Below are 43,447 nucleotides of genomic sequence, written 5' to 3' on the forward strand. Positions count from 1 at the left end.
ACGACGTTGATCTTCAGGCCCATCTCCGCAACTGCGCGCAGCGTGCCGAGCACCGAACCGGCGCCGCACATGTCGTACTTCATCTCGTCCATCGCCTCGCCCGGCTTGAGCGAGATGCCGCCGGTGTCGAACGTCACGCCCTTGCCGACCAGCACGATGGGCGCGGCCTTCGCGGCGGCGCCCTGGTACTGCAGCACGATGAACTGCGCGGGCTCGACGGAGCCGGCCGTGACCGACAGGAACGAGCCCATCTTCAGCGCTTCGGCCTGCTTCTCGCCGAGCACCTCGACCTTCAGCTTCCAGTCTTTCGCGAGCTTCTTCGCGGTGTTCGCAAGATAGGTCGGCGTGCAGACGTTCGACGGCAGGTTGCCGAGGTCGCGCGTCAGGTCCATGCCGTTCGCGAGCGCGGCGCCCTGCTTCGCGGCGACCTTCGCGGCTTTCTCGTCCGCGGAATCCACCGAGAACACGATGCGCTTCAGCGCGCGCGGGGTCGTATCCGGCTTGCTCTTCAACTGCGTGAAGCGGTAGGTCTGTTCGCGCAGCGCGAGGATTGCGGTACGCACCGCCCAGTCAGCCGCGCGCTCCTGCACCGGCAGCTGCGCGAGCGTGAACGTAACCTGCACGATCTTCGTGCCGAGCAGCGCGCGCCATGCCGCGCGAACCGCTTCGCCATAGGCTTTCTGCGTGAAAGCATCCTGCTTGCCAAGCCCGACGAGCAGCACGCGCGATGCGCCGATGCCCTGCACTTCGTGCAGGAACGTCGTGGTGCCCGCCTTACCGTCCATGTCACCGGCCTTGATGACGCGCGTGAGCAGACCCTTGGTGGCTTCGTCGATTTCGAGCGCCGCGCCGGACAGCGTTTGCGACTCGAACACACCGATCACGATGCAATCGGATTTTCCGGTGAGGAACCCACTGGTCGAGCCTTTGCTCCAATCACAGGCTTTTATGCTAAAGTCCATCGCGCTTGTCCTCGGATAAAATCTGGGCTTAGGATGAAAGCCGCAATTATCCGCTATTTTTCCCGTGGTGGCTGCTAGATGGACGCAGATGCGCGGTGCAGACGATGCGCCCCGATGCGAACGCAGCCAGCCCTCTGTTCATCAACCATGATCTTCGAACGTTCCCTCCAGCGCGAACTCGCGTTTACGGCCGGCGCCGTATTCATGGTTCTGCTGACGCTCGTGCTGACGACGATGATGATCCGGATCGTAGGCTTCGCCGCGTCCGGCGAAATCGATCCGCGCGACGTGCTCGTGCTGATCGGCCTCACCGTCATCGGCTACATCGCGATCATGCTGGTCGCCACGCTGTTCGTGTCGATCCTGTTCGTGCTCACGCGCTGGTACAAAGATTCCGAAATGGTAGTGTGGCTCGCGTCGGGCGTGAGCCTCACGCGTTTCATCAAGCCGATCGCGCAGTTCGCCACGCCCATTCTGATCCTGATCGCGTTCTTCGTGTTCGTCGGCTGGCCGTGGTCGAACCAGCAGAGCAAGCTGATCCGCGCGCGCTTCCAGCAGCGCGACGAAGTCTCGCTGCTCGCGCCGGGCCAGTTCCGCGAATCGCCGGTCACGCACCGGGTGTTCTTCATCGAGAAGATGTCGTCCGACCAGGGCCACGTCGAGAACGTGTTCGTGACGAGCACCGAAGGCGGCAAGGTCAGCGTGATCGTGTCGAAGAACGGCCACACCGAAACCACCAAGGACGGCGACCGCTTCGTCGTGCTGGAGAACGGCCGCCGCTACGACGGCGAGCCGGGCAAGCCGGACTTCCGCATCATGGAGTTCGAGCGCTACGGCGTGAAGATCCAGAGCCAGCCCGTGGTGAGCCAGCCCACCACCACCGGCACCCCCACGCTCGACCTGCTCCGCCATCCGAACAAGGACAACCTCGCCGAGTTCGCGTGGCGCGCGGGTTTGCCGCTGATCGGTTTCAACCTGATGCTGCTCGCCATTCCGCTCGCGCACCAGAATCCGCGGCGCGGCCGCACCACGAACCTCGTGATGGCGGTGCTGATCTACCTCACCTATTCGAACCTGCTGAACGTCGTGCAGTCGTGGATCGAACAGGGCAAGCTGTCGTTTCCGGTCGGCCTGCTCGGCCTGCACGTCATCGTGTTCGCGATCGTGCTCGTGATCTTCTGGCTGCGCGTGCGCAACCGGCCGCTCATTTCCCGCGCGATGTTCGCGCGCCGGCCGCAGGAGGCGTGACCGATGCGCATCTACGAACGCTATTTCGCGCGTCAGATCTACCTGACCTTCATCTTCATCCTGTTCGCGTTTTCAGGGCTGTTCTTTTTCTTCGACCTGATCAACGAGCTAAACTCGGTCGGGCACGGCAACTACAAGTTCCAGTACGCGCTGCTGCGCGTCGCGCTGCAAACGCCGTCGCGCTTCTATGAAATCATTCCGGTCGCGGCGCTGATCAGCGCGATCTACGTGTTCGCGCAGATGGCCGCGAACTCCGAATACACGATCTTCCGCGTGTCGGGACTCGCGACGAACCAGGCGCTGCGTTCGCTGCTGAAGATCGGCATTCCACTCGTGCTGCTCACGTATCTGATCGGCGAAGTGATCGGGCCATACACGGACCAGCTGTCCGAGCGCGTGCGGCTGGAAGCGCTCGGCTCCGCGGTGTCGTCCGACTTCCAGTCGGGCGTGTGGGTGAAGGACACGCTCTCGCAGAGCGCGGACGGCGAGCAGGTCACGCGCTTCGTCAACGTCGGCGAACTCAAGCCCGACGCGACGATCAGCAACGTGCGCATCTACGAGTTCGACTCGAAATTCCGCCTCGAGAACGTGCGGATCGCGAAGAGCGGCCACTACCAGCCGCCCGGCCACTGGCTGCTGACCGACGTGACCGACACGCAGCTGATCGACGTGCCGCCCGACCCCACGAAGCCGGCGGATGCGCTGAACCCGGTCTACCGCGCGAAGCAGATTACGCTGCCGCAATATTCGCTGCGCTCGGAACTGACACCGCAGATCCTGTCGGTGCTGCTGGTGACGCCGGACAACATGTCGATCTTCAACCTGTTCCGCTACATCCAGCACTTGACCGAGAACCATCAGGACGCGCAGCGCTACACGATCGCACTGTGGCGCAAGCTGCTGTATCCGTTCGCGGTACTCGTGATGCTGGTGCTGTCGCTGCCGTTCGCGTATCTACATACGCGCGCGGGCGTGGTCGGCGTGAAGGTGTTCGGCGGCATCATGCTCGGCATGAGCTTCCAGCTCTTCAACACGCTGTTCTCGCACATCGGCACGCTGAACACATGGCCCGCGCCGCTCACCGCAGCCACGCCGGGGCTGATCTACCTGGTGCTGGGACTCGTCGGCCTGAAATGGGTCGACCGGCACTAGCGACGCATCGCACTGAAGGAGCGCCACGATGAGCACGCACGGAATCGTTCTGTTCGGGCATGGCGCGCGCGATATGCGCTGGGCCGAGCCGTTCGAGCGACTCGCGATCAAGCTGCGCGCCATGCAAGGCCCCGACGGTGGACCCGTATCGCTGGCGTTTCTCGAACTGATGACACCGGACCTTCCCACCGCCATTGCGCGGCATATCGCCCACGGTTGCCAGGCGGTGACGGTCGTGCCGGTGTTCTTCGGTCAGGGCGGTCATGTGCGGCGCGATCTGCCGGCGTTGATCGAGAAATGTCGCGCGGCGCATCCGGGCGTCGAGATCCGCTGCGCGACGGCCGTCGGCGAAGACGATGCGGTGCTCGACGCGGTGGCCGCGTATTGTTTGCGGGAGAGCGGGCGGGAGTGAGCGCGAAGGCATCAGGCGCTGGTTGTGCCCCGGTGAAAGACAACAAAAAAACGCGCCCCTCGAGGCGCGTTTTTGTTTGCTGCGTCAGGCCTACCCTCCAGCGGTCCATCAAAGGTTTGCCTTGATGCAACACCTGAATTCTTATACGTTTCCGTTAACAAATTTTGTATGGAATACGTATATGCCCTTTCGTGCTCAAGACGTCGTGCCCATCAGCGAAGCACGCTCGCGATTAACCGAATTAGCCGAGGACGTGGTCGCTGGTGCCGAGAAGGTATTGACAAAGAATGGTTCCGCGTACGTGGCGATCGTCGACGCCCGGAAGCTCGACTACTACCATGCGCTCGAATCGGAACACGGCCGGTTGGTAATGTTGAGCGATGCTGAGACCGGATTGACGGACGCGCTCGCCGACAGGGTGATGTCCGAAGAAGAATTCCGCAAATCGCTCCAACGCCCGAGCCCGCGCAAGTAATGCAGATAGATTTCGCCCACACCTTCGGTGCACGGCTGCGCGTCCTCGAAGAATTCATGCTGGCTCAAGACCCCGCTTCCGCGCAGGCGAGAATCGAGGAGTTGCGGTGCGAAGTTCTCCGCCTGGTCGACCTCGTCAAGCTGCATCCCGAGATCGGTCGACCAGCGGGTATTCTCGCCGCCAGTTCTATTGAAGGCCAAAGACGTCTCGAGCGGGTGTTGCGGCTGGCGAACGATGCGGGATTGCCTGACTCCGCGAATATGTGTTGCGCGCTCACGTCGTGCTTTACGCACACTCAGATTCGGGGGCCTCGATGCTATCAGTGCGTCACCACCGAGAACTGGGATACGCGCCAGTTATGCTGACTGAGCGAGCATAGGGACGACGAAACCTTCGCTCATCAATCAAGCCGCGTACAACATCCCATTACGCCGCACGATCCCCGCCGTCTCTGTACCGCCGGCGTCATCGCTATGCGTCACGCGTTCGGCAAACGCCTGACCGATCATCAGCAACGACGGCTGCACCGGATCGAGCCACGCCTGCGCGTCACCCGCGGCGAGTGCCGCGAGCGTCAGCGTCAGCGAACGTTCCCTCGGCGTGCTGCACGCCTCGACGATCGCCACTGACGTGGCGCCATCGCGGCCCGCGTCGATCAGCTGACGCGCGATGTCGGGCGCGCTGTCGCGGCCCATGTAGAACACCAGCGAATCGGCGTTCACCTGTTCGCGGATCTCGTCGGAATCCGCCGCGCGGCTGTAGGTGGCGAGCGCCACGCTGCGTGCCACACCACGCAAGGTCAGCGAACGGCGCAGCGTCGCGGCACTGGCAAGTGCTGCGGTGATGCCCGGCACGATCTCGTACTCGATACCCGCGGCTTCGAGCGCGCGCATCTCTTCGTCGGCGCGGCCGAACAGCATCGGGTCACCGCCCTTCAGACGCACGACCACGTCGTGCTCCAACGCCGCATCGACGATCTGCTTGTTGATGAAGTGCTGGGCGGTGGAACGCTGGCCGCAGCGCTTGCCGACCGCGATCCGCTTCGCGTGCGCCGGCGCGTAGTCGAGCATCGCCGGCTCGACGAGCGCATCGTGCAGCACGACATCCGCCGTGCCCAACAAGCGTGCGCCACGCACCGTGATGAGGTCGGCCGCACCAGGACCCGCACCGATCAGATAAACCTTGCCCATTTGCTTCGCTTCCGCTTCGTGTGTCCGTCGACTATGACGTAGTCACGAAGAAAATGCACGAATCATGCCGGCCGCGACCGTGTGATGCGTCGCTTCGTCGATCAGCACGAACGCGCCCGTGCCCGGATGTTCGTCGTAGGTATCGGCGACGATCGGCTTCTGCAGCGTCAGCGCGACGCGGCCGATATCGTTCATCGTCAGGTTGTGGCGATCCGTCGCGTGCGACAGCGTATGCACGTCGAGCACTTCCTTGATCGCGCCGATACGCGCGAACACGGTGCTGGTGGTCTGCTTCAGCAGATACTTGCGCTGCGTCGACAGCGGCTCGTCGTCGAACCAGCACAGGTCCGCCTCAAGCTTCTTCGCGGGCGCCAGCGCCGCGGCGCGCAGCACGAAGGTGTCGCCGCGCGACACGTCGACGTCTTCGGTCAGGCGGATCGTCACCGTCTGGCCCGCGAACGCACGCTCCACCAACCCGGTGCCGCCCGGCACCGGCGCGATGATTTCGGCCACCGTCGCTTCGCGGTTGCCCGGCAGCACGGTAATCGCGTCGCCCACCTTCACTTCGCCCGCTTCGATGCGGCCCATGTAGCCGCGGAAATCGTCGGCCTGGCTGCCGTCCTGGCGCGCGACCCATTGCACCGGGAAGCGCAGCGCGTCGCCCGTGGCCTGTTCGACCGGCAGCGCTTCGAGCACGTCGAGGAGCGGCTCGCCCGCGTACCACGGCATGCGCTCGCTCGCCGACACGATGTTGTCGCCCTTCAGCGCCGACACCGGCACGAAGCGCACGTCGGCGAGACCCAGATGGCGCGCGAGCGTCACGTACGCGTCGCGGATCTCGTTGAAGCGCGCTTCGCTGTAGTCGACGAGGTCCATCTTGTTGATTGCGACGATCACGTGCTGCAGGCCGAGCAGCTTGACGATCGCGCTGTGGCGCTTGGTCTGCGGCAGCAGTTGCGCGACGTCGTTCTCGAACGTGACGCGCGTCGCGTCGATCAGGATGATCGCGGCGTGCGCCGTGGACGCGCCCGTCACCATGTTGCGCGTGTACTGCTCGTGACCCGGCGTATCCGCGATGATGAACTTGCGGCGCGCGGTCGCGAAGTAGCGGTACGCGACGTCGATCGTGATGCCCTGCTCGCGCTCGGCTTCGAGGCCGTCCGTGAGCAGCGACAGGTCGATCTCGTCGCCGACGGTGCGCTTGTTCTTCGCGCGCGACAGCGCGGACAGCTGGTCGGACAGCACCGCCTTGCTGTCGTACAGCAGTCGGCCGATCAGCGTGCTCTTGCCGTCGTCGACGCTGCCCGCCGTGATGAAACGCAGCACACCGAGGTCTTCAGGTTGATTGATGCTCATGATTGCTTGATCCCGATGTGCTTTAGAAATAACCCTGCTTCTTGCGCTGTTCCATCGCGGCTTCCGACGCCTGGTCGTCCATCCGCGTCGCGCCGCGTTCCGTGATCTCGGTCACGGCCGTCTCGGCGATGATCTTCTCCACGTCGTCGGCGTCGCTTTCCACCGGGCACGTGCAGCTGATGTCGCCGACAGTACGGAAGCGCACCAGCGCCTCTTCGCTCGTCTCGCCTTCACGCATCGGCGTGAGCGGCGTGACCGGCACGAGGAGGCCATTGCGGCGCACGATCTCGCGGCGGTGCGCGTAATAGATGGACGGCAGTTCGAGGTTTTCGCGAGCGATGTACTGCCACACGTCGAGTTCGGTCCAGTTCGAGATCGGGAACACGCGCAGGTGTTCGCCGTTGTGCAGACGCGCGTTGAAGAGGCTCCACAGTTCCGGGCGCTGCGCCTTCGGATCCCACTGGCCGAATTCGTCGCGGAACGAGAAGATGCGCTCTTTCGCGCGGGCCTTCTCTTCGTCGCGGCGCGCGCCGCCGATCATCGCGGTGTAGCCGTGTTCAGCGATCGTTTCCAGCAGCGTGACGGCCTGCGCGGCGTTGCGCGAGTCGGTTTCGCGGCGCAGACGCACGGTGCCACGCTTGATCGAGTCTTCGACATGGCCCACCACCAGCTCGGCGCCGATCTCGGCCGCACGACGATCGCGGAAGTCGATGACCTCGCTGTAGTTGTGGCCCGTGTCGATATGCACCAGCGGGAACGGCAGCGACGTCTTGCGGTTCGGGCCGAGCCCGAACGCCTTCAGCGCGAGCGCCAGCACGACGACCGAGTCCTTGCCGCCCGAGAACAGCAGCGCGGGCTTGCTGCACTCGGCGACGAGCTCGCGCAGGATGTGAATCGATTCGGCTTCGAGCCAGTCGAGGTGATCCATGCGGTTCGCCTGGTTGGCCAACGGTGCGGCAACTGCGGGTTCGAGCGTCGTGCTCATGTTCGATCCTTGTTTCCAGGTGCGCCGCGCTCTCACACGGCGTCACACGATCCATTCATTCGTTACGGGATGCGGCCCGCTGTCACGCCGACCCTCAGGCCGACACGCCTGCGCTGCTGACGACGACCGGAATCGTCGAGATGTGCAGCCCGCATTCCTTTGTGTCGCGCGATTCCCACCACCAGCGGCCGGCGCGGCTGTCTTCGCCGGGGCGGATCGCGCGGGTACAGGGCTCGCAGCCGATGCTCGGGTAGCCGCGCGCGTGCAGCGGATTCACCGGCACGTCGAACGCTTCAAGATACGCCCAGACGTCGCTTTCGGTCCAGTCGGCGAGCGGATTGTATTTCGCGATATTACGGGCGGCGTCCTGCTCTTCCTCGTGCAGTTCGGCACGCGTCACCGACTGCTCGCGGCGCTGGCCCGTCACCCACGCGCTCACTTGCGCCAACGCGCGATTGAGCGGCTCGACCTTGCGGATCTCGCAGCAGCGCTTGCGCAGATCGATGCTTTCGTAAAAGGCGTTCAGGCCATGCTGCGTGACGTATTCGTCGACGGCATCCTGCTGCGGATGATACTGCTCGATCTCGTAGCCATACCGTTCGCGCACGCGGTCGATCATGCCGACCGTCTCCGCATGCAGGCGCCCCGTGTTCAGCGAGAAGATGCCGATCTTCACGCCGCGCGACAGGATCGCGTGCGTGAGCAGCATGTCTTCGGCAGCGAGGCTGCTCGCGAACTTCACCTGCTCGTGGCGCGCGCCGATCGAGTCGAGCAGCGCGTCGAGCCGTTCGATCTTCGCGGCCAGTTCCGCGCTAACCTTGGCGGTCGCGCTCATGCCGGCACCTTCTGCGCGGCGTTCGCGTCAGCGCCGCGGCGGCGGAACAGCGGCGCGGGTTCGTCGAACGCGCCCTGGTACTGCACGGTGAACTCGGTGAACGCGCGCAGCGCGTCGTGGATGTCCTTGTCCGCGCGCAACGCGTACGCGTCGAAGCCGCAGCGCTCGTAGAAGCGCAGCTGGTCGTGCAGCACGTCGCCGATCGCGCGCAGTTCACCCTTGTAGCCGTAGCGCTCGCGCAGGAGACGGCCGATGCTGTAGCCGCGGCCGTCGCGGAACACCGGGAAGTCGACGGCGATCAGCGCGACGCGGTCGAAGTCGCCGGCGATATCGGCCGGTTCGCTGTCCGGCGCGAGCCACACACCGAGTTCGTCCTTGCCGCGCGACGCCGCGATCGCATCGCGCGACGCCTGCCACAGCGCGAACGGCACGACGATCTTGCCGGCGGGTAATGCATCGACGGCGGGCAGCGTGCCGTCTTCGGCCGCGCGCACGACGGTCCACTGGTCTTCGACGATGGCGCGGTTCTTGATGATCTGGGTCATGTTTCGAATTCCTTCGTTCAGGCTGCGGTCGCTTACGCGTGGGCCGGTTGGCGCGACGCGTAGACGCGTTCCTTGAACGGCGCGATACCGATGCGGTTGTACGTGTCGATGAAGCGCTCGCCGTCCTGACGGTTGTCGACAAACGCATCGATCACGCGCGACACGACGTCCGGCATCTCTTCCGCCGAGAACGACGGGCCGATCACGCGACCGAGATGCGCGCCCGTCGCGCCCGTGCCCTGCTCGCCGCCGAGCGACACCTGGTACCACTCGGCGCCGTCCTTATCGACGCCGAGCACGCCGATGTTGCCGACGTGATGGTGACCGCACGAGTTCATGCAGCCCGAGATGTTGAGCGACAGGTCGCCGAGGTCGTACACGAAGTCGAGGTCGTCGAAGCGCGCCTGGATGGCCTGTGCGATCGGAATCGACTTCGCGTTCGCGAGCGAGCAGAAGTCGCCGCCCGGACACGCGATGATGTCGGTCAGCAGGCCGATGTTCGGCGTGGCGAAGCCCTGCTGCTTCGCCTCTTCCCACAGCGCGTACAGATCGCGCTTCTTCACGTTCGCGAGAATCAGGTTCTGCTCGTGCGATACGCGCAGCTGGCCGAGCGAATACCTGTCAGCCCAGTCGGCGACGGCTTCCATCTGCGTGTCCGTCGCATCGCCCGGCGCCACGCCCGTCGGCTTCAGCGACAGCGTCACCGCCGCATAGCCGGCGATCTTGTGCGGGCGCACGCTGCGCTCGACCCAGCGCGCGAACGCGCGGCTCTCCAGCAGATGCTTCTCGTACGACGGGTCCGTATCGGGCAGCTTCTCGTACTGCGGCGGCGCGAAGTACTGCGACACGCGGTCGAGCTCGGCCTGCGTCAGCGTGGACGGGCCGTCCTTCAGGTGCTGCCACTCTTCCTCGACCTGCGCCGAGAACTTCGCCGGCGACAGCGCCTTCACGAGGATCTTGATGCGCGCCTTGTACATGTTGTCGCGGCGGCCGTAGCGGTTGTACACGCGCAGCACGGCTTCGCAGTAGGTCAGCAGATGCTGCCACGGCAGATCGCGCTTGATGATCGCGCCGATCAGCGGCGTGCGGCCCAGGCCGCCGCCCGCGAGAATATCGGCGGTCACGTCGCCGGCGGGGTTCTTCTTCAGGTACACGCCCAGGTCGTGGATCTGCACCGCGGCGCGGTCTTCGGCCGAGCCGGACACCGCGATCTTGAACTTGCGCGGCAGCCACGCGAACTCGGGGTGGAACGTCGACCACTGACGCAGGATCTCGGCCCACGGACGCGGGTCGACGATCTCGTCGGGCGCGATGCCCGCGAACTGGTCGGCGGTGATGTTGCGGATGCAGTTGCCCGACGTCTGGATGCCGTGCATCTGCACCGACGCGAGCTTGCGCAGGATCTCGGGCGTTTCCTCGAGCTTGATCCAGTTGTACTGGATGTTCGTGCGCGTCGAGAAGTGGCCGTAGCCGCGGTCGTGCTCGCGCGCGATCGTCGCAAGCATCCGCAGCTGGTCGCTGCGCAGGTTGCCGTAAGGAATCGCGATGCGGTGCATGTACGCGTGGCGCTGGTAGTACAGGCCGTTCTGCAGACGCAGCGGACGGAACTCTTCTTCGCTCAATTCGCCCGACAGGCGGCGGCGAACCTGGTCCGCGTATTGGGCAACGCGTTCGTCGACGATGGTCTGGTCGTACTGATCGTATTGGTACATTCGGGGGCCCCAGTTTTCGTAACACGCGGCGTTCCGGTTACGCCGCGTCTGAATTCCATATGGGTGGTTCGTCAGCGCTTTCCAGCAGCCGTTCAGACGGCTTGCTTATTTGCTAATGACAAAAACAGCTATCCATATTGGAAAAGCTGGGGGAATCGTAATAAACTCCGCTTATATAGCAAACGACTAAAAAATTGTTTCCATATGCTCCGAGGTTATAAATGAATCTGCACCAGTTCCGCTTCGTGCGGGAGGCCGTCCGGCAGAATTTCAACCTCACCGAAGCCGCCAAAGCGCTGTATACGAGCCAGCCGGGGGTCTCGAAGGCAATCATCGAGCTCGAAGACGAGCTGGGCGTGGAAATCTTCACCCGCCACGGCAAGCGCGTCCGCTCGCTGACCGAGCCGGGGCGCATCATTCTGGCCTCCGTCGAGCGGATCCTGCAGGAGGTGGAGAGCCTGAAGCGGGTCGGCAAGGATTACGCCGCGCAGGATCAGGGCAACCTGGTGATCGCCGCCACCCACACCCAGGCGCGCTACTCGCTGCCCGCCGCGATCGCCGAATTCAAGAAGCGCTTCCCGAAGGTGCACCTTTCGATTCTGCAAGGTAGCCCGACGCAGGTGGCCGAGATGGTGCTGCACGATCAGGCGGATCTCGCGATCGCGACCGAGGCTCTGTCGTCCTACAAGGATCTGGTGTCGCTGCCCTGCTTCCAGTGGCATCACGTCGCGGTCATGCAGCCGGACCATCCGCTCGCGGAGCGCAAGCCGCTGTCGCTCGACGATCTGACCCAGTATCCGCTCATCACCTACGACAACGCGTTCGCCGGCCGCACCAAGATCAACGAGGCGTTCCGGCTGCGCGGGCTGCATCCGGACATCGTGCTCGAGGCCATCGACGCGGACGTGATCAAGACGTACGTGGAGCTGGGGCTGGGCGTCGGCATCATGGCCGACATCGCGTTCAACGCCGAGCGCGACCGCCATCTGCGGGCGCTGCCGGTTGGCCATCTGTTCGGTAGCAACGTGACGCGCGTCGCGCTGAAACAGGGCGCGTACCTGCGCAGCTATGTGTATACGCTCGTCGAACTGCTGTCGCCGAGCCTGAACCGGCGCCTGATCGAGCAGGCGCTGAAGGGCGAGCACGAATCGTACGAACTGTAGCCTTCGATGCCGACGCCGACGCGGTCACTGCCTCGGCATAACAACGAATAAACCCACCAGACCAATCAGAACCGCCCGGAGATCCCAACGATGCGTTTCCCGTCCTTTCAGGCAGCACGCCCCGCGCGCGGGCTGCGTCACGCCGCCGTCGCGCTCGGCGCGCTCGCCTGCGCTGCCGTCGCACACGCCGACCTCAAGGTCGGCGTCGACCTGTCGAGCACCGGCCCCGCCGCCGCGATCGGCATCACGAGCAAGAACGCGATGCTGATGTGGCCGCCGACCATCGCCGGCCAGAAGGCCGACTACATCATCCTCGACGACGGCTCGGACCCGGGCAACGCGGTGAAGAACATCCGCAAGCTGATCAACGAGGACCACGTCGACGTGATCGTCGGGCCGAACATCACGCCGGCCGCGATGGCGGCGCTCGATCCGGTCGCCGAGAGCCAGACGCCGATGATCACGCTGATCGGCTCGGCGAGCGTCGTGGAGCCGCAGGAAGGCAAGAAGGTGTGGGCGTTCAAGATGGCGCAGACCGACAGCGCGATGGCCGACGTGATGACCCGCTACATGTCGAACCACAACGTGAAGACGGTCGGCTTCATCGGTTTCGCCGACAGCTACGGCGACAGCTGGTACAACGAGTTCACGAAGTTCGCGGCGCTGCGGCACATCCAGGTGGTCGCGGCCGAGCGCTTCAACCGCACCGACGCGAGCGTGACGGGCCAGGTGCTGAAGGTGATGGCGGCGCATCCGGACGCCGTACTGATCGCGGGCGCGGGCACGCCGACGGTGCTGCCGCAGCGCACGCTCGTCGAGCGCGGCTTCAAGGGACCGATCTACCAGACGCACGGCATCGCGACGCCCGAGTTCATCAAGCTGGGCGGCAAGGATGTGGAGGGCACGCTGTTTCCAACGCAACCGGTCGTCGTCGCGCGTACGCTGCCGGCCGATCACCCGGCGAAGAAGGCGGCGCTCGCGTTCGCGAACGCGTATGAAGCGAAGTACGGCCCGAACACCGTCACGCAGTTCGCGGGCGATGCGGCGGGCGTGTATCCGCGTCTGGAGGATGCCGTCGCGCGGGCGCTGAAGACGGCGCAGCCAGGCACCGTGGCGTTTCGCGTCGCGCTGCGCAGCGAGCTCGAGCACGCGCATGAACTGGTCGTGCCCAACGGCGTGGTCAACACCAGCGCGAAGGATCACGTCGGGCTCGATCAGCGCGCGAGCGTGATGGGTATCGTGAAGGATGGGAAGTTTGTTTATCTGAGTCAGTGAGGGATTGCCACGGGTTTAGGCTCGCATCGCTCCTTGCGAGAGTTGCAATCATTGATTAAAATGCAATCATTGATTAACGAGGACGCCATGGCAAGCATGACAATCCGCAACATCGACGATCAGATCAAGTCCCGCTTGCGTGTGCAAGCGGCGAGGAACGGGCGCTCGATGGAAGACGAAGCGCGGGATATTCTTCGTGCCGCGCTGTCGACAGAAGCCGAAGCCAGCCAGCAGAGCCTGATCGGGTCTATCCGCCGTCGTATTGCACCGCTCGGCGGCGTGGATCTGGATTTGCCGGCTCGCGACGCAATTTCGGATCGTGTAGATCTCGACGCATGATCGTTCTCGATACCAACGTACTGTCCGAAACCCTGAGATCGGTACCGGATCCTCGAGTGCTGGAGTGGTTTGGTGCCCAGCGGCGTGCAGCGCTCTTCACCACAAGCATCACGCGCGCTGAAATTCTGTATGGCGTTGGATTGATGGCTGACGGCTCGCGCAAACAGGCGCTATCGACTGCAGTTGTGGCTATTTTCGAAGAAGACTTCGCTGGCAGACTCCTGAGCTTTGATGGCGACGCCGCCGACGTCTATTCGGAAATCGCCGTGTCGCGCAGGAGCGCAGGTCGACCGATTAGCCAGTTCGACGCGATGATCGCTGCGGTCACAAAATCCAGAGGCGCGACATTGGCGACGCGAAACGTGAAAGACTTTGTCGACTGCGGCCTCGAAGTGGTCGATCCCTGGGCTGACTGAATGCGAACCACCCGCGCCATCCACGCCGTCGAGCGTCTGAAAACCCGCACCGGCAACGCGCGCTATGCGGCAGTCAGCGTGTCCGGCGGCCTGTTCTATCTGGTTGACCGTTCGACCGGCGCAGATGTAAAGGCGAGCGATCCGCTGCCGCTCGACGAATTCGTCAGCTTCGTCGACCAGCTCGGTCCGCAGAAGCCGCGCAAGGCGAGCAAGCTCGACCTCGCATTCGAAGAACAGATCCGCAACAGCAAGAAGTAACGCCGACGGCAGCACGTGCGGCGCTCACCCCACCGCCGTCCACTTCCCGTTCGCCGCGCTGCTCGCCAGCACCGCCTCGATGAAGCGATGGCCGGCCACCCCATCGTCGACCGTCGTCAGCAGACGGCTTGCGGGCGGTAATGGCAAGCCGGCCTCGATCGCGTCGATCTGCAGCGCCGCATCCAGATACAGCTGCGCGAACGCTTCGAGATAGCCCTCCGGATGCCCGGCCGGCACGCGCGTCGCGTGCGCGGCCGCCGCACCCGTCACCCGACCGCGCGTCAACCGCTCCGCTGCACCGCCGAGCGGCGTGAACCACAGCACGTTGGGCTCCTCCTGATCGAACGCGAGGCCGCCCTTCGTGCCGTACACCCGCAGCCGCAGCGCATTCTCCGCGCCGCTCGCCACCTGGCTCGCCCACAGCATCCCGCGCGCGCCGTCCGCGTAGCGCAGCATCGCCTGCACGTGATCGTCGACGCGACGCCCCGGCACGAACGTATGCACTTCCGCCGCCAGCGCCACCGGCGTCACGCCCGTTACGAACGCGGCGAGGTGATACGCATGCGTGCCGATATCGCCGAGACATCCGGCGGGCCCCGCCTGCGCCGGATCGGTGCGCCAGTCCGCCTGTTTGTTCGTGCCGCTCGCTTCGACCGGCTCCGCGAGCCAGTCCTGCGCATACTCGACCTGCACGACGCGCAGCTCGCCGATCGCACCCTGCTCCACCAGCTCGCGCGCATGCCGCACCATCGGATAGCCGGCATACGTATGCGTAAGCGCGAACAGCAGGCGCTTCTCGCGCGCGAGCTTCGCGAGCGCCTCGCCTTGCGCGAGCGACATCGCGAGCGGCTTGTCGCAGATCACGTGGATGCCCGCTTCGAGAAACGCCGTCGCCACCGGCGCGTGCAAATGATTCGGCGTGACGATCGCCACGGCGTCGATGCCGTCGTCGCGCGCGCCTTCGGCTCGCGCCATCTCGCGCCAGTCCGCGTAGCTGCGCGCGATGCCCGCTTCGACGGCGCCCGCCTGCGCGCGCGCCGGATCGGACGACAGCGCGCCCGCCACCAGCTCGAAGCGGTCGTCGAGCCGCGCAGCGATCCGATGCACCGCGCCGATGAATGCGCCCTGCCCGCCGCCGACCATCCCCAGCTTGAGTCGTCTTGCCGCCATGCCCGTGCTCCGTTTGCCTTGCGTCACAACCCGAGCAGCCGCCTGATCTGCCGCTGATCGACGCCGCTCTCCGCGAAATCATCGAACGCGCGTTCCGCGACGCGGATGATGTGCCGCCGGATGAACTCGGCACCTTCGCGCGCGCCGTCCTGCGGATGCTTCAGCGCGCACTCCCATTCGAGCACCGCCCAGCCCGGGAAGTCGTACTGCGCCATCTTCGAGAAGATCGCGCCGAAATCGATCTGCCCGTCGCCGAGCGAGCGGAAGCGCCCCGCGCGCTCCGCCCAGCCGCTATAGCCGCCATACACGCCCTGCCGGCCGCTCGGACGGAACTCCGCGTCCTTCACATGGAACGCCTTGATGCGTTCGTGATAGAGGTCGATGAACGCGAGGTAATCGAGCTGCTGCAGCACGAAATGGCTCGGGTCGTACAGGATGTTCGCGCGCGGATGATCGTCGACGGCCGCGAGGAAGCGCTCGAACGTCACGCCGTCGTGCAGGTCCTCGCCCGGATGCAGTTCGTAGCAGACGTCGACGCCCGCATCGTCGAACGCATCGAGAATCGGACGCCAGCGTTTGGCGAGTTCGTCGAACGCGGCTTCGACAAGTCCCGCCGGGCGCTGCGGCCACGGGTACAGGTACGGCCACGCAAGCGCGCCGGAAAACGTCACGTGCGTGCTGAGCGCAAGCCGCCGCGACGCCTGTGCCGCGTAGCGCAGCTCCTGCACCGCCCACTCGGTGCGCGCGGCCGGATTGCCACCCACGCTCTTCGGCGCGAAGCCGTCGAACAGCTGGTCGTACGCGGGGTGCACGGCCACCAGCTGACCTTGCAGATGCGTCGAAAGCTCGGTGAGCACGATGCCTTCGTTGTCGACCATCGCGCGGATGTCGTCGCAATACGCCTGGCTCGTCGCCGCGCGCTCGAGGTCGATCAGCCGCGCGTCCGCCGGCACCTGGATGCCCTTGTAGCCGAGCCGCGCGGCCCACGCGGCCAGATGCGCGAGGTTGTTGAACGGCACCTCGTCGCCCATGAACTGGGCGAGGAAGATCGCGGGGCCCTTGATCGTCTTCATCGTGTGCGTCCTTGCGGGAACGGTCGTGATTCGATGGCGCGAGCGCGGCAACGCGTGGTGCGAACCATGCGCGCGCTTCACGCCATCCCTTCATGCTGCTGCCACGCCAACGCGCAGCACTCCACGCGCCCGGTCAGAACGGCGAATCCGGGAAGTAGAAGTCTTTCGCGTTCTCCTTCGTGATCAGCACCGACTGGATGATCGTCGTCGGCGGCAGCTTGTCGCCTTTCAGGCGCGCCTCGGCGGTCAGCTTGATCGCGTCGTAGATGAATTTCGGCGAGTACGACACGTCGGCCTTGATCAGCGGCGCGCCGTCCATCACGTTCTTCACCATGCCCTTCGAGCCCGCGCCGCCGAACACGATCTTGATGTCGCTGCGCTTCGCCTGGTCGATCGCCTTCAGCACGCCGACCGCCATGTCGTCATCGGCGGCCCAGACCGCGTCGATGTGCGGAAAGCGCGTCAGGTAGTCCTGCATCACCTTGAACGCGTCGTCGCGGTTCCAGTTCGCGTACTTCGCATCGAGAATCTTGATGTTCGGATAGTTCTTCATCACGCCGGTGAAAGCGGTCCAGCGCTCGTTGTCGAGCGTCGTCGGAATGCCGCGCAGCGCGACGATGTCGCCCTTGCCGTCAAGCGCCTTCGCCATATATTCAGCGGGAATCTTGCCGAACGCGGTGTTGTCGCCCGCCACGTACGCGTCCTGCGCGCTGGTGTCCGTGAGGCCGCGGTCCACCACCGTCACGTAGACGCCTTTCTTCTTCACCTGCGCGACCGGCTGCGTGAGCGACGCGGATTCGTACGGGAAGATCACGAGCGCGTTGATCTTGTTGACGGTCACGAGATCCTGCAGCTGGTTCGCCTGGTCCGGCGCGTTGGCCGCGGTCTTCACGATCACCTTCAGGTCCGGATGCGCCTTCTCGAGATCGCTCTTCGCCTTGTTCGCCCACCACACGATACCGCCCGTGAAGCCGTGGTCCGCCGTCGGAATCGCGACGCCGAGCACCACCTTGTCGTCGGCACGCGCGACGTTCGCGCCGACCGTCGCCGCGATCACGCCCAGCGCGAACGCGCCGGCGCCGAGCGCGCGGATGACCTGTTTGATGACCATGATTGTGTCTCCTGTTGTCGGGACGCGTCGTGCGCCCGCATGTGTGAAAGCACCGCTCCTCGAACTGCGACTGCCTGTGCTGCCGTCATGCGTGATGCCGCTGCTGCTTTATGCCTTAATCGTGGTGTTGCGTCGCGAAGCTGCAAATAACGCAACTGCCTCACCGCCGCCCGCGCTGCAAGAACGCGACGACGATGATCACGACGCCCTGCACCGCCGCGTTCAGATACACGCTGATGATGCTGGTGAGGTTGAGGATGTTCGCGATCACCGAGAGCAGGATCGCGCCGATCACCGTGCCCACCACGCGCCCCTCGCCGCCCTTCAGCGCGGTGCCGCCCACTACCACCGCGGCGATCGCCTCGAGCTCCCACAGGAGGCCGGTGGTCGGTGTCGCGGAACCGAGGCGCGGCACGTAGAGCACGGTCGCCACGCCCACGCACATGCCGGTCAGCACGTAGGTCGCGATCTTCACGTGATCGACGCGGATCGCCGCATAGCGCGCAACCTGTTCGTTCGAGCCGATCGCCTGCACGTGACGGCCGAACGCGGTGCGATTCAGGATCAACGCGCCCAGCGCCGCAACGACGAGGAACACCCAGATCGGCACCGGCACGCCGAACAGGCTCGCGTAGTAGACCGGGCCGTACAGATTGGTCAGCGAATCGTTGAGCGTGAGCGCACCGCCGTCCGCGAGCCAGGTCAGCACCGCGCGGAAAATGCCGAGCGTGCCGAGCGTCACGATGAACGGCTCGATCCGCCCTTTGGTAATCAGCAGCCCATGCGCGCAGCCGAACACCGCGCCGAGCAGCAGCGCACACACGATCCCGATGACGAGAATCGTGAGCGGCGCGAACGTGTGCCCGCCGACGCCATTCGCGAGTCCGTTCATCAGCCAGATCATCGTGCCGGCGATCAGCGCGGCCATCGAACCGACCGACAGATCGATGCCGCCCGAGATGATCACGAAGGTCATGCCCACCGCGATGATGCCGATGAACGACGTGCGCGTGAGCACGTTCATCAGGTTGTCGATGGTCGCGAAGTCGCGGTTGAGCAGCGTGCCCGCGATGCAGAGCACGATCAGGCCGGCGAGCGGCCCGAGCCCGTGCAGACGCCTCGCGAGACGCAACGCGCGGCCGGCTTCGGCGGTGTCAGTGTGTGCCGGTGGCATGGGCAATCAACTCCTCTTCGGTCAGCCGGTCGATCCCGAGCGTTCCCTGCAGGCGGCCCGCGCGCATCACCGCAACGCGGTGGCACAGACCGATCAGCTCGATCAGCTCGGACGAGATCACGATCACCGCGCGCCCTTCGGACGCGAGCCGGTGAATCAGGAAATAGATGTCGCGTTTCGCGCCGACGTCGACGCCGCGCGTCGGTTCGTCGAGCACGATCACGTTCGGGTCGGGCTGCAGGAATTTCGCGAGCGCGAGCTTCTGCTGGTTGCCGCCGGAGAGCATCCGCGCGCGGCCCGCCAGATCGCCGGTGCGGATGCCGAAATCGCCGACCGCCTTTTTCAGCGCATCGCGCCCGGCTTTCAGATCGAGCAGCGGATGCGCGTAGCGTTCGAGCGTCATCAGCGTGAGGTTGTCCCGCAGGCTCAGGTCGACGTGCAGGCCCTTGCCTTTACGGTCTTCGCTGAGATACGTGAGGCCGCGGCGCATCGCGTCGCGCGGACTCTTCAGTTCGACGCGCCGCCCTGCGATCTCGACATGGCCCGCGCTCTTTCTGCGCAGGCCGATCAGCGCCTCGAACGCTTCGGTGCGGCCCGCGCCGACCAGCCCCGCGAAACCGAACACTTCGCCCGCGCGCACCTCGAAGCTCAGGTCGTCGACCCAGCCGGGCACGCTCAAACCCTCCACCTTCAGCGCGATGGCCGCATCGGCAGACGGCGGCGCCTTGTCCGGAAACATGTCGGACACGTCGCGACCTACCATCAGGTTCGCCATCTGCTGCCGCGCGAGTCCCGCAGTCTCGCCGCGCGCGACGAAGCGGCCGTCGCGCATCACGATCACTTCATCGGTAATGCGCTCGATCTCGTCGAGCTTGTGCGAGATGTAGACGATCGTCACGCCGTCCGCCTTCAGCTTCGCCATCAGCGTGAAGAGGCGCTCGGTTTCGGCGGGCGTAAGCGTCGCAGTCGGCTCGTCCATGATCAGCAGACGCGCGCGCCGCGACAGCGCCTTCGCGATCTCGACCATCTGCTTTTCCGCGACGATCAGTTCGCGCACCTTCGTGTCCGGATGCTTCGCGAGCCCGACCTGCGCGAGATAGCGCTTCGCGTCGTCGCGCATCGCCGCATCGTCGACGAAGAAGCCGCGCCGCTTCTCGTGGCCGAGATACATGTTCTGCGCGATCGTCAGATGCTCGGCGAGATTGAACTCCTGGTGGATCAGCACGATGCCCGCGCTCTCCGCATCGCGCGAGCCGATGAACTGCCGCGCCTCGCCGTCGATCACGAGCGCGCCGCCGCTCGGCGTTTCGTAACCGGCGAGGATCTTCATCAGCGTCGACTTGCCCGCGCCGTTCTCGCCAAGGAGCCCATAGATGCGTCCCGGCGTCAGCTCGAAGCTCACGCCGTGCAACACCCGCACCGGGCCGAAGTCCTTGCGGATGTCGTCGAAACGCACTGGCAGGCTCATCGTTGCGCTCTCCTGTGCTGCTTTTGCGTGAGTGGTACTTCGTGTGGCCGTGTTACGTGCTGCGTGCTGCGAGTTGTGAACTGCCCGCCTTTACGCGCTCGAACGGATTACGAGCCGATGCGGCAACAGCACGCCCGGCACCGTCGCCGACGGATTCGCGAGCCGCTGCAGCAACAGCCGCGCGGCGGTCCGCCCGAGCTCCTGCATCGGTTGCGAGACGGTGGTGAGCGGCGGGTCGATCTGCGCTGCAACCGCGATGTCGTCGAATCCGATCACCGCGACGTCGTCGGGCACGCGCCGGCCTGCGCCGCGCAGTCCGTTGATCACGCCGATCGCGAGCGTGTCCGACACTGCGAAGATCGCGTCGGGCGTGTCGTCGATGCTGCCGGCGCTCGCGAGCGCGGCTGCCGCCTGCGCGCCCGCAGCATAGTCGAGGCTGTCGAGATTCACGAGCCAGCGCGGGTCGGGCGTGAGACCGGCTTCGGTCAGCGCGTCGAGATAGCCCTGCTGGCGTTGCTGCGCGTAGAGGTAGCCGTCGCCGGAATTGATCAGCGCGATGCGCCGGCGGCCGCGCGCGAGCAGATGGCGGACGGCGTCGCCCGCCGCGCGATAGTTGTCGATGCCGACGTACGGCACGCCGACCGCCTGGTCGAACTCGCAGCAGGCTACCCACGGCAGCGCGCCGGATTCTTCGGCGAGCGCCTGCTGGATGGTCGCGGGGTCGAGGCAGATCGCGCCGTCGGCGCGGCGGCGGCGCAGCAGGTCGAAGTAGCTGCGCTCGCGCCCGGGGTCCGCGCCGGTATCGCAGAGCAGCATGAAGTAGCCGTGCTGACGCGCGACACTGTCGATGCCGCGCACCACTTCCGCATAGAACGGATTGCCGACGTTGGGGACCATCGTGAGCAGCAGCCGGCTTTCGGCGGTGCGCAGATTGCGCGCGAGTTCGTTGACACGGTAGCCGCTGCTTTCGACCGCGGCCATCACGCGCTCGCGCGTTTCGGGGCGCACGTTCGCATGGCCGTTCAGCACGCGCGACACGGTGGCGACAGAGACGCCCGCCCAGTCCGCCACACTCGAAATCGACATGACCGCCGCGGCCGGATGCGCGGCATGCGATGGCGCGTCCACGCTCGCAACCGGTCGAAGGGGTGGTCTCGCTCGCGATGTCTTTCTCGTCATCGGCATGCTTCCCGTTGGGGCTGGCTGCACGGTACAGATTTGTAATCGATTACATTCTTGATCGGTCGCGCAAGGATTCGCAAGGACGAATGGGTAGGGATTTATACCGACGGAGGCGGGAGGCGCGACGAACGAATTTTTGGCACTGACCGCCCCGACACGCGTGTGACGCCACTTGCCCCACCCCTGTCCTTACGCTAAAGTAAGGAAATATCAAATGTGGAGCACGCGATGGCTTCTGCAACTGTGACGTCGAAGGGACAGGTCACCATCCCTGTGGACGTGCGCAACCAACTCGGCCTTTCGGTCGGCGACCGGATCGAATTTATCCAGAACCAGGAAACCGGCCGGTACGAAATCGTCCCGGCAACCCGCTCGGTGACAGCGTTGAAGGGCATCATCCGCAAGCCTGCGAAACCGGTGTCCATCGAAGACATGAATGCCGCTATCGCCGCGCAGGGGGCCTCTGCCCGATGATTGGTCTCGACACGAACGTATTGGTCCGTTATTTCGCACAAGACGAGGTTGCCCAGGCACGAAAGGCGAGCACCCTCATTGAGTCACTGACGCCGGAACGCCCCGGCTACATCACCCAGGTCGCGTTGACCGAAGTCGTATGGGTGCTGGGGCGCGCATATGGCGCCGGACGAGAGGAAATCACGCAGGTGATCGAAACGTTGCTGCGCACGAGGGAGCTGGCCGTCGAAGCCGCAGAAACTGTGTGGAAGGCATTGCGGCTATATGCAGGTTCGTCCGCCGACTTTGCCGACTGCTTGATCGAGCGCACGTGCCACGAGGCAGGGTGCGAATACACAGCGACATTCGACGCGAAAGCAGCCAAAACGGCAGGCCTGCGACTCATCAAGTAACCGTCCATCCCCCCGCAAAGCCACATCCCGCTTTGGTACAATTGCAAGGTTATGCAGCAGGCCCGCGCGGGCGGCCCGGCAGGGTGCCGGCAAAAGTCCGCACCCTCGCGCCGCTGCAGATTCGAGCCGCCCGGCGCACCGCACGGGTCATCCGGCCGTCATACAGGCCGCCGCAACCACACCGCTGAACAACCATGAATCTCGAACAAGCGCGCTTTAACATGATCGAACAACAGATCCGCCCTTGGGACGTGCTCGATCAGGACGTCCTGAATCTGCTGTCGATCGTCAAGCGGGAGAACTTCGTCCCGGCCGCCTACCGCAACATGGCGTTCGTCGACTTCCAGGTTCCGCTGCCGGGCGGCCAGCACATGCTGCCGCCGCGCGTCGAGGCGCGCGTGCTGCAGGAACTCGCCGTGAAGAAGCACGAAAGCGTGCTGGAAATCGGCGCAGGCTCGGGCTACATGGCCGCCCTCCTCGCGCACCGCGCGCAGCACGTGCTGACCGTGGACATTTCTCCTGAACTCGCCGAGCTGGCGAAGTCGAACCTCGTGGCGAACGGCGTACCGAACGCCGAAGTCGCGACCGGCGACGGCTCGCGCGGCTGGCCCGCGGCGGCGCCGTACGACGTGATCGTCGTGTCGGGCGGCACGCCGGTGCTGCCGCAGGAACTCCTCGAACAACTGAAGGTGGGCGGCCGCCTCGCCGCGTTCGTCGGTACCGCGCCCGTCATGAAGACGCAGATCATCACGCGCGTCGACGAGAAGCAGTACCGCATCGCCGACGTGTTCGAAACCTACGTCGAGCCGCTGATCAACGCCGTGCAGCCGCCGCGCTTCAAGTTCTGAGCCTGGAACGAAGGCCGTCTTCGCTGTGCATGTCGCCTGAAGCACGCGGCAACGCATCGGGCGAACGGCGGCCCTGCCCGATGCCCTTGACCGATGCGCAACTGGAATTCCCGATGCAAAATCTGACCGCCCCCGCTCTCGCCGAATGGCTCGCCGATACGTCGCGCGCGGCGCCCGTGCTGCTCGACGTGCGCGAGCCGTGGGAAATCGCCACCGCGCAGATCGCCGGCAGCACGTCGATCCCGATGCGCGAAATCCCGGCGCGCAGCGAAGAACTCGACGACGACGCGCAGATCGTCTGCATCTGCCATCACGGCGCCCGCAGTGCGCAGGTCGCGATGTTCCTCGAATCGCGCGGCTATGCGAAGGTCTTCAACCTGCAAGGCGGCATCGACGCATGGTCGCGTCAGGTCGATGCGTCCGTGCCGACGTACTGAAGACTGACTGACACGCGCGGCACGTTAGCCCGCCTTACCTCAGCTTCTTGCGCATCACCACGTTCGGCACCGCCACGCCGCGCACGAGCGGCGTGCGCCGTTCGATCACCGCAAACCCGAAGTGAGCGAAGAACGGCTCGGCCGTGCGGCTCACGTGCGCGGTGAGCCGCGGCAACGCGAGCGCTTTCGCCTGTTCGTGCAGGTGCATCATCAGCTCGCGCCCGACGCCGCCGCCAGCATACGCGCCCGCCACATAGAAGTGATCGATCAGACCATCCGGCTGAAGATCCGCATACGCGACGATCTCATCGTCCGTTTCCACGACGTAAGGCCTGAGCGCGCGCATGCGCTCCGCCCACGCGTCGGGGTCGGCATCGAGCGGTGCCCACGCATGCAGCTGCTCGGCCGTGTAATCGTTGCGCGCCAGCCGATGCACGGACGACACGAAGACCCGCAGCAAGGCGGGTTCGTCGCCCTCACGAAACGCGCGGATCTCCATCGCTCGTCTACCTGACGTGGCCTCACGACAGCCGCCCAAAGCGCGACACGGGTAGCACACTCGCAATTCCCGATGACGCCTGCAAGACGACACCCATCGTGCGAATCCCGCGCGGCACCCACCGCCGCGCTCAGTCCACTTCCTTCAGCGCTGCGCCAACGGTCGCGAAGATTTCCGCGACCTGCGCCTCGTCGACGATCAGCGGCGGCGAGAACGCCAGAATGTCGCCGGTAAAACGCGTCAGCACGCCCTTCTGATAGCAGCGCTGGAACACTTCCGCGGCTCGCGCGCCGGGCGCACCGTCGCGCGGCTTCAGCTCCACGCCGCCAATCAGCCCGAGATTGCGCACGTCGATCACGTGCCGCTCGCCCTGCAGCCTGTGGATCTCGCGCTCGAAGACCGGCGCCATCTTCGCTGCCTGCTCGAAGAGGCCATCGCGCTCGTACAGGTCGATCGTCGCGCATGCGGCCGCCGCCGCAATCGGATGGCCGGAGTACGTGTAGCCGTGGAACAGCTCGATGCCCGCCGGCGCGCCGTTGATGACCGAGTCGTGGATCCGGCTGCTCGCAGCCACGGCGCCCATCGGCGCGGCGGCGTTGTTGGTGCCTTTCGCCATCGTCAGCAGATCGGGCGTGACGCCGAAGTACTGCGCGGCGAACGGCGCGCCGAGGCGCCCCCAGCCGGTGATCACCTCGTCGAAGATCAGCAGGATGCCGTGCCTGTCGCACAGCTCGCGCAGCCGCTGCAGATAGCCCTGCGGCGGAATCAGCACGCCGGTCGAGCCCGCCACCGGCTCGACGATCACCGCGGCGATCGTCGACGCGTCATGCAGCGTGACGATCCGCTCGAGCTCGTCGGCGAGATGTGCGCCCCATGCCGGCTGCCCTTTCGAAAATGCCGCTTCCTTGATATTGAGCGTATGCGGCAGATGATCGACCGACGGCAGCAGCCCACCCGAAAACGCCTTGCGGTTCGGCGCGATCCCGCCCACCGAAATGCCGCCGAAGCCGACGCCGTGATAGCCCCGCTCGCGACCGATGAAGCGGGTGCGCTGCCCCTCGCCGCGCGAACGGTGATACGCGAGCGCAATCTTCAGCGCAGTGTCGACCGCTTCCGAACCCGAGTTCACGAAAAAGATATGTTTCAGGTCGCCGGGCGTATGGCGAGCGATTTTCGTCGCGGCCTCGAACGCCTTCGGGTGGCCCATCTGAAAGGTCGGCGCGAAGTCCATCTCTTCGGCCTGCTGCTTCACCGCGGCGACGATCTCGTCGCGGCAATGCCCGGCGTTCACGCACCACAGGCCCGCGGTGCCGTCCAGGATGCGGCGGCCATCGTGCGACGTGTAGTACATCCCCTTCGCGCTCACGAGCAGCCGCGGTGCGCTCTTGAACTGCCGGTTCGCAGTGAACGGCATCCAGAACGCGGAGAGGTCGGGAGTGCCGCCGGCGCCGGCAGCGCGTTCGTTCATACGTGTCTCCATCGTCGTGGTGTGTGGGCCTGCCGATGCGCAATGACGCAGGCTGGCATTCCAGTGTAGGCAGCGATCCGTGCATGCACAACGGGAACGCGGCGCTGCACCGCCCGCGTTCCTGGCGGTCGCCCGCCCGCGCACGCGCATCGCCGTTTGAACCTTCCTGTGCTTCGCGACGGCGCGGCGCGCACCGCAACGACGCGCAGCGCGCCGCGCTGCACCAGTTTCGCTCGTGGCGCGACAGCGCGCTTTCATCCGCGACGGCGACGAAGCGCGATGCGGCATGGCTCGCCGCTCGATCCGCGCCATCGTGTCGATTGGCATACCCCTTGCAGTAATCGCGCTGCTCAACGACCGCGAGGCCATCCGCGTCGGGCCGCCACCGCGGGCGACACGGATCGGACACCGAACCACGGCAGAGGCGCGCTCGCAGCGCCGCTCGCCTCACGGCGTCGCACGCATTCCGCGCATGAATGCCCGCGCAGCAGTCAACCGACAACGAGCGCCGGCAGCGCACCGCGAGCCGTTCGCACCGGCCGCACACATTCAACCACCAACGGCAAGGGGAAGCACATGAAACGTCGCAGTCTGTTGAAGCTCGGTTCGATGTCCGGCGCGCTCGCGCTGGCGGGTCGCGTCCCGTTCGCGCAAGCGGCGGACACGGGCCCGATCAAGGTCGGCGTGCTGCATTCGCTGTCCGGCACGATGGCCATCTCCGAAACTTCGCTGAAAGACACGGCGCTGATGACGTTCGCGGAAATCAACGCGAGCGGCGGCGTGATGGGCCGCAAGATCGAGCCGGTGGTCGTGGACCCGGCGTCGAACTGGCCGCTGTTCGCCGAAAAGGCGCGCGGTCTCCTCACGCAGGACAAGGTCGCGGTCGTGTTCGGCTGCTGGACCTCGGTGTCGCGCAAATCGGTGCTGCCGGTGTTCGAGGAACTGAACGGCCTCCTCTTCTACCCGGTGCAGTACGAAGGCGAAGAGATGTCGCGCAACGTGTTCTATACGGGCGCCGCGCCGAACCAGCAGGCAATTCCCGCCACCGAATACCTGATGAGCGCGGAAGGCGGCGGCGCGAAGCGCTTCTTCCTGCTCGGCACCGACTACGTGTATCCGCGCACGACCAACAAGATCCTGCGCGCGTTCCTGAATTCGAAGGGCGTGCAGGACGCCGACATCCAGGAGGTCTACACGCCGTTCGGTCATAGCGACTACCAGACCATCGTCGCGAACATCAAGACCTTCTCGCAGGGCGGCAAGACCGCGGTGATCTCCACCGTGAACGGCGACTCGAACGTGCCGTTCTACAAGGAGCTCGGCAACCAGGGGCTGAAGGCGACGGACGTGCCGGTCGTCGCGTTCTCGGTCGGCGAGGAAGAGCTGCGCGGTATCGACACGAAGCCGCTGGTCGGCAACCTCGCGGCGTGGAACTACTTCATGTCGCTGCGCGATCCGCAGAACAGCAAGTTCAAGGCGCAGTTCGCCGAGTGGGTGAAGAAGAACAACCTGCCGGGCGGCGACAAGCGCGTGACGAACGACCCGATGGAAGCGACCTACGTGGGCATCCACATGTGGAAGCAGGCCGTCGAGAAAGCGAAGAGCACCGACGTCGACAAGGTGCGCGTCGCGATGATCGGCCAGAAGTTCAACGCGCCGTCGGGCTTCGTGCTGGAGATGGACGGCAATCACCATCTGCACAAGCCGGTAATGATCGGCGAAGTGCGCGCGGACGGCCAGTTCAACGTCGTGTGGCGCACCAAGACGACGATCCGCGCGCAACCGTGGAGCCCGTTCATCGCGGGTAACCAGGGCAAGCCGGATGTGGTGTCGTCGATTCCGGACTTTCTGCGCCGCCGTCGCGTCGCGTGATCGACGCATCGATGTACTGAAGATGTGCTGAAGACGCATTGAAGCACTGAAGCAGCAAGAACGGGCGGCACGCGTTGCAGCAGCGCCGCCGCCCGCCGCAGCACACACGCCGCCCGACGTCATGCGGGGCGGCGCCCTCAACCCGCTGCACGTTGTACGCCTTCTCATGATCTACCGCCATTCGCTTCGGGCGCTGCTGGTTTCGATCCTGTTCGCGCTCGCCAGTCCCGCCGTCTTCGGAGAGACGCCCGCCGCGCTCACCACCGATGATGTCGCGCCGCTCGCGCAGGACGACTTCGATGCCAAATCCGCCGCGATCGACAAATTGATCGCGCGACACGACGCACCGTCGCGCGCAATCCTGAAGGCGCTCTCCGCAGACAACGTGCTCGCCGCCGACAGCGGCGAAGTGCTGCTGCAGGACGGCGACGCGCTGAAGGACGCCGTCTCCGGCAAGACCGTCACCGCGAACGACGCGCAGCCGGTCACGCTGAACAATCTGCTGCGCTCGAAAGTGGCGGGCGCGCTGTCGGGCCTGCAGCTCGATTCGCCGGATCTGGAGACGCGCCGCGCCGCCGTCGAAGCGCTGCTGAAGGATCCCGATCCGTCGATGAAAGCGCAGATCGACGCCGCGCGCGCGAAGGAAACCGACCCGGCGCTGAAGAAGCGCCTCGATACGCTGTGGGCGATGACCGCGCTGCACAACCCTGATGTGGCGACGCGGCTCGAAGCGGTGAAGCTCGTGGCCGCGCGACACGACCTGGATATGTACGAGCTGCTGCGTCCGCTCGTCGCGAAGAAAGCCGACGGCAGTTTCGCCGAACCGAACGACGCGATCCGCGCGGCCGCGCAGCAAGGCATCGATTCGCTCGACGCGATCCAGCGGCGCAGCGAGATCGCGGGCACCGTGTTCGCGGGGCTGTCGCTCGGCAGCGTGCTGCTGCTCGCGGCACTCGGCCTTGCGATCACGTATGGCCTGATCGGCGTGATCAACATGGCGCACGGCGAGTTTCTGATGATCGGCGCGTACGCGACCTACGTCGTGCAGAACCTCGTACAACGCTACGCACCCGGCGCGTTCGACTGGTATCCGCTGTTCGCGATTCCCGCGTCGTTTCTCGCGGCGGCGCTCGTCGGCATCGTGCTCGAACGGCTCGTGCTGAAGCATCTGTATGGCCGCCCGCTCGAAACGCTGCTGACTACCTTCGGCGTGAGCCTGATCCTGATCCAGGCCACGCGGATGATCTTCGGCGCGCAGAATGTGCAGGTGTCGAACCCGTCGTGGATGAGCGGCGGCGTCACCGTGCTGCCGAACCTGATCCTGCCGTACAACCGCATCGCGATCCTTGCGTTTTCGCTCATCGTCGTGGGCATCGCGTGGGCCGTGCTGACGAAGACACGCCTCGGCCTGTTCGTGCGCGCCGTCACGCAGAACCGCCGGATGGCTGCGTGCGTCGGCGTGAAGACGGCGCTCGTCGATTCGTATGCGTTCGCGTTCGGCGCGGGCATCGCGGGCCTTGGCGGCTGCGCGCTCTCGCAGATCGGTAACGTGGGTCCGGATCTCGGCCAGAACTACATCATCGATTCGTTCATGGCGGTAGTGCTGGGCGGCGTCGGGCAGATCGCCGGCACGGTGATCGGCGGCTTCGGGCTCGGGCTCGTCAGCAAGGCAATCGAACCGTTCTGGGGCGCGGTGCTCGCGAAGATCGCGGTGCTCGTGCTGATCGTGCTGTTTATCCAGAAGCGTCCGCAGGGCATGTTCGCCCTGAAGGGCCGCAGCGCGGAGGCCTGAGATGACCACGGCAACCTCCTCCGTCCCGACACCGCAGGACGCCACGCAAGGCGCACTGCCGCCATCTTCGCGCGGCGCGCAGGAAGGCTTTGCACTCGGCCTGCCACCGCGGCCCGCGCTGCTCTCGCGCGGCGCGTGGCTCGCGCTGATCGCGCTGATCGTGGCCGTCGGTCTCGGCGTGCCGTTCTCCGCGCTCGTGCTGCCCGAGTCCAGCACGTTCCATCTGTCCGCGTATGCGATGACGCTCGCGGGCAAGTTCATGTGCTACGCGATCGGCGCGCTCGCGCTCGATCTCGTGTGGGGCTACTGCGGCATCCTGAGTCTTGGCCACGCGCTCTTCTTCGCGCTCGGCGGCTACGCGATCGGCATGTACCTGATGCGCGCAATCGGCCACGATGGCGTGTACGGCAGCGATCTGCCCGACTTCATGGTGTTCCTCAACTGGAAAGCGATGCCGTGGTACTGGGCCGGCACGCAGCACCTGTGGTACGCGCTGCTGCTGGTGGTACTGGTGCCCGCGATCATTGCGTGGGTGTTCGGCTTCTTCACGTTCCGCTCGCGCGTGAAGGGCGTCTACCTGTCGATCATCACGCAGGCGCTGACCTTCGCCGCGATGCTGCTGTTCTACCGCAACGAGACCGGCTTCGGCGGCAACAACGGCTTCACGGATTTCAAGCGCATCGGCGGCTTTCCGATCACGCATCCGGGCACCCGCACCGCACTCTTCCTGATGACGTTCGCGGTGCTCGTGCTCGCGTTCCTCGGCGCGCGCGCGATCGTCACATCGAAGCTCGGCCGCGTGGTCACCGCGGTGCGCGACGGCGAGACGCGGCTGATGTTCCTCGGCTACAGCCCGCTCGCGTACAAGCTGTTCGTGTGGACCGTGTCTGCCGTGCTGTGCGGCATCGCAGGTGCGCTGTATGTGCCGCAGGTCGGCATCATCAACCCGAGCGAGATGTCGCCGGGCAATTCGATCGAAATGGCGATCTGGGTGGCCGTGGGCGGACGCGGCACGCTGATCGGACCGATCATCGGCGCGTTCGCGGTGAACGGCGCGAAGAGCTTCTTCACCGCGTATTTCGCGGAGTACTGGCTGTTCTTTCTCGGCCTGATTTTCGTGCTGGTGCCGCTCCTGCTGCCCAACGGAATCATGGGGCTGATCGACGTCGCGCTCTCCAGAACGTTTGCGCGCAAGAGCAAGGAGCCACGATGATGAACGAGAACGCGATGGCCCCCGACCTCACGCATCCCGACGAGTTCGACGCGGGCAGCAACGGCAAAACCATCGACGACGGCCACGCGCTGTCCGGCACCGCGGAACTGGGCCGCGTCGTCACGCCCGGCGAGATCGACGTGTCGCACGGCACGATTCTCTACCTCGACGACGTGACCGTCAGCTTCGACGGCTTTCGCGCGCTCAATACGCTGTCGCTGTCGATCGACGCGGGCGAGCTGCGCTGCATCATCGGCCCGAACGGTGCGGGCAAGACCACGATGATGGACGTGATCACCGGCAAGACGCGGCCCGATCACGGCAAGGTGTTCCTCGGCCAGACCATCGACCTCACGCGGATGAACGAGCCGGAGATCGCGCGCGCGGGCATCGGCCGCAAGTTCCAGAAGCCGACCGTGTTCGAGCAGCACCCGGTGTGGGAGAACCTCGAACTCGCGATGAAAACCGACAAGGGCTGGTGGGCGTCGCTGCGCGCACGGCTCGACCGCAGCGCGCAGGCGCGCATCGAAGAAACGCTCGGCATCATCCGTCTGGAAGGCGAGGCGCGGCGGCCGGCGGGAGAACTCTCGCACGGCCAGAAGCAGCGGCTGGAGATCGGCATGCTGCTGATGCAACAGCCGGCGCTGCTGCTGCTCGATGAACCGGCAGCCGGCATGACCGACGACGAAACGATGCAGCTCGCCGAGCTGCTGAATCATCTGCGCGGCACGTGTTCGATGATGGTCGTCGAACACGACATGGAGTTCGTCGCGGCGCTCGCGGGCGACACGGGCAAGGTCACCGTGATGGCGGAAGGCCACGTGCTCGCGCACGGCACGCTCGACGAAGTGAAGCAGGACGAGGCGGTGATCGAATCGTATCTGGGCCGCTGAGTTCTGGCGGCGCTGAGCACTACACGCTTTAGGAAGGAACACCGACCATGCTGGAAGTCGAAGGGCTGAACCAATACTATGGCGGCAGCCACATCCTGCGCGACGTGAAGCTGACCGTGCCCGAAGGTAAGCTGACAGTCCTGCTTGGCCGCAACGGCGTCGGCAAGACGACGCTGCTGCGCTGCCTGATGGGCGTCGTGCATCCGAAGAACGGCTCGATCGCGTGGCGCGGTCATGCGCTCACGAAGCTGCCCACCTATGCGCGCGTCGCGCAGGGTCTCGCGTACGTGCCGCAAGGGCGCGATATCTTCCCACGGCTGACCGTCGAAGAGAACCTGCTGGTCGGCGCCGCGAGCCGCAAGGCGTCGGCGAAAATCCCGGACCGCATCTACGAGCTTTTCCCGGTGCTGAAAGACATGCGCGCGCGACGCGGCGGCGATCTGTCCGGCGGCCAGCAGCAACAGCTCGCGATCGGCCGCGCGCTGATGAGCGAGCCGCAGCTGCTGATTCTCGACGAGCCGACCGAAGGCATCCAGCCGTCGATCATCCAGGACATCGGCCGCACGCTCAGGCAGCTTGTCGAGGAAATGAGCATGACGGTGCTGCTCGTCGAGCAGTACTACGATTTCGCAAAGGCGATCGCGGACCGCTACTGGGTGATGAGCCGCGGCGAGATCGTCGCGGGCGGCGAAGGCGCGGCGATGGATCAGGATGGCGTGCGCGAGCTGATCGCGGTTTGATCCCGGTTTGATCCCGGTTTGATCGCGGGTTGGTCACATCAGCGCGCTGCTGCTATGCTCGCGCCAACGCTCACCCTGCCCTTTCGCATTTCGCATGTCCCTGCACGAACACCACGCAGCGCTCGCTCCCGCTTCCGTCGACCCGAACGCGTCCTCAGCAGACTGGCTCGCGACGCTCGAACTCGGCTTCGCGCGGCACGGCGAACGCACGACGCTCGCGCACCGGAAGCATCAGGGTCCGCTGCGCGTGCAGCGTCCGCTGTACCCCGAGGGCACGGGCATCTGTCACGCGGTGATCGTGCATCCGCCGGGCGGCGTGGCGGGCGGCGACCGCCTCGGCATCGAGATCGACGTCGGCGAACACGCGCATGCGGTGCTCACCACGCCGGGCGCGACCAAGTGGTACAAGTCGAACGGCCGCGACGCGCGGCAAGCCATCAATATCCGCGTTGGCGCGGGCGCGAGGCTCGACTGGCTGCCGCAGAACAACATCGTGTTCGATGCCGCGCACGCGTCGCTCGGCTTCACGCTGACGCTCGCCGAGGGCGCGACCGCGATCGGCTGGGACGCGACGCAACTCGGCCGGCAAGCGGCGGGCGAATGCTGGTCCGCCGGCACCTTGCGCGCGGATGCGAAGATCATCGGCGCGAACGGCAACACGCTGTGGCTCGAACGCACGCGGCTCTCCGCGCACGATCCGCTGCGCGACGCGCCGCAGGGCCTCGCGGGCTTTCCGGCGTTCGGCACGCTGTGGGCGATCGGGCCCAACTGCAACGAAGCGCTCGCCGAAACGCTCGCGCCGTCGCTGCCATTCGACGACACGATGCGCGCAGGCACATCGTGCGTCGCCGACGGCGTGCTGCTGATCCGCGTGCTCGCGCGCTCGATGGAGCGGCTGCAGCAGACGCTCGCCGCAAGCTGGACCACCTTGCGCCCGATCGTGCATGGCGTCGACGCAGCGCCGTTGCGGATCTGGTCGACCTGAGTGGTCGACATCAGTGTGTCGAGATAAGCGACCTGAGCATCGCGCGCGCACCGTTGTCGCGCATCCCATGCGGCACCACCTGAAGCCGCGCGCAAAAGCGGTGCACATGTGCCGCTTTTCTGTGTGAAAGCACCGCGCCAACGCGCTTTCGCCTGGCATACAGCTTGCAATATCTGGCGCCCGACAGTGCCGCACCCGACGGCAGTCGTTTCTTCACGCCACCACCACTCGCTCAGGATCCGCTCCCGATGAACACCACCCGCCGCACGCAGCTGGCCAGCCTGCTGCTCGCCCCGCTCTTCGTCTTCGCCAGCTTCATGTCGAGCGTCGCGCACGCCGATGCGCTCGACAACATCACGAAAGCCGGCGTGCTGAAAGTCGCCGTGCCCGAAGACTATCCGCCGTTCGGCTCGGTCGGCCCCGACATGAAGCCGCAAGGCTACGACATCGACACCGCCGCGCTGCTGGCGAAGTCGCTGAAGGTGAAGCTCGAGCTTGTGCCCGTGAACAGCTCGAACCGCATTCCGTATCTGCAGACGAGCAAGGTCGACCTCGTGATCTCGTCGCTCGGCAAGACGCCCGACCGCGAGAAGGTGATCGACTTCTCGAACGCGTACGCGCCGTACTACCAGGGCGTGTTCGGCCCGGCCGACGTGAAGGTGGCGAGCCCGGCGGACCTGACCGGCAAGACGGTCGGCGCGACCCGCGGCGCGCTCGAGGAAATCGCGCTCACGCAGATGGCGCCGAACGCGACCATCAAGCGCTTCGACGACAACAACGCGACGATCGCCGCGTTCCTGTCGGGCCAGGTGCAGCTGATCGCGGCGGGCAACATCGTCGCGGCCACGATCCTGTCGAAGAACCCGCCGCGCCGGCCGGAACCGAAGTTCGTGATCAAGAACTCGCCGTGCTTCATCGGCATGAACAAGAACGAGCCGCACCTGATGCAGAAGGTCAACGACGCGATCGCGCAGGCGAAGCAGGACGGCGAGCTGAACACGATGTCGAAGAAGTGGTTCGGCGCGCCGCTGCCTTCGGACCTTTAAACGCGATCCGCCAGCACGGCGGGCGACAACGCCTGCTCGACCGGCAGGCGTTGTCGTATGATTCGCGATGACGCCGCACGCGCGCGCAGACTGACGCGTCGCCACCCACCGACACTTCACGCCCCTCATCGATGAAGCTGACACCTCGCGAAAAGGACAAGCTCCTGATCTTCACCGCCGCGCTGCTCGCCGAGCGGCGCCGCGCCCGCGGCCTGAAACTCAACTATCCGGAAGCGGTTGCTTTCATTTCGGCTGCATTGATGGAAGCAGCGCGCGACGGCAAGACCGTGGCAGAAGTGATGCACTACGGCACGACGCTCCTCACGCGCGACGACGTGATGGAAGGCGTGCCCGAGATGATTCCCGATATCCAGGTCGAAGCCACGTTTCCGGACGGCACGAAGCTCGTGACCGTTCATCATCCGATTCCATAGTGGGGCACACAATGATCCCCGGCGAACTGATAACCGACGACGGCGAACACGAACTGAACGCGGGCCGCGAGACGGTCACCGTCACCGTGTCCAACACCGGTGACCGGCCCGTGCAGGTCGGCTCGCACTACCACTTCTACGAAGTCAACACCGCGCTCGCATTCGATCGCGAAGCGGCGCGCGGCTTTCGCCTGAACATCGCGGCCGGCACCGCGGTGCGCTTCGAGCCCGGACAGGAACGCACGGTCGAACTCGTCGCGCTCGCGGGCGATCGCATCGTCCATGGCTTCAACGGCAAGGTCATGGGCAAGCTCTGAACGCGGCCCGACCCCACACTTCGCGGACACCCACATGACTCTACGCATCGGCCGCCGCGCGTACGCGGAAATGTTCGGCCCCACGACCGGCGACCGCGTCCGGCTCGCGGACACGGAACTCGTGATCGAGATTGAGAAGGACTACACGATCTACGGCGAGGAAGTGAAATTCGGCGGCGGCAAGGTGATCCGCGACGGCATGGGCCAGTCGCAGCGCGTCGCGAAAGACGTCGTCGATACGGTCGTCACCAACGCGGTGATCCTCGATCACTGGGGCATCGTGAAGGCCGACATCGGCATCAAGGGCGGACGCATCGTCGCGATCGGCAAGGCCGGCAATCCGGACATCCAGCCCGGCGTGACGATCGCGATCGGCGCGGCAACGGAAGTGATCGCCGGCGAAGGGATGATCGTCACGGCGGGCGGCATCGATACGCACATCCACTTCATCAGCCCGCAGCAGATCGACGAGGCGCTCGCGAGCGGCGTGACGACGATGCTCGGCGGCGGCACCGGCCCCGCCACCGGCACGAACGCGACCACCTGCACGCCGGGTCCGTGGCATATGGAGCGCATGCTGCAGGCTGCCGACGGCTGGCCGATCAATCTCGGCTTTCTGGGCAAGGGCAACGTGAGCCAGCCCGCCCCGGCCACCGAGCAGATCGCCGCCGGCGCGATCGGCCTGAAACTGCACGAAGACTGGGGCACGACGCCCGCCGCGATCGACAACTGTCTCTCCGTTGCGGACGACACCGATACGCAGGTCGCGATCCACACGGATACGCTGAACGAAGCGGGCTTCGTCGAAGCGACGGTGGCTGCGTTCAAGGGTCGCACGATCCACACGTATCACACCGAAGGCGCGGGCGGTGGCCACGCGCCGGACATCATCAAGGTCTGCGGCGAGGCGAACGTACTGCCTTCGTCGACCAATCCGACACGCCCGTACACCGTCAACACGCTCGACGAGCACCTCGACATGCTGATGGTGTGCCACCACCTCGATCCGTCGATCGCGGAAGACATCGCGTTCGCCGAATCGCGGATCCGCCGCGAGACGATCGCGGCCGAAGACATCCTGCACGATCTCGGCGCGCTGTCGATGCTCTCTTCCGACTCGCAGGCGATGGGCCGTGTCGGTGAGGTGATCATCCGCACGTGGCAGACCGCGCACAAGATGAAGGTGCAGCGCGGCGCGCTGCCCGAAGACAGCACGCGCAACGACAATTTCCGCGCGAAGCGATATGTCGCGAAGTACACCATCAACCCGGCGCTCACGCACGGCATCGCGCACGAAGTCGGATCGATCGAGCCGGGCAAGTGGGCCGACATCGTATTCTGGGAGCCGGCGTTTTTCGGCATCAAGCCCGCGCTGATCCTGAAGGGCGGCATGATCGCGGTCGCGCAGATGGGTGACCCGAACGCATCGATCCCCACGCCGCAGCCCGTGCATTACCGGGAGATGTTCGCGACCCGTGGCGGCGCGCTCGCGCAGACGTCGTTCACGTTCGTCTCGCAACTGGCATTGGACCAGGGCATCGGCGAACGCTACGGCCTGCGAAAGCGTCTCGTCGCGGTGAAAAACTGCCGCGACGTGACGAAAGCGCACATGATCCACAATGCGTGGCAACCGTCGATCAGCGTCGATCCGGAGACCTATCAGGTGATCGCGGATGGCCAGTTGCTGACCTGCGAACCCGCTACTGTGCTGCCGATGGCGCAGCGCTATTTCCTGTTCTGATTTCGCTTCGAGGCACTACGGCATGCGCACGCTCGACAAACGCATCGACCCACACGTGAAGCTTGCCGCGGTGCTCGTGAAGCGCGCGCCGACCGTCACGCTCGCGTACGACGCGCGCTGCAAGAGCCGGCTCGCGGTCACGCTCGACAACGGCGAGGAAGCGGCCGTGCTGCTGCCGCGCGGCACCATCCTGCGCGACGGCGACATGCTGGTCGGCCAGGACGGCGGACTGGTGCGCGTCGTCGCAGCGGCCGAAGCCGTGCTGCTCGTCACCGCGCACGACCGCCTGACGCTGACGCGCGCTGCGTATCACCTCGGCAACCGGCACACGCCGGTCGAGGTCAGCGTGGAGTCGCTGAAGCTCGAGGCCGATCCGGTGCTCGAAGACATGCTGCGGCGGCTCGGCGCGACGGTCGAGCACGCGACGCTGCCGTTTCAGCCCGAAGCGGGCGCGTATGGCGGCGGTCATCGGCATGGGCACGACGAAACCTTCGCGGAAGACTACGCGCTCGCACAGAAGGTGTTCGACGAGCATCATGGGCATGCGCATTCGCATGATCACGCGCATGGACATTCGCATGGGCACGCTCACGATCATTCGCACGAGCACGTGCATGACGAATCGTGCGGCCACGATCACAGCCACGACGATCACCACGGCCATGCGCATCGCTGAGCTGACCGCGCTGCTGCATCTCGCTTCGCCGGCGCTGCCGATCGGCGCGTTCAGCTACTCGCAGGGTCTCGAAGCCGCGATCGAAGCGCAGCTCGTCACCGATGCCGACAGCGCCCGCCAATGGATCGCGCGCGGCCTCGACGACGTGCTCGCGCGCGGCGAGCTGCCGTTTCTCGCGCACCAGCTCGAACGCTGGCGCAATCATGACGTCGATGCGTTGCATGCGGAAAACGCCGCGTTCATCGCGAGCCGCGAATCGATGGAATTGCGCCGCGAGACCGAACAGATGGGCTGGTCGCTGCGGCAGTTGTGCGTGTCGCTCGAATGGGGCGATGCATCGCGACGTGTGACGCTCAGCGCGCTTCAGCCCATCGCGCAGCCCACCGCGTTCGCGTTCGCCGCGTTCGTGCACGATGCGTCGCCGGACGCGACGCTCGCCGCCTACGCGTTCAGCTGGGTCGAAAACCAGGCCGCGGCCGCGCTGAAAGCGGTACCGCTCGGCCAGTTCGCCGGCCAGCGCATCGTCGTCGCGCTGCGCGACGCGATCGAAGGCGCGGTCACGCGTGCGCTCGCCACCTCGCCCGACGACCTCAACACGTTCGCGCCGCAGCTCGGCATTCTGTCGGCGCGACACGAATCGCAGTACTCCCGCCTGTTCCGCTCCTGACGCTTCCGGCTCACCTCGAACATGAACGCACCTCACGCATCTCACGCTTCGCATCCACGCACGAAGAAACTGCCGCCGCTGCGCGTGGGCGTGGGCGGCCCGGTCGGCTCGGGCAAGACCACGCTGCTCGAAATGCTCTGCAAGGCGATGCGCGATCATTACGACCTCGTCGCGATCACCAACGACATCTACACGAAGGAGGACCAACGCCTCCTGACGGTGGCGGGCGCGCTGCCTGCCGAACGGATCATGGGCGTGGAGACGGGCGGCTGCCCGCACACGGCGATCCGCGAGGACGCGTCAATCAATCTCGAAGCGGTGGACCGGATGCTGTCGCGCTTCCCCGATGCGGACATCGTGTTCATCGAATCGGGCGGCGACAACCTCGCGGCCACCTTCAGCCCGGAGCTGTCGGACCTGACGATCTACGTGATCGACGTGGCCGGCGGCGAAAAGATTCCACGCAAGGGCGGGCCCGGCATCACGAAGTCGGATCTGCTCGTGATCAACAAGACCGACCTCGCGCCATTCGTCGGTGCGAACCTCGACGTGATGGCGTCCGACACGAAGAAGATGCGCGGCGAGCGGCCGTTCGTGATGTGCAACCTGAAAGCGCTCGACGGGCTCGATCAGGTGATCGCATTCATCGAGACAAAGGGCTTGCTGAAGGTGTGAACGCGGCCCGCGTCATGCGCGGGCCGCGTTCACTGCATCACTGAACTTTCTTCGCGGCCGCGATGATCGCGTCCGCGACCACGCGCGGCTGGCTCAGCATCACGACGTGGCTCGCGTTCACGTCGATGGCGGTTGCGCGGATCTGGCTCGCCATCGCCTGTTGCGCCTGCGGGTCGATCATCCGGTCCGCCTTCGTCACGACGAACCACGACGGCTTGCTGTGCCACGCGGCATCGGTGACCTTGTCGTCGGTACAGCCCGCGAACCACGGGCCCTGCGTGTCGGCGACGAGCCGCGCCTCTGCCGGCGGCAGGTCCTGCGCGAAATCATGCAGGATGCCGTTTGTGGACAGCGTCAGGAAGCCCGCGGAATCCTTGCGCAGTTCGCCCGCCCACACCGGTGCGGGCTTGCCCTTCAGCATGTCGTTGATCGACTGGCCGTTGTCGGGCGCGAACGCGGCCACGTAGACGAGCGCCTTCACCTTGTCGTCGTTGCCGGCCTGCGTGATCACCACGCCGCCCCATGAGTGGCCGACCAGCACGACCGGCCCCGTCTGCTGATCGATCACGCGCTTCGTCGCGGCCGCGTCGTCGGCAAGCGAGCTCAACGGATTCTGCACGGACACGACGTGCAGCCCGCGCGCCTCGAGGAGCGGAATCACCTTGTCCCAGCTCGAACCGTCGGCGAACGCGCCGTGCACGAGCACGACGTTCCTGCCCTTCAGGTCTTCGGTGGGCGCAGCATGCGCAGCGGATCCGGCGAACAGGCCGCCGAGCAGCAACGCCGACGCCAGGCACTTCTTCAACAGTGAGTTCATGGTGGACTCCTCGTCACGGGTTGGGATGGCCGTCAGGATCGCAGCCAGGCCGCGCCGGCGGTATCGGTCGAATGACCGACCCGGGGCTGCGCTATAGTGGCCGGCGTGCCGCAGATAGCGATGCCTTGACGGTGATTCCTTGGACGAAAACGAAACCGCACCCGGAGCAGGCTCGACGGTCCGCGTGTACGACGCGGTGAAAGCGCTCGCATTCATCGGCGATCTCAGCATGGGGCAGCCGACCGACCATTCGCTGCGCACCGCATGGCTCGCCGCGCAGCTCGCGTTGGCTGCGGGCGAAGGCGACGCGGACGTGGAAACCGCCGCGGAGGTGTCCCTCCTGCGCTGGTCGGGCTGCACGGCCAACGCCGCGGGATTCGCCGACGTGCTCGGCGACGACATCGGCGGTCGTGAAGCGATGCTCGCCGCACGCCCCGACTGGGCGAAGCCGCTGGATCCGCTGGGCGGCATCGAGACCGCGATCACGCCGCTCGCGCAGATTCACTGCGAGGTCTCCGGCGAGGTCGCGCGGATGCTCGGCCTCGCCCGCGGCTCCGAAGCGGCGCTGCGGCATATCTTCGAAGCGTGGGACGGTACGGGCCTGCCCGACGGTCTGGCGGGCGCGGCCGTGCCGCGAACGGTGTTCGTCGTATCGCTCGCGGGCGATCTCGAGATTTTCAGCCGCGTGTATGGGCTGCCCCGCGCGCTCGCATTGATCGCGGAGCGCGCCGGCATGCGCTACCCGCCGAACCTGGCGGCGCTCGTCGCGCGTCACTCGGCGTACTGGCTCGATACGCTTGCCAGCACGGAACCCGCCGCGCTCGACGAAGCTGTTCTCACGCCGCAGATGCGCGAAAACACCTCGGCCGAGCTGATCGCGGACGTGATCGATCTGAAGCTGCCGTGGATGACCGGTTACTCGCGCGCGGTCGCGCGCACCGCGGCCGCGTGCAGCGCGCGGCTTGGCGGCGCCGCGGAGAATCAGGCGTGCCTCTACGCCGCGGGTCTCATACACGGCATCGGGCGCGCGGCGGTGCCGAACGCGATCTGGAATACACGCGGCACCTTGTCCGCGGCCGCGTGGGAGAAGGTGCGGCTCGTGCCGTACTGGACCTCGCGCGCGGGGCGGCAAACGGGCGCGCTGGCGCGGGCGGCAGAACTCGCTTCGTACGCGTATGAGCGGCTCGACGGCTCCGGCTATTTCCGCGGCGCGGCGGGACCCGCGTTGTCGCTCGATGCGCGGGTGCTCGGCGCCGCTGTCGCGTACGTTGCGCTCGGTGCGCGACGGCCGTGGCGCAACGCACTGACGGCTGCCGAAGTCACACAACGCCTGCGCGACGAAGCGCGCGCGGGCCGCTTCGATGGCGACGTGGTGGAAGCATTGCTCGGCGCGCAGGATGCGCCTTCACGCGTGGCTCGTTCGCGGCCGCTGACGGTGCGCCTGTCCGGGCGCGAACTCGACGTGCTGCGCTCGATCAGCCGCGGCGCGAGCAACAAGGAAGCGGCGCGCGAACTCGATCTGAGCCCGAGCACGGTGCGCACGCATGTCGAAAGCGTGTTCCGCAAGCTCGAATGCTCGACGCGCGCAGCAGCGACGTTGAAGGCTTCGGGGATGGGGTTGCTGTAGGGTGTGATCGCACCGACGCGCGAAATCACAGCAGGATTCGCGCGCCGTCACCCGACATTTTCTCGTTCTCGTCGGAATTTCTTCAGTATGGCCGTCCCGGTGATCCGCGAGCACGAAAATTTTTCAGTTTTGGGTGGAGATGTCGGTCCCTCAGGAATTGTGAAACGAGCCGACACTCCATGCCCCACTCGCGCTGATCATCACCGCCCACGCGGTAAGATGCCCGCTGTGATCCACCCGCACACGAGGTGCCATCGCCATGCCCGACACCGATCTTGCCGGCACCTACCGGCGTTACATCGACTGCCTGAATCGCCAGGACTGGCCGGCGCTGGGGCAATTCGTTGCGGACGACGTGAAGCACAACAGCCGGCCGTTCGGCCTGGCGGGTTATCGCGAGATGCTGGAGCGGGACTTCCGCGAAATCCCGGACCTGTACTTCAACATCGAGCTGCTGGTCTGCGACCCGCCTCATGTTGCGAGCCGTCTGCGTTTCAACTGCGCGCCCGCGGGCACGTTTCTCGGGCTACGCGTGAATGGCAGGAAAGTGTCCTTCACGGAAAACGTCTTCTACGCGTATCACGCAGGCAAGATCGCCCAGGTCTGGTCGATCGTCGACAAGGCCGCGATCGAGGCGCAGCTTGCCGGAGCGTAATTCCATGAAAGCAATCCATCCCGACCCGGCACTGCCGGCGAGCGAATTCGGCAACCTGTTGCGCTACTGGCGCGATGCGCGCGGTGTGAGCCAGCTGGAGCTGTCACTCGATGCCGGTATCTCGCAACGGCAGATCAGCTTCATCGAGAGCGGACGCAGCGTGCCGGGCCGTGACACGATCCTCGTGCTCGCGCAGACCCTGGACGTGCCGTTACGCGAGCGCAATGCGCTGCTGCTCGCCGCCGGCTATGCGCCCAGGTACCCGGATGCGCCGTGGAACGGGCAGGAGATGACTGCGGTGCTGCGCGCGCTGGAACGGGTGGTACGCCAGCATGAACCGTATCCGTCGCTCGTGATGGATCGGCACTGGAACGTGCTGATGACGAACGACGCCGCGCCGCGCTTTTTCAACCAGTTCATCGACATGGCTGCGCGCAGGCCGCCGCGCAACATGTTGCATCTGATCTTCGACCCGCGAGGCATGCGTCCGTTCGTGGCCGACTGGGACAGTGTGTCGCGCAGTCTGCTGCAACGCGTGTATCGCGAAGCGGTGGGTCGCGTGATCGACGACGACACGAGGCGGCTGCTCGACAGCCTGCTCGCCTATCCGGACGTACCACGCGACTGGAAAGCGCATCATGCACAGTCCGCCGGATCCGCGATGCCGATCGTGCCGCTCAGCTTCGTCAGGGATGGCGCCGTGCTGCGCTATTTCTCGATGGTGACGACCGTTGCGACACCGCAATACGTCGCCGCGCAGGAATTGCGCCTCGAATGCATGTTCCCCGTTGACGACGAAACGGAAGCGCGCCATCGGCAGCTGCTCGACGCGCAGCCACGGCAGCATTGACCCGCCAGATCAGATCGCTGACCGCAAACGCAGCGGCTGTCGAAGCACGCATAGCTGCGGCGTTTTCATGCAGACCCATACCGGTTTCCTGACTGGCACTCCGGCCTAATCAGGTGTGCGAATCAAATTCGGCACAGATTTTCCACCCGAGGCACCGACGGCGAGTTGACAGAATTATTGACGCAAGAGTGACAGATTTAATACGGTCTACGACAGGGTGCGGCGACGATCGCTCGGCAGAACTGATCCTGGAGTCGTTGCGCGAGGTCTGGTCCTGGTGGTTGCAGGATGGCGAGGACGATCCGCTCGATGACGATCTTCGTTTCAGTCCCGATCCGCGAGCATCGGCCAGTTCGTTTCGTCAGCGCTGGGAGCCTAGGACACCGCTCATCGCGAGCCTTGACGAGGACAGCACAACGGGCATTACGGGTACGCGCCTGTGGCACGTGATGCGACGGTTTTTCCGGCAGGCCGCGGATGTGATCGGCACTGACCATCCTGTCGTTGCCGAAAAATTACGGCGTGCCAGCCCGCATTGGACCCGCCACACCATGCAACACACGCTCTCGCCCGCGGCGCCGAGCTGACCACAGTGCGAGATAACCTGCGTCATGCATCAATCGCGACCACGTCGTTTTACCTGCAGAGCGACGAGGTCAAACGGGCTCGCCAGATGAATCACGCGTTCGAAGCACGATAGCGAGCCAGGCCGCCTCGACCCAATGTCCCAGTTCGACCCGAAGCCGACGACCGAATCTTCAGAGTGCTATGTCGGCTAACGACTCTCTTTCGGCCATCCAATCACGCACCTTCCATGCGACAGCAAAT

Annotated in this window: 46 protein-coding genes and 1 pseudogene (1 of these 47 running past the window's edge); 31 read left to right on the plus strand and 16 right to left on the minus strand. The window is 65.5% G+C overall.

The window, feature by feature from the left end; genetic code table 11:
- Nucleotides 1-962 carry the 5' portion of a leucyl aminopeptidase gene (locus DVS29_RS24925; protein ID WP_118183191.1) on the minus strand. The gene continues 550 nt to the left of window position 1, outside the view, so only the first 962 of its 1,512 coding nucleotides appear in the window; its start codon is at nucleotides 960-962; its stop codon lies beyond the left edge, outside the window.
- Between the two features lie 147 nt (nucleotides 963-1,109).
- Between DVS29_RS24925 and lptF the strand changes: the two genes are divergently transcribed.
- The 5 genes from lptF (at nucleotide 1,110) to DVS29_RS24950 (ending at nucleotide 4,614) form a co-directional block, all read left to right on the plus strand.
- Nucleotides 1,110-2,210: an LPS export ABC transporter permease LptF gene (gene lptF / locus DVS29_RS24930; RefSeq protein ID WP_118183192.1), complete on the plus strand. Its 1,101-nt coding sequence runs from the start codon at nucleotides 1,110-1,112 to the stop codon at nucleotides 2,208-2,210.
- A gap of 3 nt (nucleotides 2,211-2,213) precedes the next feature.
- Entirely contained in the window at nucleotides 2,214-3,362 is a 1,149-nt protein-coding gene (gene lptG / locus DVS29_RS24935; RefSeq protein WP_118183193.1) for an LPS export ABC transporter permease LptG, read from the plus strand.
- Nucleotides 3,363-3,390: 28 nt separating this feature from the next.
- Nucleotides 3,391-3,774 carry a sirohydrochlorin chelatase gene (locus DVS29_RS24940; RefSeq protein ID WP_118183194.1) on the plus strand — a complete coding sequence of 128 codons (384 nt, stop codon included), beginning with the start codon at nucleotides 3,391-3,393 and terminating at the stop codon, nucleotides 3,772-3,774.
- A gap of 181 nt (nucleotides 3,775-3,955) precedes the next feature.
- Complete coding sequence (locus DVS29_RS24945; protein ID WP_118183195.1) at nucleotides 3,956-4,249, plus strand: type II toxin-antitoxin system Phd/YefM family antitoxin; 294 nt, start codon at nucleotides 3,956-3,958, stop codon at nucleotides 4,247-4,249.
- Entirely contained in the window at nucleotides 4,249-4,614 is a 366-nt protein-coding gene (locus tag DVS29_RS24950; protein ID WP_118183196.1) for a hypothetical protein, read from the plus strand. Before DVS29_RS24945 ends, DVS29_RS24950 begins: the two co-directional genes overlap by 1 nt.
- A gap of 39 nt (nucleotides 4,615-4,653) precedes the next feature.
- Here the strand turns inward: DVS29_RS24950 and cobA are convergent, their stop codons facing one another.
- The 6 genes from cobA to DVS29_RS24980 form a co-directional block, all read right to left on the minus strand.
- A complete protein-coding gene (cobA, locus tag DVS29_RS24955; protein ID WP_118183197.1) occupies nucleotides 4,654-5,439 on the minus strand; it encodes a uroporphyrinogen-III C-methyltransferase in 786 nt (261 codons plus the stop codon).
- A gap of 42 nt (nucleotides 5,440-5,481) precedes the next feature.
- Nucleotides 5,482-6,795 (minus strand): sulfate adenylyltransferase subunit 1, encoded by a 1,314-nt coding sequence (locus DVS29_RS24960; RefSeq protein WP_118183198.1) that lies wholly within the window; start codon nucleotides 6,793-6,795, stop codon nucleotides 5,482-5,484.
- A gap of 22 nt (nucleotides 6,796-6,817) precedes the next feature.
- Nucleotides 6,818-7,780, minus strand: a complete 963-nt coding sequence (gene cysD, locus DVS29_RS24965) for a sulfate adenylyltransferase subunit CysD (protein WP_118183199.1) — start codon at nucleotides 7,778-7,780, stop codon at nucleotides 6,818-6,820.
- 94 nt (nucleotides 7,781-7,874) lie between these two features.
- Entirely contained in the window at nucleotides 7,875-8,615 is a 741-nt protein-coding gene (locus DVS29_RS24970) for a phosphoadenylyl-sulfate reductase (RefSeq protein ID WP_118183200.1), read from the minus strand.
- The gene (locus DVS29_RS24975; protein WP_118183201.1) at nucleotides 8,612-9,160 is read right to left on the minus strand and encodes a DUF934 domain-containing protein; all 549 of its coding nucleotides are present in this window, start codon (nucleotides 9,158-9,160) and stop codon (nucleotides 8,612-8,614) included. The genes DVS29_RS24970 and DVS29_RS24975 overlap by 4 nt, the downstream gene beginning before the upstream one ends.
- A gap of 32 nt (nucleotides 9,161-9,192) precedes the next feature.
- On the minus strand, nucleotides 9,193-10,872 hold the full coding sequence (locus DVS29_RS24980; RefSeq protein ID WP_118183202.1) for a nitrite/sulfite reductase: 1,680 nt from the start codon (nucleotides 10,870-10,872) through the stop codon (nucleotides 9,193-9,195).
- A 221-nt stretch (nucleotides 10,873-11,093) separates the two neighbouring features.
- On the opposite strand from DVS29_RS24980, the gene DVS29_RS24985 reads away from it, so the two are divergent.
- The 5 genes from DVS29_RS24985 to DVS29_RS25005 all read left to right on the plus strand — a co-directional run bounded on the left by DVS29_RS24985 (nucleotide 11,094) and on the right by DVS29_RS25005 (nucleotide 14,323).
- Nucleotides 11,094-12,035, plus strand: a complete 942-nt coding sequence (locus tag DVS29_RS24985) for a CysB family HTH-type transcriptional regulator (RefSeq protein WP_118183203.1) — start codon at nucleotides 11,094-11,096, stop codon at nucleotides 12,033-12,035.
- Between the two features lie 90 nt (nucleotides 12,036-12,125).
- Nucleotides 12,126-13,310 carry an ABC transporter substrate-binding protein gene (locus tag DVS29_RS24990; protein ID WP_118183204.1) on the plus strand — a complete coding sequence of 395 codons (1,185 nt, stop codon included), beginning with the start codon at nucleotides 12,126-12,128 and terminating at the stop codon, nucleotides 13,308-13,310.
- Between the two features lie 87 nt (nucleotides 13,311-13,397).
- Nucleotides 13,398-13,649 (plus strand): FitA-like ribbon-helix-helix domain-containing protein, encoded by a 252-nt coding sequence (locus DVS29_RS24995; protein WP_118183205.1) that lies wholly within the window; start codon nucleotides 13,398-13,400, stop codon nucleotides 13,647-13,649.
- The gene (locus DVS29_RS25000; RefSeq protein WP_118183206.1) at nucleotides 13,646-14,065 is read left to right on the plus strand and encodes a type II toxin-antitoxin system VapC family toxin; all 420 of its coding nucleotides are present in this window, start codon (nucleotides 13,646-13,648) and stop codon (nucleotides 14,063-14,065) included. Before DVS29_RS24995 ends, DVS29_RS25000 begins: the two co-directional genes overlap by 4 nt.
- Nucleotides 14,066-14,323 (plus strand): hypothetical protein, encoded by a 258-nt coding sequence (locus tag DVS29_RS25005; protein WP_118183207.1) that lies wholly within the window; start codon nucleotides 14,066-14,068, stop codon nucleotides 14,321-14,323. It abuts the gene before it with no gap.
- A gap of 24 nt (nucleotides 14,324-14,347) precedes the next feature.
- Here DVS29_RS25005 and DVS29_RS25010 read toward each other — a convergent pair whose 3' ends face one another.
- The 6 genes from DVS29_RS25010 to DVS29_RS25035 form a co-directional block, all read right to left on the minus strand.
- Nucleotides 14,348-15,493 carry a Gfo/Idh/MocA family protein gene (locus tag DVS29_RS25010; protein WP_118183208.1) on the minus strand — a complete coding sequence of 382 codons (1,146 nt, stop codon included), beginning with the start codon at nucleotides 15,491-15,493 and terminating at the stop codon, nucleotides 14,348-14,350.
- A 23-nt stretch (nucleotides 15,494-15,516) separates the two neighbouring features.
- A complete protein-coding gene (locus tag DVS29_RS25015; protein WP_118183209.1) occupies nucleotides 15,517-16,566 on the minus strand; it encodes a sugar phosphate isomerase/epimerase family protein in 1,050 nt (349 codons plus the stop codon).
- 133 nt (nucleotides 16,567-16,699) lie between these two features.
- Nucleotides 16,700-17,671, minus strand: coding sequence for a substrate-binding domain-containing protein (locus DVS29_RS25020; RefSeq protein WP_118183237.1), 972 nt, complete (start codon nucleotides 17,669-17,671; stop codon nucleotides 16,700-16,702).
- Nucleotides 17,672-17,837: 166 nt separating this feature from the next.
- Entirely contained in the window at nucleotides 17,838-18,851 is a 1,014-nt protein-coding gene (locus DVS29_RS25025; protein ID WP_118183210.1) for an ABC transporter permease, read from the minus strand.
- Nucleotides 18,832-20,319, minus strand: coding sequence for a sugar ABC transporter ATP-binding protein (locus DVS29_RS25030; protein ID WP_118183211.1), 1,488 nt, complete (start codon nucleotides 20,317-20,319; stop codon nucleotides 18,832-18,834). Before DVS29_RS25030 ends, DVS29_RS25025 begins: the two co-directional genes overlap by 20 nt.
- Nucleotides 20,320-20,409: 90 nt before the next feature.
- Nucleotides 20,410-21,405 (minus strand): LacI family DNA-binding transcriptional regulator, encoded by a 996-nt coding sequence (locus tag DVS29_RS25035; protein WP_240655789.1) that lies wholly within the window; start codon nucleotides 21,403-21,405, stop codon nucleotides 20,410-20,412.
- Between the two features lie 324 nt (nucleotides 21,406-21,729).
- Between DVS29_RS25035 and DVS29_RS25040 the strand changes: the two genes are divergently transcribed.
- The 4 genes from DVS29_RS25040 to DVS29_RS25055 all read left to right on the plus strand — a co-directional run bounded on the left by DVS29_RS25040 (nucleotide 21,730) and on the right by DVS29_RS25055 (nucleotide 23,652).
- The gene (locus tag DVS29_RS25040) at nucleotides 21,730-21,975 is read left to right on the plus strand and encodes an AbrB/MazE/SpoVT family DNA-binding domain-containing protein (protein ID WP_118183212.1); all 246 of its coding nucleotides are present in this window, start codon (nucleotides 21,730-21,732) and stop codon (nucleotides 21,973-21,975) included.
- Nucleotides 21,972-22,367, plus strand: coding sequence for a PIN domain-containing protein (locus tag DVS29_RS25045; protein WP_118183213.1), 396 nt, complete (start codon nucleotides 21,972-21,974; stop codon nucleotides 22,365-22,367). Before DVS29_RS25040 ends, DVS29_RS25045 begins: the two co-directional genes overlap by 4 nt.
- A 194-nt stretch (nucleotides 22,368-22,561) precedes the next feature.
- On the plus strand, nucleotides 22,562-23,215 hold the full coding sequence (locus DVS29_RS25050) for a protein-L-isoaspartate O-methyltransferase family protein (RefSeq protein ID WP_118183214.1): 654 nt from the start codon (nucleotides 22,562-22,564) through the stop codon (nucleotides 23,213-23,215).
- A 113-nt stretch (nucleotides 23,216-23,328) separates the two neighbouring features.
- Entirely contained in the window at nucleotides 23,329-23,652 is a 324-nt protein-coding gene (locus DVS29_RS25055) for a rhodanese-like domain-containing protein (RefSeq protein ID WP_118183239.1), read from the plus strand.
- 34 nt (nucleotides 23,653-23,686) lie between these two features.
- Here DVS29_RS25055 and DVS29_RS25060 read toward each other — a convergent pair whose 3' ends face one another.
- Nucleotides 23,687-24,151, minus strand: a complete 465-nt coding sequence (locus DVS29_RS25060; protein ID WP_118183215.1) for a GNAT family N-acetyltransferase — start codon at nucleotides 24,149-24,151, stop codon at nucleotides 23,687-23,689.
- A 130-nt stretch (nucleotides 24,152-24,281) separates the two neighbouring features.
- Nucleotides 24,282-25,619: an omega-aminotransferase AptA gene (aptA, locus tag DVS29_RS25065; RefSeq protein WP_118183216.1), complete on the minus strand. Its 1,338-nt coding sequence runs from the start codon at nucleotides 25,617-25,619 to the stop codon at nucleotides 24,282-24,284.
- Nucleotides 25,620-26,195: 576 nt separating this feature from the next.
- Here aptA and urtA point away from each other — a divergent pair.
- The 13 genes from urtA to ureG all read left to right on the plus strand — a co-directional run bounded on the left by urtA (nucleotide 26,196) and on the right by ureG (nucleotide 38,670).
- On the plus strand, nucleotides 26,196-27,491 hold the full coding sequence (urtA, locus tag DVS29_RS25075; protein WP_118183218.1) for an urea ABC transporter substrate-binding protein: 1,296 nt from the start codon (nucleotides 26,196-26,198) through the stop codon (nucleotides 27,489-27,491).
- 166 nt (nucleotides 27,492-27,657) lie between these two features.
- The gene (urtB, locus tag DVS29_RS25080; protein ID WP_240655787.1) at nucleotides 27,658-29,283 is read left to right on the plus strand and encodes an urea ABC transporter permease subunit UrtB; all 1,626 of its coding nucleotides are present in this window, start codon (nucleotides 27,658-27,660) and stop codon (nucleotides 29,281-29,283) included.
- 1 nt (nucleotide 29,284) lies between these two features.
- Nucleotides 29,285-30,496 (plus strand): urea ABC transporter permease subunit UrtC, encoded by a 1,212-nt coding sequence (gene urtC, locus DVS29_RS25085; RefSeq protein ID WP_118183220.1) that lies wholly within the window; start codon nucleotides 29,285-29,287, stop codon nucleotides 30,494-30,496.
- Complete coding sequence (gene urtD, locus DVS29_RS25090) at nucleotides 30,496-31,389, plus strand: urea ABC transporter ATP-binding protein UrtD (protein WP_118183240.1); 894 nt, start codon at nucleotides 30,496-30,498, stop codon at nucleotides 31,387-31,389. The genes urtC and urtD overlap by 1 nt, the downstream gene beginning before the upstream one ends.
- Nucleotides 31,390-31,436: 47 nt before the next feature.
- Nucleotides 31,437-32,129, plus strand: coding sequence for an urea ABC transporter ATP-binding subunit UrtE (gene urtE, locus DVS29_RS25095; RefSeq protein WP_118183221.1), 693 nt, complete (start codon nucleotides 31,437-31,439; stop codon nucleotides 32,127-32,129).
- A 94-nt stretch (nucleotides 32,130-32,223) separates the two neighbouring features.
- A complete protein-coding gene (locus tag DVS29_RS25100) occupies nucleotides 32,224-33,114 on the plus strand; it encodes an urease accessory protein UreD (RefSeq protein WP_118183222.1) in 891 nt (296 codons plus the stop codon).
- 248 nt (nucleotides 33,115-33,362) lie between these two features.
- On the plus strand, nucleotides 33,363-34,160 hold the full coding sequence (locus tag DVS29_RS25105; RefSeq protein WP_118183223.1) for a transporter substrate-binding domain-containing protein: 798 nt from the start codon (nucleotides 33,363-33,365) through the stop codon (nucleotides 34,158-34,160).
- Nucleotides 34,161-34,291: 131 nt separating this feature from the next.
- Nucleotides 34,292-34,594, plus strand: a complete 303-nt coding sequence (gene ureA / locus DVS29_RS25110) for an urease subunit gamma (RefSeq protein WP_017773123.1) — start codon at nucleotides 34,292-34,294, stop codon at nucleotides 34,592-34,594.
- Between the two features lie 11 nt (nucleotides 34,595-34,605).
- Nucleotides 34,606-34,911: an urease subunit beta gene (locus DVS29_RS25115; RefSeq protein WP_118183241.1), complete on the plus strand. Its 306-nt coding sequence runs from the start codon at nucleotides 34,606-34,608 to the stop codon at nucleotides 34,909-34,911.
- A 34-nt stretch (nucleotides 34,912-34,945) separates the two neighbouring features.
- Nucleotides 34,946-36,652 (plus strand): urease subunit alpha, encoded by a 1,707-nt coding sequence (gene ureC, locus DVS29_RS25120; RefSeq protein ID WP_118183224.1) that lies wholly within the window; start codon nucleotides 34,946-34,948, stop codon nucleotides 36,650-36,652.
- Nucleotides 36,653-36,674: 22 nt separating this feature from the next.
- Nucleotides 36,675-37,328 carry an urease accessory protein UreE gene (gene ureE, locus DVS29_RS25125; protein WP_118183225.1) on the plus strand — a complete coding sequence of 218 codons (654 nt, stop codon included), beginning with the start codon at nucleotides 36,675-36,677 and terminating at the stop codon, nucleotides 37,326-37,328.
- Nucleotides 37,315-37,995, plus strand: coding sequence for an urease accessory protein UreF (locus DVS29_RS25130; protein ID WP_118183226.1), 681 nt, complete (start codon nucleotides 37,315-37,317; stop codon nucleotides 37,993-37,995). The genes ureE and DVS29_RS25130 overlap by 14 nt, the downstream gene beginning before the upstream one ends.
- A gap of 21 nt (nucleotides 37,996-38,016) precedes the next feature.
- On the plus strand, nucleotides 38,017-38,670 hold the full coding sequence (ureG, locus tag DVS29_RS25135; RefSeq protein WP_118183227.1) for an urease accessory protein UreG: 654 nt from the start codon (nucleotides 38,017-38,019) through the stop codon (nucleotides 38,668-38,670).
- A 37-nt stretch (nucleotides 38,671-38,707) separates the two neighbouring features.
- Here the strand turns inward: ureG and DVS29_RS25140 are convergent, their stop codons facing one another.
- The gene (locus tag DVS29_RS25140) at nucleotides 38,708-39,487 is read right to left on the minus strand and encodes an alpha/beta fold hydrolase (protein WP_118183228.1); all 780 of its coding nucleotides are present in this window, start codon (nucleotides 39,485-39,487) and stop codon (nucleotides 38,708-38,710) included.
- A 139-nt stretch (nucleotides 39,488-39,626) separates the two neighbouring features.
- Between DVS29_RS25140 and DVS29_RS25145 the strand changes: the two genes are divergently transcribed.
- From DVS29_RS25145 to DVS29_RS25160, 4 genes and pseudogenes are all read left to right on the plus strand, one after another.
- Nucleotides 39,627-41,114 (plus strand): HD domain-containing phosphohydrolase, encoded by a 1,488-nt coding sequence (locus tag DVS29_RS25145; RefSeq protein WP_240655788.1) that lies wholly within the window; start codon nucleotides 39,627-39,629, stop codon nucleotides 41,112-41,114.
- Between the two features lie 259 nt (nucleotides 41,115-41,373).
- A complete protein-coding gene (locus tag DVS29_RS25150) occupies nucleotides 41,374-41,769 on the plus strand; it encodes an ester cyclase (protein WP_118183229.1) in 396 nt (131 codons plus the stop codon).
- A 4-nt stretch (nucleotides 41,770-41,773) separates the two neighbouring features.
- Nucleotides 41,774-42,619 (plus strand): helix-turn-helix transcriptional regulator, encoded by an 846-nt coding sequence (locus tag DVS29_RS25155; RefSeq protein WP_118183230.1) that lies wholly within the window; start codon nucleotides 41,774-41,776, stop codon nucleotides 42,617-42,619.
- Between the two features lie 359 nt (nucleotides 42,620-42,978).
- Nucleotides 42,979-43,319, plus strand: a pseudogene (locus DVS29_RS25160) (tyrosine-type recombinase/integrase); the annotation flags it as partial.
- Nucleotides 43,320-43,447: the final 128 nt, after the last annotated feature.

The organism is Paraburkholderia phosphatilytica, from assembly GCF_003443895.1.
Taxonomy (GTDB): Bacteria; Pseudomonadota; Gammaproteobacteria; order Burkholderiales; family Burkholderiaceae; genus Paraburkholderia; species Paraburkholderia phosphatilytica.

Excerpts from the sequence above, each read along its gene's own strand:
- urtB (WP_240655787.1), top strand. The coding sequence starts at position 27,658 with ATGATCTACCGCCATTCGCTTCGGGCGCTGCTGGTTTCGATCCTGTTC.
- DVS29_RS25010 (WP_118183208.1), bottom strand. The coding sequence starts at position 15,493 with ATGGCGGCAAGACGACTCAAGCTGGGGATGGTCGGCGGCGGGCAGGGC.
- ureE (WP_118183225.1), top strand. The coding sequence starts at position 36,675 with ATGCGCACGCTCGACAAACGCATCGACCCACACGTGAAGCTTGCCGCG.
- DVS29_RS25140 (WP_118183228.1), bottom strand. The coding sequence starts at position 39,487 with ATGAACTCACTGTTGAAGAAGTGCCTGGCGTCGGCGTTGCTGCTCGGC.
- urtE (WP_118183221.1), top strand. The coding sequence starts at position 31,437 with ATGCTGGAAGTCGAAGGGCTGAACCAATACTATGGCGGCAGCCACATC.
- DVS29_RS25150 (WP_118183229.1), top strand. The coding sequence starts at position 41,374 with ATGCCCGACACCGATCTTGCCGGCACCTACCGGCGTTACATCGACTGC.
- DVS29_RS24975 (WP_118183201.1), bottom strand. The coding sequence starts at position 9,160 with ATGACCCAGATCATCAAGAACCGCGCCATCGTCGAAGACCAGTGGACC.
- lptF (WP_118183192.1), top strand. The coding sequence starts at position 1,110 with ATGATCTTCGAACGTTCCCTCCAGCGCGAACTCGCGTTTACGGCCGGC.
- DVS29_RS24960 (WP_118183198.1), bottom strand. The coding sequence starts at position 6,795 with ATGAGCATCAATCAACCTGAAGACCTCGGTGTGCTGCGTTTCATCACG.
- DVS29_RS25040 (WP_118183212.1), top strand. The coding sequence starts at position 21,730 with ATGGCTTCTGCAACTGTGACGTCGAAGGGACAGGTCACCATCCCTGTG.
- DVS29_RS24950 (WP_118183196.1), top strand. The coding sequence starts at position 4,249 with ATGCAGATAGATTTCGCCCACACCTTCGGTGCACGGCTGCGCGTCCTC.
- DVS29_RS25100 (WP_118183222.1), top strand. The coding sequence starts at position 32,224 with ATGTCCCTGCACGAACACCACGCAGCGCTCGCTCCCGCTTCCGTCGAC.
- DVS29_RS24945 (WP_118183195.1), top strand. The coding sequence starts at position 3,956 with ATGCCCTTTCGTGCTCAAGACGTCGTGCCCATCAGCGAAGCACGCTCG.
- DVS29_RS25060 (WP_118183215.1), bottom strand. The coding sequence starts at position 24,151 with ATGGAGATCCGCGCGTTTCGTGAGGGCGACGAACCCGCCTTGCTGCGG.
- DVS29_RS25055 (WP_118183239.1), top strand. The coding sequence starts at position 23,329 with ATGCAAAATCTGACCGCCCCCGCTCTCGCCGAATGGCTCGCCGATACG.
- ureG (WP_118183227.1), top strand. The coding sequence starts at position 38,017 with ATGAACGCACCTCACGCATCTCACGCTTCGCATCCACGCACGAAGAAA.
- cysD (WP_118183199.1), bottom strand. The coding sequence starts at position 7,780 with ATGAGCACGACGCTCGAACCCGCAGTTGCCGCACCGTTGGCCAACCAG.
- DVS29_RS25015 (WP_118183209.1), bottom strand. The coding sequence starts at position 16,566 with ATGAAGACGATCAAGGGCCCCGCGATCTTCCTCGCCCAGTTCATGGGC.
- DVS29_RS25105 (WP_118183223.1), top strand. The coding sequence starts at position 33,363 with ATGAACACCACCCGCCGCACGCAGCTGGCCAGCCTGCTGCTCGCCCCG.
- aptA (WP_118183216.1), bottom strand. The coding sequence starts at position 25,619 with ATGAACGAACGCGCTGCCGGCGCCGGCGGCACTCCCGACCTCTCCGCG.
- DVS29_RS25035 (WP_240655789.1), bottom strand. The coding sequence starts at position 21,405 with ATGTCGATTTCGAGTGTGGCGGACTGGGCGGGCGTCTCTGTCGCCACC.
- DVS29_RS24980 (WP_118183202.1), bottom strand. The coding sequence starts at position 10,872 with ATGTACCAATACGATCAGTACGACCAGACCATCGTCGACGAACGCGTT.
- DVS29_RS25050 (WP_118183214.1), top strand. The coding sequence starts at position 22,562 with ATGAATCTCGAACAAGCGCGCTTTAACATGATCGAACAACAGATCCGC.
- DVS29_RS24940 (WP_118183194.1), top strand. The coding sequence starts at position 3,391 with ATGAGCACGCACGGAATCGTTCTGTTCGGGCATGGCGCGCGCGATATG.
- urtD (WP_118183240.1), top strand. The coding sequence starts at position 30,496 with ATGAACGAGAACGCGATGGCCCCCGACCTCACGCATCCCGACGAGTTC.
- DVS29_RS25045 (WP_118183213.1), top strand. The coding sequence starts at position 21,972 with ATGATTGGTCTCGACACGAACGTATTGGTCCGTTATTTCGCACAAGAC.
- DVS29_RS24970 (WP_118183200.1), bottom strand. The coding sequence starts at position 8,615 with ATGAGCGCGACCGCCAAGGTTAGCGCGGAACTGGCCGCGAAGATCGAA.
- DVS29_RS25025 (WP_118183210.1), bottom strand. The coding sequence starts at position 18,851 with ATGCCACCGGCACACACTGACACCGCCGAAGCCGGCCGCGCGTTGCGT.
- cobA (WP_118183197.1), bottom strand. The coding sequence starts at position 5,439 with ATGGGCAAGGTTTATCTGATCGGTGCGGGTCCTGGTGCGGCCGACCTC.
- DVS29_RS25130 (WP_118183226.1), top strand. The coding sequence starts at position 37,315 with ATGCGCATCGCTGAGCTGACCGCGCTGCTGCATCTCGCTTCGCCGGCG.
- ureA (WP_017773123.1), top strand. The coding sequence starts at position 34,292 with ATGAAGCTGACACCTCGCGAAAAGGACAAGCTCCTGATCTTCACCGCC.
- lptG (WP_118183193.1), top strand. The coding sequence starts at position 2,214 with ATGCGCATCTACGAACGCTATTTCGCGCGTCAGATCTACCTGACCTTC.
- DVS29_RS25030 (WP_118183211.1), bottom strand. The coding sequence starts at position 20,319 with ATGAGCCTGCCAGTGCGTTTCGACGACATCCGCAAGGACTTCGGCCCG.
- urtC (WP_118183220.1), top strand. The coding sequence starts at position 29,285 with ATGACCACGGCAACCTCCTCCGTCCCGACACCGCAGGACGCCACGCAA.
- urtA (WP_118183218.1), top strand. The coding sequence starts at position 26,196 with ATGAAACGTCGCAGTCTGTTGAAGCTCGGTTCGATGTCCGGCGCGCTC.
- DVS29_RS25005 (WP_118183207.1), top strand. The coding sequence starts at position 14,066 with ATGCGAACCACCCGCGCCATCCACGCCGTCGAGCGTCTGAAAACCCGC.
- DVS29_RS25115 (WP_118183241.1), top strand. The coding sequence starts at position 34,606 with ATGATCCCCGGCGAACTGATAACCGACGACGGCGAACACGAACTGAAC.
- DVS29_RS24995 (WP_118183205.1), top strand. The coding sequence starts at position 13,398 with ATGGCAAGCATGACAATCCGCAACATCGACGATCAGATCAAGTCCCGC.
- DVS29_RS25155 (WP_118183230.1), top strand. The coding sequence starts at position 41,774 with ATGAAAGCAATCCATCCCGACCCGGCACTGCCGGCGAGCGAATTCGGC.
- ureC (WP_118183224.1), top strand. The coding sequence starts at position 34,946 with ATGACTCTACGCATCGGCCGCCGCGCGTACGCGGAAATGTTCGGCCCC.
- DVS29_RS24985 (WP_118183203.1), top strand. The coding sequence starts at position 11,094 with ATGAATCTGCACCAGTTCCGCTTCGTGCGGGAGGCCGTCCGGCAGAAT.
- DVS29_RS25000 (WP_118183206.1), top strand. The coding sequence starts at position 13,646 with ATGATCGTTCTCGATACCAACGTACTGTCCGAAACCCTGAGATCGGTA.
- DVS29_RS24990 (WP_118183204.1), top strand. The coding sequence starts at position 12,126 with ATGCGTTTCCCGTCCTTTCAGGCAGCACGCCCCGCGCGCGGGCTGCGT.